Source organism: Candidatus Woesearchaeota archaeon, assembly GCA_030651375.1.
Taxonomy (GTDB): domain Archaea; phylum Nanobdellota; class Nanobdellia; order Woesearchaeales; family UBA12501; genus JAUSFM01.
On sequence record JAUSFM010000004.1, the window covers coordinates 1 to 52110 of the forward strand.

Consider the following 52110-nt stretch of genomic DNA (forward strand, 5'->3'; position numbering starts at 1 on the left):
CTTGCGCGCCTTGGCCAGCAGTTTTTTGAGCATGGTGGTGCGCGCTGCTGCAGATTCTGCTGCAAGCGTTTTTTCCGCTTCTGAAAACGCGTGTTCAACCAAAGCTTTTTTCTTGTCAAGCATTCGCTTTTTGACGTCGAAATCTGCCTGCGCGAGTTCGCGCCGCTCAAGCTGCTGCACAATCCGCTGGCTGTCTTCAGCCCGTTTCACGCGGTACGCTTCAACGGTTTTCTCCGCCTCTTTTTTCAGCTGTGTAGCTTCAGCGTTTCCTTCGTCTATGGTGCGCTGTGCTTCGCGGCCTGCTGCGTCGAGGATTTCCTGCTTTACTTCTTCAAGTCCCATAGTTCACCTTATCCAGCCATGCCGATAATAAGGATAGCGACGACAAGCCCGAAAATGACAATTGTTTCGGGAATAACCGTCAGGATAAGTCCTTTACCAAACAGCTGTTCCTTTTCTGCCATCGCGCCAATGGCTGCTGCGCCGATAGTCTTTTCTGCCCATGCAGTTGCAATTGCACTTAATCCAATTGCGAGCCCTGCGCCGAGGGCGATCATTCCGGTTTCACTTCCTGCTACCATAGTTCATTCCTCCATTCATGTTTTTTAATTGTTTTTAAGTTTTATGTTGTTATGTGCGTAAGCGTCATTCGTCGTGTGCAAACTTTTTGCGCCGCAGCGCAAAAAGGTTGTTTAGTTTATGCTTCCTCTTCCCGCGCTCCAAACGGCAGGTATGAAACGCCGCCGCCTTGGTAGAACTTCGAGAAAAATTCCACATAATGCAGCCGAAGTGCGTGCAGGAATGGCCCCAGCACGCCCAGTGCGATGTTAATCACATGGCCAATAATAAGGATGAGTATCGCAAGTACCGTGAAAATTCCACCTTTCTCAAAAAAAGGGATTGCGAGATTTTCGTTCACAACGACTGCCAAGCCGACGGATGCAAGCCCCACAGCCCCGAGCCGCATGTACGAAAGGATGTTGCTGAAAATGGCAGGAATTTCAACCAGCCCTTTGGCGCCTTCGCCGAGGTAAATCATCACTATCCCCATGCCCAGCAGGGCGAATCCTGCAAAGGGGCTTAGTGCAATGGTGCCGCCGTAGCTCAATGCCAGCACCGCGACGCCTGCTTCCATCACCATCCAGCTGATTTTTTCAAGGAACGCGTGCATGAATCCATGCTCAAACAGGATATTGAAAAAGCCGATGAGGAGCGCGAGGTTGAGATGAATCAATCCAACAATGGCGCCGATAACCAGTACGGATAGCACTTTGAACTTGCCAATCTGCACATGCCCCTGCACTCTGCTGATAAGCCGCGGAAAATCAGCGACATTTTCAACGCCATGCGCCATTTTCACCGCATGGGTTGGCAGGCAGAGCCCTATGCTGCATAGTTTTTCTCCCGTTTCCACGCTGACGTGCTCAAATCCAAAATATTCACCAAACATAAACCCAAATCCAATCGTTATAATCGCGGAAAAAATCATGATGTTGAGCAGCGCGCGCGCACTTGGCATTTTTGCGCGCAGTGCGAGGAACAAGAGAAGCGTGACAATTCCATAGCCGACATCACCGAGCATAAACCCAAAAAATAACGGGAAGGTTATGAACATCATAATCGACGGGTCAATCTCGCGGTAATTTGGCAGTTCATAGAGCCGGAGAAAAAACTCATACGGCTTGACGAGAATATTATGCCGGAACTTGATAGGGATGTTGTCATGCTCTTCGAGCGGCTCATCGATGATGTGGATGCTGTTGTTTGTTGTTTTCTTCAGCTCATCAACGACCTGCACCAACTGTTCCGTGGGAATCCAGCCGCGAATGGTGAATGATTTTTTTGTTTCGCCGAAGTTGAGCGGGACTTCTGCTTTTTTTGTCTCTTCCGTTAGCATGCGCTCATTTTCGACGAGGAATCCCACCTGCTCGCGCTTTATTTTGTTGAGGTTGAGCTGCGCCGCATTGCGCTGGGTTGTTGCTTTGCTCAAGTGCGCGTGCAGTTCACTAAGCTGTTCCGTTATCTTTTTTCTGCTCTCAAACGCCGGCGCAAGGTCAATATCAATAAATCCAAACGGCGCCAGGGCATCGCGCAGCGCAGCAATTTTTTCTTTTTCTGCATACAGCGCAAGAAGGTGCTTGTGTTCTGTTTTTGACGTTATCAGTTCGTGTTTTGCCGTGACCGCGTGAATTGCGGCTTTGACCGGTGCGATGTCGGTTGTGCCATCGAGTTCGCCGATGAGCCGGCCGAGGTGCTTGGAGTCCTGCAGCAGCTCCTTGGAAATCTGCAGTTTTCTAAGCAGGTCGAGGATGCGGATTTTTTCCGTGAGCAGGGTTATCTGGGTGCCGGCTGTTTTGATGGAATCAGTCAGTGCAAGGGTATCGTCATAAATCTGGCGGCATTTTCTGCCGAGCTCGTACTGGTCTTTTTCTCCCTTTCCGGTGTACTGCATGCGTATGCTTTTTTCAATGTCCAGCAATGACAGCAATGCGCGGATTTTGACGAGAATTTCAGCCAGCTTTTCCGAACGCTCCAGCGGCTTGCCGATGTCAAGGTCGTCGGTTTTCTGGTGCGGCTCAATGTGATACATCCCCAGCTGGTATAATTTCTGGATGACGCGCTCCATGTACGTTTTGGGGCAGACAATAGATATCTTCGACATTGGTTCTGGCGTTATCATGGTCGTGGTTCTACGGATTCCTTGAATTTTTTCAGAATGAGCGCTTCGGCTTTTTTCAGTTGTCCTTCGGCACGGCGCTCGAGTGCGGCGATTGTTTGGGCTGCCGCGTCAAGAATCCGCTGTTTTTTTTCATCAATTTCTTTTTCACGCTGGTGGAGAAATGCGTCCTGCTCATCGTCTATTTTTTTTTGAGCGTCAGAAATAAGCTGCAGCGCATCATGGCGCGCTTTTTCAAGAATTTTCCCTTTATCTTTCTGCGCCTCTGCGATGATGTCATCAGCTTTCTTTTCTGCTTCAATTACTTTCTTGACTGCGGTAATCAATCTGATTCACCCTTGGTCGCATTTTTCTCTTATATGCTCTCGTTTTTTCCCATTGTTTATAAAGTTTTATGTTTTAAATTTAATTTTAAATTTAAACAGCTTTATAAACGATCACCGCCGCGAGCGGCACAACCTTAAACACCACAAACCGCATAAGCCACGCGGTTATTTCTTGGCGGTGTTTTTCATATCCTTCTTTTCCGAGCGTCGCCGCTTTATAAATGCTCATCAACCCGATGCTGAAACCGATAACCAGAAGAAGTGTTTCGAGTCGGGAGAATCGCATCAGTTCAGCGACGAGAAGGAAACTAAAAAATAGCAGCCACCCGACGATTTCAAGTGGGGTTATGCGTTGTCGGGAGAGCGGGGAGGGGAGCAGTGAGGAACGCATGGAGTCTGCACCAATCGGTATCTTTAAATACTTTTATGCACCTCGCCAACACCATGGACCTGACCAACCTGACCTACATCAAATACGTTCTCATATTTGTCATCGGCGTGATTGCCGGGCGGTTTTCCATGGCAATCCAGTACGCGTTCATGGAGAAAAAAGCGGATAAACAAAAAGAATCCACTCTCAAGAAAAACAAAAAAACTAATGCCGCTTAATCAAATTGCAGTTCTCATCCACTTCAACAAAATGATTTGCTTTGCCACGTATGAAATCAGCGCACTGGTTTTCGGGTTTGTCATCAATCGGCTGCCGCGGATAATGCGCACTGTCGCACACCCAGTCCTCGACAAACGGCGTGCCATCGCTCAAGCACGGCCCTGCACTTAGTTTTTCCCCTTGTTTTTTGGCAGCGTTGCACAACTCCATGCACTGCGCAATGACATGATTACTCACGTCCGGCGGCAGGGATGCTTGTGCCGTTATGTCGTTGGTGTTTGTTTTTTCTTCAACCGTGGGTGTTGTTGTACAACCCATGACCAGAACGACGAAGATACAAAAGAGGATCAGGAGTTTTTTCATATTCTCTTTGTATCCTATTTTCTATAAAAATTTTTTGAAAAAACTCAAAGAATAACTCTCTCAGTATATACTCCTGTTCCTGCATCGGCATGCATTGTTCGTACTTCAGTTCCCGGAGGCAGATACGGCGTTAAGACCGATCGTCCTTCTTCTTTTATCCCAGTTCTATCTCCGCGCCGTACGCACCATTGGCTCGTGTCTAAACTCATTTGAACATAAAATTGGTTCACAGCACTTTGGAGGATTGCAGCAGTCCCTTCCTGATCCTGTGCTTCAATGAGCACAGCGAATCCCGGAATGAACACACAGTCACGCATACTTCCTGATCCGGGCGGCAACAGCCGCGCTCCCTGATGAAATTGTACACCAACGTGATGGGACGAGCCAGTATATGTACAAATGCCGCCATACTCTTCAGGAAAGAGTTTTACATCTATTCCTGTTCCGTGATACTGTTTCGGCAGCCCTTCCAGATATGCGCGTGCCTGCTGTTCCCCAAATTCCATATATCTTTGTTTGTTGCGAAAGGATGCCCACTCACCCCGATTCGCAACAACGTCTGGAAGCAAAAAAAGAACTATAGTCTCAACACTCTCTGGGATTTTTGCGGTGCGCGCTGCTGCCGGTGCCATATGGTTCTGCATGAGGAGGTTATTAATATATTTTTATATTCTCCAACCAAAAAGAAAAACTTAATAAATCTCTTCATCTCCCCCCATCCCATGAAAAAGAAGGGCGAGATGCAGCAAGTTTTCATGTACATTCTCGGCGTCGTAATCATGGGCCTTCTTTTATTGTTTGCCTACCGTGGCATCAAATCAATCATGGTCACGTCGGAAAACGCAGACATTGAAAAATTCAAGACCGACTTCACCAACCTGATTGACGAAATGTCAGCATTCGGCAGAGGAAGAGTAGATACTATCACCGCACCGGCGAATTATGCCAAGCTGTGCCTCATTGACCAGACCAGTTTTCTTGACCCCACCAGTATCCTTCCGACTGGTGTTGATGTTGTTGACGTATCGGTTGCTGCCAAGTCTGACAACACGGTCTACCTTGTTTCAGCCGACGGCTCAACCGTGGAAGCGTTCAAAACAAAGCCGATGACGGTTGTCAACAGCGCAAACCAATTCAAAAACACCTGCTTCGACATCAGCCTCGGAAAAATAAAGCTCAACTTCCAAGGCCAGTCCAAATTCACGATTGTCAAAGAAGTGAAGGAAGCGTAATTCTATGATTATTCTATATCGTTAATGGTTTACCTTAGTCGGCAACCCATTTCCACGGAAGGTATATAAATCACCTGCCTTGTGCCTTGTTTTTATGCCTAAACCAATGGTTGTTTTGCCGACCGACCGCGAGATACAGCGGTTGGTTGAAATCAGTGTACTGGTCAATCATACTGGTTCTGAAGAACGCCCTCTCCATACACGAATCAAAGACGCACTTGCTGATGCAGCGAAATACCGGGAAATAAAAGAACTGCGCGAACAGGGTGTACTGCCAGCTGAATTATCTCGGCGTTTTGGCATTTCTCCATTCGTATTAACACACTGGACTCATCATGGCTCTATTCCCATCACTCTTGAGCCAATCTTTTTCGGGGCCAATAATCACTCAATGCACGATTTTACTCCTTCCCATGAAAAAGACATCCCTCTTGCCTATCTTCTCGGGCAGTCACTGGGCAGAACAAAATCAACAACCCGCGTGCTGCGCTCACTTGAAGTGTGCACGGCAGACGCCGCGGTTGCTGAACGCTTTACTGATTCCACTGAAGCAGTGTTTGGTGTTCGGCCGCCCATCGGCCCACATGCAAATTATCCGTACGCTGTTGAATTCGATTCCGCGGCCTTTGTTCGCCATTTTGATGCAGTCACCAACCAGCTTTCAGCGATTCCGTGGCACCATCTTGGCACCCGGGCAGAATATATCTCTTTTTTGAGCGGGTATTTGAGCAGCCATGCGATTCATCAAGATGCAAAAGATCGAGCACGCGATTGCATCACCCTTAGCCAGTCATCAGACAAGGGAATGCTCCTCGAAGACCTTGCGCTTCTGATGTATCGTCTGGGCATGCGCCCCAGTTTTGGCATTCAATCAAAAACAATTGCCCAGATCAGGATATTTGAGCCAGACGATCTCACACTTCTGCTTGACGAGGGATGTTTGAATACAAAAACAAAAGCCCTTGCTGAAACTATTCGTGAAAAAAGATTGGCAAAAATTGCCGCAGGAGACGTGTACCACGCCCGTGATATTGAAGCAGCGTATGACCAGTTTCGTTATTTGACTGGAAAAAAACGCATGCCGAAACTCACTGCTGCGAAACAACTGCGGGAACAGGGCTCTCCGCTCCCTCTCGCAACTATGCAGCCATGGAAAACGATTACTCCTCCGGCAGTGCAGAAGCGGGCGGTGCTCGAAGAAATCGCTCGTACCCATCTTGATCCCACTGTCATACATTATGTGTACCGCGAGCTCGGCGGTACCGTGGATGAGGCGCGCGCAGTTGCAACACGGTATCGCCTGAAAGATATTGCTCCACTCGAACGATTTTTCTTTTTGTACATAGGAAGCATGCCTGCAGATTGCGCAACATGGCTTGCGCTGAATAGTGTTCCGCTTCGGTACGAAAATGGTGTTGCCCGTTTTGATGTGCCATCTGCACATTATTCTGAACCAGTGCACACTGAACCTTTTTTACCCTCTTCACCAACGCCAACGATAACAAACGCGAACGCTCCCGCTCCACAAGCTCACCGTCGAAAATCATCCGTTTCAGGAACAGCATCACGTTCTCCAAAAAAAGAAGAAGGAGTCGAACTATCTATTCGGGTGTACACAGATCGCGTCGATGAAAAACGTGATTTGCGCCGGTTTTCTGAAGTTCGCGAAAAAGATGATCCTGCGCTTGTTGGGGTTCCGTTTACAACCAAAGAAGAAAGAGAGGGGATCAAACTGCCTGTTCGGGTGTACACCGCGCGAACAGGAGAACAACGTGATTTGCGCCGTTTTTCTGAACTTCGTGAACAAGATGATCCTGGCCTTGTTGCGGTTCCGTTTTCAGTCTATGCACACGAAGACATAGCTGATATTCTCACTGATGAAACACCTCCTGAAAAATCGGTCCGTGTTCCTGTTTTTGCCTATCGCCAGACTCGGTTTGGCACTGAAGTGGTTGGCCCGGTGCGTCCAGACTTTGCAGCTATTCCTGACGACGTGAGAATTCCAGTCACTCGTGATGAATTGCATTCTTCTATTTCTTCTGCTTCTACCTCTTCTTCTGCCGACCTTACTTCATACTACAATACAATGGGTAAAACCTACCTACACCACTGCCTTCGCGATGCAGGTGTTCCTGAACAAAAACGCAGAAGCTATGCAACCATGAAACTTGAAGATGCACTTGAACGGCTTGACCAAGAACATCCAATCACCGTGAAAGTAAATGGTTTCAATCTTCACGTAACCCGCGATGCAGGGCTTCGCTATGCTGCTTCGTATAATCTGGCTGATGCGCGTGCTCTTGCCGATAGCGCCGGTGCCCAATCATTAAAATCCGTTATCCGCGAAGATTTTGTTGCAGCAGGCAAGTGCGATTTGAAACAGGTCAACGGCTCTGGCCTCTTTACCGACGGCCATGATTACCTTCTGGTTGAGCGGGTAAATCAAAAAGAGTTCAAAGTCACCCATCTTGGTGCGAATCCGGCGTCGTTACGCTAATGTGTACCAATCCCGAAAAGAAATCTTTATAAACCTCCACTTATCTACTCGGCATCAATAATATACGGGGGTTGGAACTATGTTAGAATACGTCTTTATTATCAGTTTCCTTGCATTGGGCGTTGCTGCACTGCTGGCACGGTATGTGCTCAAACAGGACCAAGGCACACCGGCCATGCAGAAAATTTCTGACGCAATCCGCGAGGGCGCTGAAGCATTCCTCAAGCGCCAGTACAAAACCATTGCCATTCTTACCCTCATCCTTGCCGTCGTTATCGTCGGCATTTACGGCTTTCTCGGCCGCTGGGATTACGCAATAAAAACCGGCGCGGCCTTTGTGCTCGGTGCATTCTGTTCAGCTATCGCCGGCATTATTGGCATGTACATTTCAGTGCGCGCAAACATTCGCACCGCGTCCGCAGCGCGGACATCCATGAGCAAGGCACTGCGCATCTCATTCTGGGGCGGCGCAGTCTCCGGCATTCTCGTTGTCGCGCTCTCACTTATCGGCGTTGCAGGCCTCTATATGCTTTTCGGCGCTGACCCAAAAACTACACCCTTCATGATTGTTGGCTATGGTTTCGGCGCGAGTTTCGTCGCACTGTTCGCCCAGCTCGGCGGCGGTATCTTTACCAAAGCAGCTGATGTGGGCGCTGACCTCGTCGGCAAAGTTGAGGCAGGCATTCCTGAAGATGACCCTCGAAACCCCGCGGTTATTGCTGACCTTGTCGGCGACAACGTTGGGGACTGTGCTGGCAGAGGCGCGGACTTGTTCGAAAGCACGGCCGCTGAAAACATCGGCGCCATGATTCTTGGTGTTGCGCTCTATCCATCATTTGGTGTGAACGGTGTTTTGTTTCCGCTTGTTGCACGCGCCTTCGGCCTTATTGCATCCATCATCGGTATTTTGAGTGTCAAGGCATCAGAAACAGAAGACCCAATGAAAGCGCTCAACCGCGGCTACTTCATTGCAAGCATACTTTCCGCGATACTATTGTACGTTGCCACGCGCATCCTGCTGAACAACATCTGGTTCTTTTATGCAGGACTCGTCGGCATTGTGATGAGCATCCTCTTTGTGTACATCACGCAATATTATACTGAATACAAATACCGTCCAGTAAGAGAAATTGCCGAGGCCTGTAAAACTGGCCCCGCAACAACAATCATCTCCGGCCTTGCCGTTGCGTTTGAATGCACCGGCGCGCCGACTATTGTTATTGCACTCGCGCTGTTCTTTTCGTACGTCTTCGGCCTCTGGTCCGGCGTGCCACATGGCGGCCTCTATGGAACAGCCATTGCAACCATGGGCATGCTCTCAACCGCTGCATACATTCTTGCCATGGACACCTTCGGCCCCATCACCGACAACGCCGGCGGCATTATCGAAATGTCCAAATCGCCGGCGAGCGTACGCCGCAGAACTGATCGGCTTGATTCAGTGGGCAACACCACCAAGGCGCTCACTAAAGGATATGCCATCGGCTCAGCAGCCCTTGCCGCATTCCTCCTGTTTTCCGCCTACCTCGACGAGGTTGCACTTCTGACTGGCAAGGCATTTGCAGTTGTTGACCTCGCCAAAGTGGAAGTCTTCATCGGCGCCCTGCTCGGTGCCATGCTCGTCTTCCTCTTCAGCGCATTCGCTATCCGCGCCGTTGGAAAAACCGCAGGATGCATCATTGAAGAAGTCCGCAGACAATTCAAGAACAAGGGCATCATGAAAGGAACGGTGAAACCTGATTACGCAGCATGCGTCGACATAACGACGCGCGGTGCGCTCAAAAACATGATACTTCCCGGCGTTCTTGCCATTGGCTTCCCTATTGTGGTTGGGGTCCTGCTTAAAGCCGAAGCGCTTGCCGGCATGCTCATGGTCAGCACCATTACTGGTGTGCTCCTCGCGACCGTGTTGAACAACGGCGGCGGCGCATGGGACAACGCAAAGAAATACATTGAAACCGGCGTGATGGGCGGCAAAGGAAGCCCTGCGCACAAGGCAGCAGTTGTCGGCGACACGGTCGGTGACCCATGCAAGGACACGGCAGGCCCCAGTCTCCATGTGCTCATCAAGCTCTTGGCGACACTTGCGCTCGTTCTTGCGCCGTTGTTCCTGTAAGTCCATTTAATCTATTTTATTTTTATCTTTTTTATTTCTGTTTTTTCTTTTTTCGCTTTTTTTCTCTTTCTTTTTCCGTTTTTCGTTCTTTTTCTGATTCTCTTCGTAAACTATATAAACCCATTTTTTATTCTCGTGCCTATGGCTGACGAAAACCAACAAACACAACAACCAGCGCAATCGCAACCGCTTCCCCATCCACAGCAATCAGCATCGCACGTTCCGCCCGTGGCGTATTCGCAGCCGCAGCCCGGGAAGGTTCCTGAGCGCACGGAAAAGCCCGGCGCGCCAGTCTGCGAGGGCTGCATAAAATGGCAATGGTTTGGCAGAAGCTGCTGGGTGTACTGGGAAGGCAAGCGCGCCTGCAGCCAGTTTGAAGACGAATTCGGCGAAAACAAAGGCGGCTACCGCTTGATGAAAGAGGATGAATTGTTTCATTTGTGAATTGATTGTTTTTGTTTCTTCATCTGCGTTATTGAACTGTTCTTCAAATGCGGGGCGCCGCCGTGGTTTGCTAAAGCAAACTCTTTTTTCTCCCCACGACTGCCCCGGGTCAGCGTGGGGAAAAAAAGACCCCAACTGTGTTGGGGCACGGCGGCGCCCCGCAATTAATTATGTTTTTAATTTGTCTCTCCGTCACTATCTTTTTATAACCCTCACGCTTCTCCACATTCATGCACGTTCACTGCTCGCTCTGCAAAAAACAGCATTTCTACCGCGATCCTTGCCCATTGTTATTTTCACTCGCAAAAAAACAGGAGCTCGCACAAAATGCAAAGCAGGATTACTTCGGTGCAGCTCCGAACATTTTTGTCGGGCGGTTCGGCTATCCACACATCAACGTCGGCATCCTCAACACCGAACAGTACGAAAATAACGACGATTATTTGTTGTGGAGCAAAGATAATTATTCCATTCCGCAGATTATCAACCTGCGCCTCGCTCTGATTAACTCGCGATTTCAGACTGACATAAAATCATTCAACCACACCTTCACGCCGGTCAGCCAGGAAATTTCAATGGCGAGCCAGCCGGTTGATGTTGAAATCAACCTCTCAAAAAAGCCGGACTTCTCACGCTTTCTTCGTGCGGAACAGGAAGTGAGTCCGTTCGGCCCCAGCGTCACGCTGAAAAAAGCAAGAATCACGGAAAATCCGAAAATTCCAACTGCCGTCGACAAAGCAGTGTCAGATACTGACTTCAAAGCAGGCGACGCGCTTGCCTCGCTCTACAAAAAGCATTTTGACGAACAATATCTGACCAAACTTCTTAGTGCCGGAACGCTCGGCGTTAAACTCCAGCGGAAACTGGTGCCAACCCGCTGGTCCATCACCGCGGTTGATGACACGCTCGGCAAAAACATCGCGGACGATATCAAAGATTTTTCCGAAGCAGACTATTGCGCGTTTATCGGCAGTTATTTCGGAAACTACTTCATTATCCTCTTTTTTCCTGACGTGTGGCGGTACGAATTATTCGAAACCTACGCGGGTGGCACTACCATACCCCGAGCAACAATCCAATTCACCACCGACTTTGAGGATTACACCGGCAGGAAAACCTACGCAGAGCACTGCGCCGGCGGCTATTACGCAGCGCGGCTCGCCATTCTTGAAAAACTCAAGAGCATGAAGCGACGTGCCTCTGTCCTTGCGCTTCGGTTCATTACTGACGAATACACAGCGCACCTCGGCGTGTGGGTAGTGCGCGAAGCCGTGCGCAAAACGCTTGCGACGAGGCCGATTGTATTCTCTGACAAAGGACTGATGCTGTCATTTGCTGAAAAATATGCAGCAAAACATTTCACCTATCCACTTGGTGAATTGACGTGCGCAAGCAAATTGCTCACCATTTGTTCATCACAGCGAAAATTATCTTCTTTTCTGTAAGCCAAAATGATAAACAATATAAATGAAAAGATACTTTCTTTTTCCAGAAAAAAGCAAAAAAAAGAAAAAGCAGGTGATACATATGGAAGAAGGACGCATCATGTCGGTTTCAACGCGATGCGCAGGCCGCCAGCGTACCTACATCGGCAAATTGGTTCCTCTCCACAATCTCGATTCTATCCTCAGCTATGAGCTTTCCGCTGAAGCCGTGCGCACCATTGGCATTCCGCCACGAGAGCGGCGGCTAGTCAAGTATAAAAAAGTTGCAGAAGACAAAGCGCACGTGATTGATATTCTTCGCTGACGCTTTCTTTGTTTTTTTCTTTCTAAATCTTTTTCTTCCTAATCCTTTTTGTTGTATGTTTCAATACATTCCGGGCCGCAGAAATATTCTTCTCCCTCGTTAGGGATGCCAAAGTACAAGAACTCCTTGTCGCAATGGCTGCAATGAATAATTCTCTGTCCGAGAAGATTTATCGTGTCCATAGTAGTGTTTTTTCCTCTTTTGAAAAATTATCTTTATAATTTTTTTATGTTTGTTTTTATTTTCTCTGGTAACACATCAGAGCAAAACCATGATAAGATATCAGATGAAAAAAGAGAAGTATCGCAGGTATATAAATCTTTTGCCCCGTGTACCTTATTTTCCCAACCATTGAACAAATCTGTTGTTTGGGTCAACCAGAATTACTTTGGCAGCGATTGGCTGGTCATTCAATTCAAATCCCATAATTATAATCTCTTCCCCTGTCTTGATGAGATGTGCCGCTGCGCCGTTCATCTCAATGGCGCCCGAGCCGCGTTTACCTGCAATGACATACGTTTCCAAACGTGCGCCCGTTGTATTGCTCACGACCAGCACTTTTTCTCCAACAAAAAAACCGGCAAGGCCAATCAGCTCTTCGTCAATCGTGATGCTTCCAAGATAGTCAAGATGTGCCTCAGTAACCGTTGCCTTGTGGATTTTTGAGCGAAGCACGAAACGCATATGCACACCTTTTTTTTTGTGATTTTTATTTTCGATTTTTCAGCTCTGTTCAATACTCATCAATCGATCACATATAGTGGCGGGCGAGAGTCAAAAGGAAGGCGTATTGTTATCGTTGTGCCCGATTGATCAGGATTATGTTCTCCTATTGTGCACAGGCGGCCATCATGTTCGTACGTTGTTCCGCTTATAAAAATTCTTCCTCCTAATCGCTCTACGATATTTTCAGAAATGCCCAACCCACATCCTGATGTTCCTTTTGTTGAAACTTCATACGAAAAAGCACGGAGATTGAGCTGCGCCACCAGATATTCATCTTGCGTCCTACCGGTACTGTCGTGCCAAGGAACGCTTGCTTGAATTCCAAACACATCGGGATTCATGCCGCAGCCAGTATCAGAAACACGAAGAACGGCGCGGTCGCCATCAACAGCGGTGGTGTACTGAATACCGCCCGGAGCCGCTGGCGTATATTTTGCAAACAACTCATCGAGGTCTTCCCAGACAATCTTACTCATTGCCCACATTGCGTTTTCAGTGAGATGGTCAAGCACCTCTGAAAGAGCGCGATATGCAGGATACGGAAGAAACGGCTGTGGGCACTGCAACGAGGTTCTCACCTCAAAACGAACAGGATCGATATTCAACGGACCGCATTTCTGATGCCACCCTCGAACATAGTGCTCAACCACCGTATCAATACTGTGCGCCTGTGGTTCCGAAAGTCCCATTCATCGTCCGGATTCGATAAAAAGTATGTACTTTTCTCATGTATAATGTATATCAATACATTTCTATATATTTCAGGAAAGTATATATACCTCCTCGGGTTTGCGAACCGCATGAAACGAAAACTCGTTCGCCATGGAAACACAAGTCTGACGGTTTCTCTTCCAAAAAAATGGACTGATACCTTTCATCTTCAGAAAGGAGATGAAATTGAGCTTACTCCTCATGAAGACCAGATTATTCTTCAAGCAAGAGCAGGGAAAAAACCTGCAAAAAAAGGAACCTTGGATATTTCTCAACTCGGCTCATTAACTCGGCGGGCGTTTGATGCCATGTACAAATCAGGATACGATGAAGTTGAGGTGCTCTATACCAACCACCGCCAGCTTGGCGATGTTGAGCAGGCCATTGCGCTTGAAGCAATGACCTTTGAAATTGTCAAGCAAGAAAAAAATCGTTGTGTTGTCAAGGATATTTCAGAAGCAGAGACCAAAGAATTTGACGCACTGCTGCGAAGAACGGTTCTTCTCCTCAAAGTAATGGGTGAAGACCTCCTTGTTGCGCTCAAAGAGCGGGATTTTGAAACCATCCTCCTCATTCGAGACCTTGAAAAAACAAACAACAAATTCACTCATTTTTGCCGGCGGGCGCTGGCAATCAACGGCTATCCTGATCGCGGAAAAACAGTGTTTTTATACACGATTGTTGAACAGCTTGAAACCTGCGCTGACGAATTCAAATTTCTGTGCGACTATCTTGTTCAGCATCAGAAACTAAAAATCTCAAAAGAAGTCCTTGATCTTTTCCAGCAGGTCAATGCCACGATCGCTCTTTTTACCGAGCTCTTTTTGAAACATGACATTGAGAACGCGAAAAAACTGAACGATCTTAGAAAAAAAACAATCACCTCTGCCTTCTCGCTTTTTGAGGCAACGAAAGACCAGCAAAAAATTATCATTCATTATTTAATCAATATTGAAAGCATGGTGTTTGGCATGCTCGGGCCTTATCTTGCAACGGTGCTCTGATTACTCTGATTCGACTCATTACTGCCTGCGGAAACTGTCTCTCTGCGTTGAGCATATGCCTCATGCAACCTTTTTTGAACCGAAGAAAGCTCATCCCGATCAACACCAACCAATCGCTGGGCGTGTAAGGCTGCCCAACTTTCTTGCGAACACTGCCAATAATGGTCTGCTTCTTCAAGGCTTCCTTTTCCCCGTGCTCCCATCTCATGAAGTATATTTCCTGCCTGCAACAGATTGCGGTGCAGGCGTGCAACAAGATACGCGAAATCAAACAGGGCAGGAGTATCCGGATTGATCACTTTTCGCGTCAGGCCTACACACTGTTCTTTCACCTCGGGCGCTACGTTCAACCCGTATGAATCAAGAAGCATTGCGTCATCAAATAACAGAACATCATATCTCAGATTGTTAAAATCAAATGAAACAACCTGCTCGCCGTCAATGGCAAGGTTACCGGCAAAATTATCACGCAGCCAACCATAATATTCACCGGGCAGAGTGGTAAGCATCCGGCCAACCGTGTTGGTATACGCTTTTAGAAACCCAGCATCTTCAAACCCAAGCGCCCGCATCACTCGCCACGCATACATCTGCTCACCAATTTCACTGCGGGACGCACGCTCTTCAAAATGCTCATACATGCTCTCAACCTGGCGTTCCTGCAAAAACACTTTTTCATCAGGGCGTAAGATGGTTTCCAGTGCACGGCTGATGGCAAGTCGCTGGTGTGTTGCCTGTACCAGATACTGTGCATACTGTGTTTCATCACGGCCCGGAGTTTGCGCATACGCCATCAGAGGAACGCCGGAATATTCCACCGTAAGCTCAGCTCCTGACATTGAAATCGGTGTTGCAACAGAAAATTGTGAATGTTTTAACGCTTCAAGGACATTATATTCTATTTGGGTAATTCTTGCATCATCATTCACTTTGGTGACGATGCTTCGCCGCCCTGCACTTCTTGTTTTCTCTGACTCGACACTGAGTGTGTGCCACCGAACCTCTTCTGATCCGCGTCCGCGCATGACATCACTGTGGAGTATGACCTTGACGAGCTGTCCTTCATCTCCTACAAATTGAAGTGTGGTCTCACCCTGGTTTTCGACATCACTTCCATCGGCAGTTTGCTCGTTAACCACCGCACCATGGCGTGCATAGAGTTCAACTAAAAAAGCCAGTGTCCCTTGTGCCGGATCCAGTTTTTTAAACAAGTGGTGGGCTTGAGCATATTCTCGTGCGTCAATATGTGCACCTGCTTCTTGGTACACTGCTGTTTTTAATTTTTCAGGAAGTTCACGCTGAAATTCCAATGGCCAATACATTTTAAACCAACGCCCGATCTCATGCCCGTGTGCACGCAATGCTTCTGCTCCTCCACACAAGACGCGATACGAACGCAGGCGCGCCGCAGTTGTCATGTACGCATCAAACAGCTCAAAATCAATTCCACTCTTCTCTTTTGTTTCTTTCTTCAATTCTCTCCCTATTTTTTGCTCCAGAAGTTTTTTTGCTTCCCGTAATTCTTCAGGCTCTTCTTCAATAAACTGGGTGCAGCTTCGCACCAGGTTAATTTTTTGTGGTGCAGTCAACGTGTCATATCTGCCCAACAGCTCTGTTGCTTGTATCGACCACAACAAAGGAGAGTCATAGCCCATAATAATCCACTGCTCTCGTGCTTTCAGCAAGTCCCCTGTTTTGATATGCTCTGCCGATTGAAAGAACGCACTGGTTCGAGAGTGAATCATATGATACAGAAAACTATTGTTCCAGATTCGTTTTTCACGTGAGTAATCATTGTCAATCAATAATTGGGCAAACCGTTCCTGCCAACGCTGTAGTTCGTCAGGTTTCAAAAAAGTGTGTGGGTAACTGGTTTGTTCAAGGCGGCTATCAAGATGTTTCGAAGCCAGCGAGAATTGAGGGAAATAGCGCCCCATCACGGTTGCTAACAGAAGGTGGCTTCCGTCATGTTCGTCATGCGCACGCGTAACAATCGCTTCAGCAACCGCATAATCAACTGCCGGATCTCCCATGTATTTGGCAAGATGTACTGCTGGATTAAAATGAAGCAGAATATCAAGGGGCATACCTCCTAATTCAGGAGGCGTTTGCTTCAGAATGCGTTCAGTGATGACTTCATCAACTACATACTGCTTTATTGTAGCTATGCGAGCATCAATTGTTTCGGAGTGTTGTGTTCCGTTGGCGGATGGTGATTCTTTCTCATCTTCTGGTGTATCTTCTGTTCCTCCTTTCTTTTCTTGCATGCGCATGCGTGCATGCCACGTTAGAAAAAGAGATTCGACCAGCGGACTAAGGTGTGGATCAATGGGTTCATCAAACAGTTCTCGCCTGAATCCGCAATGATCCTTCAGCCCATGTTCTTCAATATGGCGCTCAACATTCATAACCTGCAGTTCAAGCACGTTTTCAAGCCCTTTTCTATCTACTGTTTCATAACACAATTGAGCATACTTTCTTTGGTATTCGGCAAACGCGAATCCAACCGCACCAAACGCAAGGTCAGCACAGATATGTTTATACTTTTCTAACAACCGTGTTTTTTCCTTCACTCTCTCTTGCGGAGGATTTTGTTCTTCAATCGTCATCATCAGCATGCGAAGGCCCAATGCGAACTCTGCATAGGGATCAGACGAAGAATCAAATGGATCAATCAGTTTTCCATATGCACCAGCCCACATCTGTGTTTTTTCAAGGCGTTGGTGTTTCGGTTCCTGTGCCTCATAGGCAACATCCGCTCCCACGAGCAAAAGCGAATCAATGACAGAAGCCCCTAACGCAAACGCAGGAAACAGCATCGAGGTTTCATCCCGCATGCTGAACGCGTGGGCATTTCGCGTGAGGTCCCAGCTAAATTCGTAACAAAACGCGCGATCAATTTCCTTTCGTGCCGCTTCTCCAAAATCAGGAAAATCTTCGCCAAGAGCATGGTGATGTGCCCGTTGGTAAAATGTATCTGCAACCTCTGCAGGAAGATGCGTGATGCGTATAAACTCGTCAAGCACTGCGCGCGTTTCTTCCTTGGTGCTTGCAAGGCTCAATTGGGCCTGAAGACCCTGCAAAAATTCAGCAACCTCTGCTTCTTTTGGCGTTAAAAAACCAGCGAGCATGCTTTTTTGCTCATCCGGAGGAAGGACGCTGAGCGCTACGACCTGTCCGGGTTGTTTATCATCTTCTGAGCCTGCTTCAGAATCTTTACCATTAAAAGAATAAAACACTTTTGGGTGTTCATCTGGAAAAAGAAAATGAAGCATTTTTTGAACAGGATACATCACGCGTTGACCATCCCATCTTCCTTCACTTGCAAGAACAATATATGCACCATCCGTCATTGTTTGTGCGGAATATTTTCTTCTCAACACCGGGTCTTCGAGGCGAAGGCCGTGCGGAAGCATGTACTGCAGGTGTCTGATAACGCGGGCATCAAGGGACATAAAAAATGAGGATAAGCAATGCCTTATAAACCTTTCCCTGATTCGCCGGATGTCTCGATGTGCTTCTCTTGCCTAACCTACGCTTCCCGTAATTCCTTCAGAAACCGTTCAGTCGTCTTGACGAGGTGCTCGGGCTGGGTCTTATAGATGTCGCAGAGTTTCATCAGTATGTCCTTTTCGCTGCCAGAATATTCGTCGGTGCTGCACAGCTCTTTGTCACCTGTTTTTTTCTTTTTCACTACATCTTTCCACTTGGTGAACAGTTCTTCGGCGCGGCTGGGCACCTGCGCAATGGCACAGGCGAGCAGGCGCGCGACCTGCTCAAGAATTGTGTGTTCATGGCGCTCTTCCTGCTGTGCAGCGCCGCCGGCAGTGTAGGTCAGCCGAACCACCCCATCTTGCACTTTTGCGGAGCTGAGCATTTTTATTTTTCCAACGTCAGCGGTGTTCGTGAGGTGTGTTCCGCCGCAGCACTCAACATCAATTTCCGGAATTTCAACAATGCGTAAATCTTTGCCGGGAACTGCGCCGCCCTGATAGATGGTCATGCCGAATTTTTTTTCTGCCTCATCGCGCGCAAAAAATCCGAGGCGTACCGGCATTCGTTCATGGACAATACGATTTGCTTCATCTTCAATTTTCTTCAGTTCCTCTTCAGTCACTGATTCATAATGCGTGATGTCAATATGCGCTTTTTCGGTTGTCTTTTTCGAGCCGGCTTGGTTGATATGGCTGCCGAGTATCCTCCGCGCCGCAGCGCCAACAATGTGGGTTGCCGTGTGGTGCTGGGCAAGTTGTTTCCGCCGCTCAAAATCAACCGCACATTCAACGGTTTCTCCAGCGACAAACCGTGTTGGCTCATGCTCAAGTACGTGCACAATCTTGCTTCCCTGCTTGAATACATCAACCACGCCGTAGCCGCCGAGTGTTCCGATGTCATGCAGCTGGCCGCCGGATGTTGGGTAAAAAACAGTTTTGTCCAGCACGACCTTGTTTCCGATAATTTTAATTACTTTTCCTTGGCTCGTTGTTTTGCGCCAGTCATCAAAGTACAATGCTTTGGTGTCCGGTACGTCATCAAGGTCAAGCTGTTCCTTTTTTTTCGTTGCGTGCTCCTGTTCCATTTGCGTGTGGCGCTCTGCCACCAGCGCATAAAAGTTTTCTGGCACATTCGCCGTGATGCCTGCCTGTGCAGCTTCCTCGCGCACGAGTTCTGGGGCAATACCATTTGAATCGTAGAGTTCAAGCAATTTTTCCGTGGTCAAGTTTTCTTTTTTTGCGATGAGGTGGGCAACAATGGATTTTGTTTTTTGTTTTGTGTTTTCATACCGGTTTTTTTCAACTTCAAGAATTTTCTGCACACCGTCAAGGTGTTCGCTGACCTCGGGGAACAATGGTTTCAAATACTCTGCGTGCCAGTCGCAGATCGTGGGAAGGTCAAGTTCCCATCCATACTGGTCAATAAACGCGAGCGCCCTGCGGAGAATCACGCGCAGGTTGTATCCGCCGGCAGTATTTGACGGCAATGCTCCGTCGCTCAGCGAAACGAGCAATGAGCGCGCATGTTCCCCGACTGAAAACAGCGCGGCAAGCGGAAGAATTTTTGCCTTGAGCTCTTTGGCATCAACGCCGACTTTGTCAGCGACAAATTGCCATGTTTTGTTGATGTCTTCAACCTCGTCGATGTTTAGATACGATGAATACGGCAGGAACCGCTGGATGAGCTCCTTGTTTTTTTTCGTCGTGTCAATGCCGGTTGCGTGGAACAGTTTTTTGCACACCGTCGGAAACGTTGTTTCATAACTTGTTGCCGTGCCCTGCGTGAACCACGCGTTGCGCTCGTGGCCCATGCCCATGTCCAGCACACGGAGATTCAAGGGCTTCGGCCCGCTGGGCGCGTTTTCAAACATCATGTACACCTGATTGCCCAGCTCAAGGCCCCGTGAAAAAAATTCCATGCACGGCCCGAAATTTCCGCCGCCTGCCCACGCGTCCTCGTGGAACGTGATTTCATTGTTCGGCAATCCAAGTCCCTGCGTCAGCCACGTATGAATGTCTCTGAAATATTGCGCTTGATCCCATTCTTTTTCCGTGACAAACGCGTGCTGGCCAATCATCACAAAGCCAGTATAGTGTGCGCCGGTAATGCCGACGTTGTCAATGTCGTTGAATCTCAAACAGAACTGCGGCACGACCAGCTTTTTTGCAGGTGGCTTCACTTCGCCGCTGACGACGTAGGGTTGAAAATCGTAAATTGATGCCTGCACGAAATCAGTGTCATCTCTCCATCTCGCTACAACCGGATAGCGGTCGATGGGAGTGTAACCGAGTTTCTTGAACAACTTTGAAAATTCCTGCCATGTTTCGATATAATCCATCTTCTTTTTTGCCGGGCTCGTTCCGAAGAAGCCGAATCCGCCGGCGCATGCCGGGTCGCCGCAATGCATTTGGCCGACATTGACGCTCCAGAACCAGGTGCCACAGGCGCATTGCCTTCGGCAGAATCCCTGCTCTTTCAGCACGCCAACTGCGTAATATTTTTCTGGATTCTGCGACGCGGTTTTTTTGAATTCTTTTTTGGTTTCCTTGTCGGTGGGCATGGAACAAGAAATCTATTTGTCGTTTAAAAAGTTAGTGGAAGAAGTGATTGTGTTTTGAAAGCAGATACTTTTATAAGCAACTTCTTTTTCCCTCTGTTTATGAATCTTAGATCTGTTGTACTGACGGGAGTGACTGAAGCAGAATTTTTGCGATTGCATCAGGCCCATTACGAAAGACCATGGGAAGATCGTGGCTCAAACTACCTGTTTGCGAAAGTCGTACAAGCACGAGCATATCTTGACTATAAAGCGCTCCTCACTGAATTTCGCAGTCAACCTCATGCTTTTCGTGTTGCTTTCTTTAATCCAGAAAAAAATGAGAACCGTGGAGCTTGGGAGCATGTTTCTCTTGACATGCTTACCGACGAATCAATAGCGCGAATAAGTGAAGTTGCTCAACCAAACCCATTTCAAAAAAGTTCTCTTGAGTTAGTATATTGGAATCCCCAATATAAATCGTACCATTCCACCCGAACACTAACCATTGGAATTGAAAAAAGAGATGGGTATATTGTTCCTTGCAGAGTTTTTGTTCCCAAAGGATACGGTTCTGAAGTTTCATGGAATGGACGACCCCTTTTTCCCGGCAGAAACAACCGCGTTCTCGCACTGACCGATCCGGCGCATCTTGACGTACGGCTCTAAAACACTCCCTTTTTCGCCTGAACCCTCTTTTCAAGAAAAACTTTATATTCTCGAGCTGCTTCACCTGCCGTATGAAGAAAGGCATGGCCTGCATGATATGCGAAGCCGGCATTGGCCGGTTTACCTGTGACCTCTGCGGTTTGCTTGCCTGCGCAGACTGTTTTGACCGCGCGAAGAATATGTGCGTGCAATGCAGTGGCGGGAGACGGGTATAACAATTCTAAAAAAAGAAGAAAAAATAAATTAATTATCGAAGAGTTCTTTCAAGGCCGCCTTCTCTTGTTTCAACCCGTGTTCTCTGTCCGCCTCGCCGTTCATACACTCCAGTTGGACCTTGGTATTCGACAGGGCGTCGAGCTTGTGCAGCTTGCGCATACACATCATCCTTTCTTTCACCAGAAGGAAGAGCTGGTAATCCTTGTTCTTTTCTTATTCGCAGGTAGACTTCTTCTCGGTGTATCGGGTACTCTACTCTATTGTCTACCGGTTTTCCGGTTTTTGCGTCAAGAATTTCAATGCCCACCCGTGTTTGTCTTCCCCGTACTTCACGAGTTATATACCTCACTAAATATTGTCCTCCTGGAAGAGGCATAACAATTGATTCCCCTGGTTTTCTTGTTACTGTCAACATTCTCAGCACACTCCATATTGTTTTTACTGTTATTTCTCTTGCGCGAAACAGAAATATATAAAAGTATCTTTTTATACTGCGTCATCCCAAATAAGACATCTGACTTCCGTGACTGTTCGCTCAAAATCATCTTTGGTAAACCTGCTGACGTCGCTAAATCGCGCATTTGCTTCTTGAGCAATCTCATCGAGCCGTTGCACACGCCACTGGTTTTCAAGAGTGACAACATCTTGATACACTGTTGCCGGGAAGCGTTCTTCGTATCTTTTTATTGGACGGTCTCTAAACGAGCGTGCAACTCTCTCCAAATTACCCCGCTCAAGTATCATTCCTTTGCCAATATATTCATTGAAATAATCCTGGCTCATTCCTGTTCCTGGCCATATTTGGGGTATCTGTTCCATGCAGATGGTATTCCGGCGTTGCTTATTAACCTTTCCAAACTGTTTTTTCCGTGTACGAGGTTCAGACATAAGTCATGCCCTATACACTTTTTATGGTGCTGCACACAACAAGGTATAAATCCAACCTCTTCTTTTTGGCTGTCATGGCTACCACTGCGACTGACAACTACGACTCTATCGTCTTCGGCATGCTCGGCGGCAGGAAAGCGTACGAGCAATCAATCGCTGCTCTCGTTTCATTTGTCCAGCTTCAGCCCGATGAATCGGTGCTTGAGCTGTGCTGTGGCACGGGCATTTCCACGGGAGAATTATTGCGCGTGAACCAGAATATCACTGCCGTTGAATTGAACAAAGAGCGTATCCAGCGTGCAAAAGAATCGCTGCCGCCAGAGGTGCGCCTGCTCGCCAAGGATGCGCTTGAGCTCACGCCGGAAACCGACGGACGCTATGATGTCGTCATGTGCATCAATGGTTTCTATCATTTCAACGAGGCTGATTTTTATGCGCTTGCCGAACGCATGCTGAAGCCCGGTGGCCGCCTAGTATTTAATGCCAAACTCAAAGACCACAACGGCGTTCCGCCCATTCATCAAACTCTGACTGATGCCATCAGTCGTATAATTCACGAGATGCGCCTTTTTGGGCGTAATCCTGTCCAACCTACTTTTATTGATAGGTCGTACATTAAGTCGGCTATTGAGCCAGAAACATTCACGGTACCTCCTCCGTTCATTATGTCACGCCACGAAGCACAGGCATTCTACTTTGACGACAGCGAGAAACGGCGTACGTATTACTCATATTGGCGCAGCTACTTTTTTGGCCTCATACAACAAGACGATCCGGGAGATTCTGCTATTCCCACCAGCAGGCCATGGTGGCTCGCAACAACATTTGAAGATAAGTTTGATTCAGTGTGGTACAACATTCCCCCTGAACGTATGCTCGCTAAAGCAGAACTTTTCATCGAAGCACGCATTCCACCACAACGTTAATATATCCATCTGTCTTTATGTTGTGTATGGGACTGACCGACGTCTTTCAAAGAAAGAACAGAAGACTTATTGACTATGTCGACACCGACAAAGGCAGAGTTATCTACACCTCTGCTTGGCCGAAGACCCAACGCTTGGTTCCCGGAGCGCCGGATGAAACGTATGATCCCACTCCCTCGTTGCCGCCACGGCCCGGGCCGATGGAATACATTCCAGAACCTGAACCGTCTCATCTGGAGAAAGCGGTCGCCGAGCAAGGGCAGGCAGCTGCTGAATTCAGTGTTGAACTCAGCGTGCGGGTTCCTAGCAAATATTCCTCACCGTATTCTTCATCCTCCTTCCGAAGATTTCTCGGTTGTTCCAGTTTAATATCACTCGCCTCGCTGGCTGGAAGCGTGATGATTGGTATGTACGATACTTCGCCTCAAAAACTCATGCACGCGGCAGCTACGTTTGTTGGAGGAACATTGGTTGGTGTACTTGGTGGGCTGTATGGAGTGTACGGGATAGAAGGATTTTCTTTGAGGAAAATAAGACCGGACTATCACCAGACACCATCAGTTTCACCCGAACAACACCCTCCCTCTTCCGATCAGAACATATCGCTCAATCCGTAACCATTACCAACCATCAGATTTATATATTACCTCTTCCTTTCTTAGGTCTGACAGAGAGAAAGAGCGCGAGAAAAGAGCCCAGAAAAACCCCTTTCTCACCGCATTAAAACAATACAGGTGACCTTGGCTGCATGGCTATAAAAGGCATTAAAGGGCTTTTACCATCACTCCGCGAGAAAAAGCGGTATGTGGTGTGCGAGGTTCTCTCGGAAAAGCCGATGACGGACCGAAAACCAATCACGAGTTCCATTCTTTCGACCTTTCTCTCCCTGTTCGGTGAGGCAACTCTTGCCAAGGCAGGAATTCAAACAATTAATGATTACAACGCGGAAACCCAGCGTGTCATCCTGCGCATTGCCCATACGGCCGTGCAGCAGCTGAAGTCTGCGCTGCTCCTCGTGCGCACCATTAACGGCCAGCCCGTGATTGTGCGCAGCGTGGCGGTTTCCGGCATACTAAAAAAAGCAAAATCGCATGTTGCCTAAAAATAATAAGTATAGAGGTGTTTCAATGCAACCAATGAGCCATCAAGTAATGGGATATGATCGGGCAATCACCATGTTCAGCCCAGACGGACGCCTGCTCCAAGTTGAGTACGCAAAAAAAACCGTCAAGCAGGGCTCAACCGCCATCGGCATGGTCTGTTCAGACGGCGTTGTGCTCATCACCGACAAGCGCATTGTTGACCCGCTCGTTGTGGCAGAATCCGTCGAGAAAATATTCAAAATCGATGACCACATGGCGGCAACCGCATCCGGCATCCTGTCCGATGCACGCATCCTTATTGAACGCGCACAAGTCAAAGCGCAGCAACATCACGTAAGTTTCGACAGCCCCACCGACATCCTGACCATCGTCAAGGACATCTGTGACCTGAAACAAATCTGCACGCAATCCGGCGGCCTCCGGCCGTTCGGTGTTTCCTTGCTGATTACCGGCGTGGACAACAACGGCCCGTGCCTATACGAAACTGACCCAACGGGAATATTTTTCCAATACTACGCAGCCGTTATCGGCGAAGGCGACACTGAAATTGAAAAAATCCTGCAAAAGGAACACAACGCGGCCCAGCCGGTTGAAGAGGGCATTAAGCTCGGCATTCGAGCGCTAGCCCGTTGCGTTGAAGGCATCACGCTTGAGCGCATTGACTGCGCCTACATCACGACGCAGGAAAAGAAGCTCATCAAGCTTCCCCGCGCAAAAATTGAAAAAATATTCAAAGACGTCAAAAAAACAGCGCCGAAATAAAAACAAGTAAAAAATAAATAAATAAAAACGTGAATAAGTGAAACCATGAGCACCAAAGGACGACAAACCATGGACCATGAGCGTGTCCACTTTAACTTGGCGCGCTTAAACAAAGGCGGCAAACGATTTGAAGTTGCCATCGAGCCAGATCTCGCCATCCAATTCAAGAAAGGAAGCGATGTCGCGGTCCACGACGTTATCAGAAGTGAGCACATTTTTGCCGACGTCAAAAAAGGGCTGCGCGCAGAAGAGACTGCGATGAAAACGCTGTTCAACACGACCGACGTGCTTGAAATCGCAAAAAAAATCCTGACTGAAGGAGAACTGCAGCTCACCGAAGACTACCGGAATTCGCTTCGCGCGGAAAAGCACCAGAAAGTTATTGAGCTCATCTGCAGAAATGCGATTGACCCAAAATCAAACCTTCCACACCCGCCGCAGCGCATTGAAAACGCACTGCACGATGCCAAAGTTCGCATTGACGAGTTTAAGACTGCCGAGGAACAGCTCGACGCAGTCGTCGAAAAACTCAAGCCACTCATTCCCATACGAATCGCGGTCAAACAAATCGAGATAACCGTGCCGAACCCGCACGCGCCAAAAGCGCACGGCATCATAGCGCCGTTCGCCAAGCCACAGCGGGAATCATGGGGCAACAATGGGAGCTATACCTGCATTGTTGAAATCCCCGCAGGGCTCGAGCTTCAGCTGTACGACAAGCTGAACAGTTTCACGCGCGGCAGCGTGCAGACAAAAGTGCTGAAGCAATAAAAAAGTTAAAAAGCAAAAAAGTCAAACCGCAAAAAAACACAAAAAAAGTAACAATCAACAACCAACGAAAAACACGAAAAACAAACAATGGTGAATCACATGCTTGAAAGCAAAGAACTACTCAAAGAAAAAAAAATAATGGAAAAAACAATAGAAGGAACTGACGCGCTCGTGATGAGCGACCGCTCGGTCGTCGTACCCGGTGATGTGCTCGCCACCGGCATGAGTTACCTGCCGTCGCAAGGAACGTACCGGCTCGGTGATAAGCTCCTCGGCGCACGCCTCGGCATCCTCAAAGTTGAGGGAAAAGTGCTGCGCGTGATTCCGGTTTCCGGCGTCTATTACCCGAAAATCGGCGACATGATTGTCGGCCAAGTCATTGACATTCTCATGAGCGGCTGGCGTATCGACACGACATCACCCTATTCAGCGGTGCTGCCTCTCAAGGACGCAACTACTTCATTTATTGAAAAAGGCGAAGACTTGAGCAAATACTTTGCACTCGGTGATTATGTCGTGTGCAAAATAACAAATGTCACCAGCCAAAAACTGGTTGATGTCACGATGAAACAGCCTGGGCTGCACAAGCTCAGCGGCGGCCGCCTCATCACAGTGAACCCCGCCAAGGTGCCGCGCATTATCGGCAAGCAGGGCTCGATGGTTTCGCTTATCAAAGAAGCAACCGGCTGCAAGATCGTCGTCGGACAGAACGGCATTATCTGGTTCGAGGGCGATCCGCAAAAAGAAATTCTTGTCGTTGAAGTGATTGAAAAAATCGAAAAAGAAGCGCACCTCTCCGGCATGACCGAAAAAATAAAAGAGCTGCTCGAGAAAAAACTCGGCATCACCATTGACATGAACACAATCATGGCAAAGGCGCAGGCAGAGCGGGAAGCAAGTTTCCGCAGCGACCGCGGTGAATTCAGGTCTGAACGGTTTGACCGGCGCGACGGCCCGGGCGGTCGTGGTCCCGGAGGCCCAGGAGGCCCCGGCGGCTTTGGTGGCGGCGGCGATCGACGAGGCTTCGGGCGCAGCAGCTTCCGACGAAGATAAACAAAACAATACACGGTGATTATTATGGCTTACACAAAACGAATTGACGGACGAAAATCATTCACGGAATTGCGTGAAATGGAAGCAAAAGCAGGCATCATTCCGCGCGCAAACGGCTCGGCGCTGTTCCGCATGGGCAAAACAATCGCCTATGCCGCAGTCTACGGCCCGCGCGAACTGCACCCTAAATTTTTGCAGGACCCGAAATGCGGCATACTCCGATGCCACTACAACATGATGCCGTTTTCCGGCTCCGGCGAGCGCATCCGGCCAGGGCCCAGCAGGCGGTCACGCGAAATTTCGCTGGTGACTGAAAAGGCGCTTCGCCCGGTGTTGAACCTTGACAATTTTCCCAACGCAGTTGTCGACATTTTTATTGAGTTTCCGCAAACCGATGCGGGCTCGCGCTGCGCAGGCATTTGCGCCGCATCCATTGCGCTTGCAGATGCAGGCATTGAAATGAAAGACCTTGTTGCGGCGGTCAGCGTTGGCCGTGTCGACGATAAAATGGTCGTTGACCTCAACTATGACGAAGAGGCCTACGAAGGCGGCCCGGTTGCAGACATTCCGCTTGCGTTCATTCCAAGCACGGGCGAAGTAACCCTGCTTCAGATGGACGGCGAGATTGAAAAAGCCCAGCTTATCAAAGGGCTTGAAATGGGCAAGGAAGCAATCAAGAAAATCGTCGAGCTTCAGCGAAAAGCACTGCGCGAAAAATACGCGTCAGAGACTGTTGGCGATGATGAGGAAGTAACCACCTCCCCAGCACATGCGCCTGTATCAGACGCACCCGATGCATCATCGGGCAATCAAGACTACTAATCAGGTGAAATTATGGAAAACGAAAGCATGAAACAACATCTCATTGAATGCCTCCAGCGCGGCGTCCGCTACGATGGGCGCAAGCTGAATGAATTCCGGCCGGTCGTGGTCGAACGGGGCATCTCGTGCAATGCAGAAGGATCTGCACGCGTCAAGCTCGGCAAGACTGAAGTCGTTGCCGGCGTCAAATTGATTATTGATAAACCCTATCCGGACACGCCCGATCAGGGCAGCCTGATGGTTAATGCAGAATTTTTGCCCATGTCCTCTCCCAATTTTGAGTCAGGGCCGCCAGGCATGCCTGCCATCGAAGCAGCACGTGTTATTGACCGCGGTATTCGCGAGTCAAAAGCAATTGATGTCTCCAAATTGTGCATCAAAGTCGGCGAAAAAATCTGGATGGTCTCCATCGACATCTGCACCATCAATGATGATGGTAACATCCTCGATGCAGGAGGCCTTGCTGCGCTTGCCGCACTCAAGGACGCGTGCTTCCCGTCCTACGATGGCACCGAGCTTGATTACAAAAAGAAAACAACAAAAAAACTTCCGCTGGACAAATACCCATTGCCCATTACCGTCTACAAAATCGGCAAGGTGCTTCTGGTTGATCCGTCGCCGGAAGAAGAAGCAGTGTGCGATGCGCGGCTGACCGTGACCACGATGAAAGGTGGTGAGCTGTGCGCGCTCCAAAAAGGCGGCGACAAGCCCATGTCCATTGACGAAATCAGTACGATGATTGACTTCGCGCTTGAGAAAGCAAAAGAGCTTCGCGAACTATTCATGTAGGTGACGCACATGGAAAAAACCACTGAAAAATACACAAAATACGAGCGGGCACGCATGATTGGCAGCAGAGCCCTCCAGATTTCCATGGGCGCACCGCCAATGATGACCCTCGACAAAAAAGCGCTTGAGGCACTCCGGTACAACCCGCTTGAAATCGCAAAACAAGAGTTTGAGCTTGGTATAATCCCTCTAAAAATAAAGCGGCCCCTGCCAGGCGACAAGAAGCGAAAAGTCAAGGATAAGAAGGAATAATTTTACTGTTTTTTTTCTTTTTATACTTTTTTTTTATGGCTCTCTTTTTGGTATTTTTTTACGGTATCCTTGTTATATGCTTGATTTGATAATCTTCATAGTCTTCGGGAGGTGCTTCTTTTTCTTCTGTTTTTTTCATTTCTTCTTTTGTTTCTTTCGCCTCTTCTGCTTCACCAACTTCTTTGAGCGCGTCAATCGCCTGTTCCCTCGGCGTGCCGGTTATTTTGGCGCATTCCTCTTTGAGCTGCAATTCAACCGTTGCCATCTGCTCTTCAGTGAGCTGGCGTGGAAGCCAGACAAAACTCAATTCGTCGTTTGACATTCTCGGAATGACATGCACCATGCAATGCGCGCTTTCCTGCCCTGCCGGTACACCGTTGCAGATGAGCACATTGGTTCCCTGCGCATGAAGGGCGTCAAAGAGCGCCATTGAAATTTTGTTTGCAACCACATACAAGTGCGCTGCCATTTCGTCCGGCACGTTTTCAAGAATCGGAAAATGCGCTTTGGGCATGACCACAACATGCCCGGGTGTTGCCGTGGGAGATGCCAGCACGGCAAATACTTTGTCGTCTTCATAGATGAACGGCTTTGACGGCAGGTCAAGGATTTTGCATTGGTCGCAGTTCATGGTTTTTGTCTCACGCAAACAGTTTTGCTATGCTGTCAAGGCTTTTTTCATTGCTGGCTTCTTCGCCTTTTTCTTCGTTTCTTTCTTCTTTCTCTTCATCTCCACCGAGCATTTTTGCCATGCTCCTTTTCAGCACGGTTTTGAGGCCTTCTGCCTCTTTTTCATCAAGCTCTTTTTTGGGCAGGTAAAACGCCGTAACTCCATCCCCTTCTCTCCGCGGGATGATATGCACCATACAATGCTGGGCTTTTTGTCCGGCGGCGACGCCGTTGGCAAGAAATATATTTGTGCCTTCTGACTTGAACGCTCGAAGCATGGCATGCGATATTTTTTTTGCCGCAACACTTATTTTTTTAACGACGTCATCAGGCATGTGGGGCATGACTGCGTAATGTTCTTTTGGAAGCAGCAGCACATGGCCGGGATTTGCCGGGTTGATATCAAGAATTCCCATGCATGCCTCATCTTCATACACTTTTTTTGACGCGACCTTTCCGGCGATGATATGGCAGAAAATGCACTGCTGTTTTTGGAGTTCAGCGATCTGCTCGGGCGGAAGCTGGGCGTGTTGTTCTTCAGTGAGCTGCTGCATACCCTAATTTAATGTGCAAGAAGTTTAAAAAGGTTGTTAGCACAAACTTTATAATCCTGCCATCGCTTAAAACAAGCATGGTCAAACTCGTGCTTAACATCACTAAAACGCTGGAACAAAACGCAGCGGACTATTTTGAAAAAGCAAAAAAGGCAAAGAGAAAAATTGAAGGCGCCGAGGGCATGCTCGAACGGGCAAAAGCGAAACTGAAAGTGCTGGTTGAGAACGAGCTCAAGGAAGAATATCCTCCTGACGAAATCGAAGAAGCCCAAAACCGCCGGGAAAAAAAAGCGCAGGAGCAATGGTATGAAAAATTCAGGTGGTTTGTCTCATCAGAAGATTTTCTTGTCGTTGGCGGCAGGGACGCCACGACCAACGAAATCGTCATCAAAAAGCACACAGACAATAACGATGTCGTGTTCCACACCGACATGGCAGGCAGCCCGTTTTTTGTGGTAAAATCAGAGGGCAAAACACCCGGTGAACTAACACTTCAAGAAGTTACCAATGCTGTTTTCACGTTTTCCCGCGCTGCGAAATTGGGTCTTGCCACAGCGGGTGTTTTTTGGGTGACTCCTGCACAGGTTTCAAAACAGCCGAACCAGGGCGAGTTTCTTCCCAAGGGCGCGTTCATGATTCGCGGCAAGACAAATTATCTTTCTCCCAGTTTTGACCTTGCTATCGGCCTCAATGAGGACGGCAAAATTATGGCTGGGCCGCGCGCAGCAGTAAAAAAACACTGCGAAAAACAGCTCGTTCTTGAGCGGGATGAAGGGGCAAAACCGTCTGACACCGCGAAGCGCATTCGCCACATTCTCGGCGGCGACCTTGATACGATTATCCGCTGCCTGCCGTCTTGCGGCGCGAGCATACAGAAAGAGAAATTTCGCCCATCAAAAAATAATTAAAACTTCGGCATCGGCGGCATTTTGTAGGATGCCACTGGTTTTCTTTCTCCGATTATATCTTCGGTGTACGCATGCGGTTTTGGCGTGACGCGGTCAATCAGCTCTATCACAAAATAAAACAGCGGGAAAAACAATACGATCGCGAGGAAATACTGATAGCTCGGCGTGATAAGCCCGTACACAAACGGCGTGAACATCGCCAGCACATACGTCACTTCGCGGATTCTTCCAAAGTAGCGGATAAACGGCCTGCCCTTGATCCCATACACAATAATGATAAGCCCGTATGCCAGCGCGAGTGCAGCTATCGCATACTTGCTTGCCACGAGCGACGTAAATGTTCCGTTCGGTGCACGCAGCTGAGTGGTGAGCTGACGTATCCAATCAATGCCGACCCAGAACGGTATGACACCATTGCTGATGGCATTGCCGAATGAGGTACCTTCTTTTTCCTGAAAGAATTCCGCGAAAAACCAGCTTAGCCATATCGGCACAATAATCCACACCGTATTAAGATTAGTGAAGGAAATAAAAAATGCCTCAAACCACATCTTCAGCAAGCCCCATAAAAAAGTGAGAGCGCTGAGGGCGATAGTTTCGATGGCCATATATCATATCCTGTATGTTTTATTTTATAATGTTTGTGATGAATTTCAGCATACAAAATAAAAGTGCGAGGGAGGGGATTCGAACCCCCGAACCCACTAAGGGACAGGATCTTAAGTCCTGCGCGTTTGACCGGTCTTCGCTACCCTCGCCTGAGAATACAGTGATTTTATCGTGTTTAAAAAGGTTTCTTAGACTTCTGAAAAATCCGATTTAATGCTTCTCCTCTTTCAGTTCTTCCGCAATCTTTTCCTGCGCCTCCTCTTCTGCCTTAACCGCTTCAATGCGGTACTGATAGATTATCATCGCCGCGCGTAGCTGTTTTGCCAAATCTTTTGCATCGGACACGACCGTGCCGCCGAGGCTGGGCCGCTCGAGCTTGTAGATAAACTTGTCAATAATTTTTCGAATCAGCGCAAATTTTGGCCGGGATTCCCAGCGCGCCTTCAAATGCGTCATCAGGAAGCCGTTGAAGACAATCTCCACGTCGCCTTCATTGAGCGTGACGTGGCGTCCGTCAATACTATATTCCCGTTCAATCATATGGTTTCCTGCTATCACCACATCAAGGACTGATATATGCAGGGGGGTGAATTTGCGGTGGAGCTGGAAGCTGACCACGGATGTTTTTCCATCCTTTGCAACTTTGTGTTTCTGACTGATGATCTCTTTTTCATATTTGTTTACGCGGCACCATGCTTCAACCAATTCAAGAAGCTCTTTGTACCTGAACGGTCCATTGTACCTGATAATCATCCGGTCAACATAAATCTCGCGTTCCATGTCCGAGAGCAATTCGAGATTGAACCGCTCTTCCCGTGACGGCGAATAGTCCGGGTCAGTTGGTTTCATGCCATGCATGGTGATATCCATCGTTTCACTCCTCATTACTCAACTTTGTATTGGCTTGCGTTCAGATAGCTACTCAGCGAAAAATACAAATCATTCGCGTGATCCGTCAGCATATTAATATATTTTTTCGTGATGTACCAGTTGAAGTATCGGTCGAAAATGTCGCGGATGAACGTGAGCAGGGGATGGCGGTCCCAGTACCCCTCATAATCGACGATAAGGTACCCAGTAATCTGGATGTCAATGCTGCCGTGGTTCATTTTTCTCTTCTCACCACGCACCATGATCTCGACTTCTTTCATATGCTGGACTGTTATAACAATTTTGAAGACTCCTTTAAAATAATCCGTGTACTTTTTCCAGGGCAGGAATTCAAGGTCAATATTTTTTCCCTTGTCCGTTACCATCTCCTCACTGCGATGCTCTCTCTTGTCATAAAACTTGTCGCGCTGCCAGAAGTCAAGAATGCGAAAGAGCTCACGGTAATTAAAATAGCCCTCATACGATATCTTTTTGACAATGTATTTTTGTTTTTCGCCCATCCGTGCACCTTACCACATGTCATCAAAGATGTCGCTGTGGGATTCCATATCAAGGAATTGCTTGATGCGCTGCTGGAGCTTTTGCGCATTGTACCACAGCTTGTCTTGATACACGGTACTGATGTCTTGGCGCATTAAAAAATAGTTGTAAAACGTGCGCCAGAGCCGCTTGGCCTTTGAGTCTTCCCACTGGCTCAGGTAATCTAATTCCACTTCAGCACGGATGTCAATAAGCATACGTGCCCGCGTTAATTTTCTCTTTTTGCCGTTGCGGAGCGTCTCCACATAATTGACATCCCACAGGTGGATAAATGCATAGACGTTATTGCGGACGTAGTCATTGAGCGGGCGTTCGCCTTTCCAGGTAATTTCAATCTCATTTCCCAGCGGCTTTGTTTTTTCCTTATAACGCGTCTCAAAGAAGGTGTATTTTCGCTCCTCATACCACGAGCGCATGACGCGGTACAGCCCATCAAAATCAAATGCCCCTTTGTACCGAATGCGGTTCATCGGCTCAAGGGAAGTAATTATCGACACAGCGTCACCTCACGCTGGCTATCAACAAAACGGTGTTTATAAATATTCCTATGCGATTTATGCAGTCACTAGAATTTCTACGTCTCTGCCAAACACTCGCTTGAGGTCTTCAAAAATGGGCTCTTTGATAAATGCCTTTTGAAGGAGAGTAACCGTTGCAAGGTGTTTTTCAAATTCTTCCGGCGTTGTTTTTTCCAGTGTGCCGAGGCTGCCGTCTGGCCGCAGGGGCGCTTTGCTGTACTGTTTTTCTTCTTGGTCAATGTCGTGGATAATAAATGCAACATCCCCTAACAGCATGACCTCGCCATATTTCTCGCCATACTTGACACGGATGCGTGTTTTTTCCAGCTCCCGGCCGCGCATGCGCTGGAGGTATTCAACCATAAACTGGGTGAAATGCGCTGCTTCCTTTTTTGTTTTTTCAATGTCTGCCTTGTTGAGCGTGCCGGCATCGTATTGTTTTTTCGCCTGCATAATCTCATGCAGTATGCGGAGGTATTTTTGGGGAATTTTTCCGGCGTGAATCATCTCCGCCTCAAATAAGGTAATCATCTCATCGTCTTTGACGCGCTCAACGCCTTCAAGCTTGAGCAGGTCGCGGATTGCCGTGACCACATGCTCATAACTGTGGAGCATGGTTTCTTCCTCTTTCATTTTCTCAAGCTGGGTAAAGAGCCGTTTGATGCGTTTCAGGTAGTCGTCTGCATCACTCAACAGCTGGTCAACTTCTTTGCCCGTCAAGGTTTGTTTTGTGCCGTGCTCAATGTCTTTGCGGATTTTGATGTTGTTCTCGAGGATTTTGATGTATTTTTCTTCAAGGATTTTTTCTTTTTTGACAAAAATTTCGTGCATGAGCTCCGGCGTTTCTTTGGGCGTTGGCGGTGGCACGCCGTACATCATCAATGCGGCCTGTGACGGTGTGAGAATGGCGTAGAACGTATCTTCCATACCTATGTCTTTCAGCTTGAATTCGACGCGCTTCAGCATCTGCTCGCCACTGGACATGTACATGTCAATGGCTTCCATTGAGGGCTTGATTTTGCCCATGCGCAGCAGCTGTTTCCATGGCATGAAAATGCCACGGTCATAGAACGGCACGCCATCGCGGAGGAAGGTGAAAATAATGGGGTTAGCTTCCTTGATGGATTCCCAAAAGTCCGTCAAAATGTAGACTTGAATGTTGATTTTGTTGCGGATGCCGGTCATTTCGCCGGCTTCAACGCCCATGCCAATGATGATGGCGCGGAGCTTGTCTTTGAGCTCTCCCCTCGTCATTTTCTTGACATCAGTATCGTCGATAACAACGAAGACGTCAATGTCCGAGCTCTTGGTCGCGCGGCCCTGCGTGAGCGAGCCGGCAAGCACATAGCTCACGATATACTTTTCGAACTTTTTCAGCACCATCTTCTTGTGCACTTCTGCAATCTTGATGGCTGCGAGCATCCCAGTATCGTGCACCGGCGCGGCAAGCGCGAACAGTTCGAGCAAGTCGTATTTCGCGTCGTAGCACGACTGCCAGACTTCTGAAAGAATGATGGTTTGCGTGACAAAATTCTTGTTGATGTCTTCGCCGATTTTTTTGATGATGAGCGCGAGTTTGTCTTTGAGTTCAAACTTCGGCATGCGCTTGCTGTCAGAGTCATCGACAAGAATAAGCACATTGACTTTTTCGCGCTCCGCAGGATCCTTTGCCGGAGGCAGCAGGGCAATGCCCATGATATACTGGTCGAATTTTTCCAGCACTTCTTTCTTAAATTTTTCCAGCTCGTCTTTTATTTTTTTGAGCTTTTCCTGCACTTCCGGCGGCAGGTTTTTTGCCATGTCTTGCAGTTCCTGCTCGGTTGGTGCAGGCGATTCGGTTGCAGGCGCTGCGGGGGCTGTTGCCAGCGGGCTTTCCGGCTGTTCATCTTTTTTTTTCTTTGCCATAATTATCAGTACTCTCAGTATACATGAAAAGCGTATTTAAACACTTATATACTGGAGAATATAGATGTGCGACAAAAAAATCAGGACCTATGCCAAAAACATATACCCTCAGAAAACTCGTTTCTTCGACTTCTTAGGCCGGTTATGGCGCTTTTCAAGTCGACGCTGTTCTGAAATACTCTTCCAGTCAGTTTTCCACAGGGGGCGCCAGTGCTCAAGCTTTTCGTCGTTTTCCCGGACAAACACCTTGTCGAGTTCCGGCGGCTTCAGTTGGCTCACTTGCTTGATGCGGTCTTCAACGCCAGAAGCATACTTCTTGACTTTTTTGACCTTTTTTTCCTTGTCTTTTCTGCTCATACCACCCCCAGTTTTTTCCTCATATATAAAGTTTACCTGAATATTTATATATGTTAATCCCCTTGGAACTCCTATGGCAAAACCCAAATCCAAGCCTGCGCCATCAAAAAAATACTCGCCTGACGAAGTGCTCGAGCGTTTTCGCGCCAAGGATGATCCGGAACTGGGCCGCTACGCAGGCTACGCCGCGTCGCACCGGACAAAACTTGCAAAAGTTTCTGAAAAAGAAAAAGCGCGGCAGGAAAAAGAGGCGCAAAAAGAGGCAGAAAAGAAAAAACAATTCCAACAAGCAGTAACGCCTGAAGAGCTATACAAGGATGAGAGCGAATCAGCAATCGATGATACTGAATACGAAGACGACGACATGCCCTCAAGCGACATCAAAGGAAAAATATTTAGCAATTATCAGCCATTGTCATCAGCTCCGCAGCCGGGTACGCAGGGAAAACAAGCATCAACTACTCCTCCACCAATAGTATCTCCTCCCAAACCGTCAATGCGTGATTTGACTCGGATGTTCAACCAGAAATTTTCAGATGAGAAGAAGGAAGAAGAAAAAAAAGCTGCAGAAAACAAAAAAGAAAAAGCAGAGAAAACACCCACAAAAAAAGTAACGAAAAAACTCATCAAAAAAACAAAAACCGTGCACATTCCTGACGCCCCTGTTTCACCGGGGAAAAAATCATCGGCGCCGCCCATGCCGCCGGCGAAAAAAGTTGACGCGAAATACGTGAAACAGCAGCAGGAAGCGCTTCAGAAAAAACAGGAACAGGAAGAGAAATCAGCGGAAAAAAAAGCGTCAGCAGACGAAGCAGCGAAAAAAGAAGCTGAAAAACCTGCTGCTACCACTCCTCAACCGCAATCTTCAGGCCCTCACAAACGTAACCCTTTTCGGACCGGTTTCTGGATTGCCTGTGGCATTTTTGCGTTTCTGATAATCCTCCTCATTTTGTTCATCATCGCCATTGCCGCAATTGCTTCTATCACCCACGTTCCGCTGCTTGAAAACGGAACTCTTGTCTTGCCATGAAAAGCTTAATAAACACTGTTTATTCTTAGAATTGCATGGAGCCGGCATCGTCACCTCTTGAAAAAAAACGATTCTTCAATTTCGACATAGGCCATATTATGTTTCTGGTTGTGATTCTTATTGTCGTCATTGCTGCCGCAGGCGCGATTGTGTATTCCAGCAAGCGCTATGTCGCGCTCGGGCAGGATTATCAGGAAAACACCCGCGCGCTGGAAGCGAAAACAACTGAAGCAGCAGATCTCCAGCAGCGGTTGGATGACCGTGAGGCGCAGCTGAAACAGCTCAAAAACGAAGACCGCGCCGGCTCTGCAGCTGACCTTCTGGTGCGCCAGAAAAACAAAGACATTGAAAACTTAAAAAAACAGCTTCAAGAAACACAACTCGAGTTGAGCTCGCTGCAAAATTATTCCCGCTGCGATGAACTGCTCCAAGAATTCAAAGGAGAATACAACGACGCCGTTGACGAGTTATTTCAGAAGACCAAAGATGTCTGCGCCGAGCTGTATTTCGGCGGCACAACGTATGACAACCGCAAGCAGTTCAAATCCCTGATTGACGCCGAAGTTGATGTTGAAACGTACAAGGCGGGATATACCAATTTGACGACTTAAACAACTTAAGAATATCGTGCACTCATATCTTTCAATGCTTCTCGCGCTTGTTGTTCTGATTGTTCCCGCACGCCAAGAAACCGTATGCGAATAGGCTGGATACCAAACGACTCGTCAACCTGATATCCTTCAAGTTTGGTGTACCCCACTGCGTCGCCCTTTGTTCCTTCGCCCAAGCGAACATCACCGACTTCTTTCGGTGCTTGCGCGGGCGCCACGGGCGGTTGATATGATGGGCTTAATCCGGTTAATGATAAACCTCTTGACATGCTGCGTGTGAGATCACTGCCACCAAAGCTCAATGATCTGCTGCCCGTCTCACCATCTCCTCCCAAACCTAAGGTACCCAACGTAAATAGTTTTGCCACATCTAGTTTCATTGTAGCAGGATGTTGAGCCATGCGATAGACAAAAATTTCAAGTTCGCCTGCATTTGCAGCGGTTGTTGCGAGTTCTTCTGGCTGTAATGAAACAAGCATTTCTGCTTTAAACAACGTTGCATGATACGGGTCAGCAAGTATTTCTAAGTGCGCGTGATCGGATCCATTGACCATTTGTTTAATTGGTCTTCCATTATAGAGCGCAATAGCACCAAAATAATTATCTGCGTCGCCCAGCGGCGCGCGAATGGCAAGCGAGACATAAAATTCAGGAGAGAATTGCTCTTCCGGCGGCGCGCCTTGTTTTGCAAACGGAAGAAATGAAACAAGGTCAATTCTATTTCGCAATGAGGGTTTACCCGGTCGGCCTAACTCATTTCCCACACGCGTATCAAGTGTTTCCGGAGCCGGGCTCATGCGGCTCAACAGGGGCATTGTCCAATAAAAGTCCATGCCTTCATTCGGTACTAACACCTTTGCTGGCGCAACCACGCTTATATCCATCGGCGTCGGATACAAAAAAGTAACACCTTCTGGAAACTCATAAGCAAAATCAACCGTCCGGCGGATACCAGCCTGCGGGTCATTTTCTGGTGCGATCCATCTCAAACCTTCAATCTGGCTTCGGTCGCCTTCTAATGTTTTTGCAACCTGCCATGCGCGTTCAACTGCCTTGGCCTTGCGACTCTGCGCAATTCTTTCTTGAAGGGAAACAACAGCTGCGGTCATAAAAAGGGGAAATAAGAGGTAGTTTATAAACCTTGCTCTGTTCAGGGCTCTGTAGAAAAGAAGAGCAACAGCATTGTTTTGCATATCCTCTGCATCCGCCACCTCAATGATTAAGAATATAAAATTATTTAAACCTCCCTCTTTAAGCGGGGACTGATGACAACTGCCTTGGAGCCCGGTTTTGAAATCAATCTTGCAACGCTTCTCGTTGGTGTTGACACGCTCTGCGGCGGCAATGTTGGCGGTTCTTCAGCTGAACGATTCATTCTTGATACCTGGTCGTCAGGAAAACAACTTCCGCCAATCTATCATGACACCAATGCGGCACTGCTTAGAAGAAGCAACGGCGCGTCTCCAACTACTCGAGATACCGTGTGTGATTTTGTTGTGGACTATGAACTGCGGGATCTTCCGGCGCAGGTACGATGCGATGCTGCAGATTTTGCTCCTGCGCGCCGCGCCTATGTTAACCACCTTTGTACAGCGCTTGATGTAATTCTCCAAACTATGTTTGGGCATGCCACAGGCGAAAAAATGCCGTCATTCGACGAGCGGCGTGCAGCCGTACTTCTCTCTTCATCAGGGAGTGTGGTGATTGATCCTGCGCCTGCGCGTGAAGTTCTTCGAGAGGCACTTGAGAAAGCAGGATATGGGTACAGAACCGGCGGCAATCTTCGTGAAAATGTGGTGGTATGGCGTGACCAGCGTGTTGTTCCTGTACAGTCTGTTGGACAGAAAATGGCTGAAATAAAAACTGAATTAACGGGCTTATTAAGAGAACGAATACTCTCTCGTCTTACGGTCTCACCTCCTAATTACTGGCCACGATTGGAAGATACGCCGTTTACCAATCACACGTTACGTTTTACTACAGACCAGCATTATACTGGATTTAGTCAGTACGATGGCGGCACTGATACCGCTGGTGTGCCTGCATTGCACGGTCTTTTTGAATTCAACACTGATCATCCCGTGACTCGAGAAAATCTCTATCACCTTGTTGCGCACGAAGTCTTGGCACATTACCCATCGCAGGTCATGTGCGATCTGGGATACCGCAGCGGCAGATTACCCTTTGAGGCAACCGTCGGAACCATGTGCACTCCCAGTACTATGCTTGAGGAAGGCACGGCAGAAAATATGCTGTATACTATTTTTGGTTCACGTCAAAATGCAATCGATGCTTTAGGGGCAGATCTTGCCGTGGTGCTTGCACTGAACGACCTTGAAAACATTGCAAAAAACAATGTGGGCATTCTTCGCCTGCGCGAAGGATGGCAACCTAATGCCGTGAAACAATATGTGGCAGAACAGTGTGTGCAACAGGATTCTATTGTGGATAAAATGTCACGAGATTGGGCATCTAATATTATTATCGCACCGATGTATGGGCCGGCATATTATCATGGAACAGAAGTTGTTTCAAATGCACTTGCGCGGTATGGCCCGATGTCTGTTGCGCGCGTTGGTTTTCATTTTGATGGATTGGTTGACCATCGCACGTTTGAACAGCATTTGTCGTCTTAAAACCGTCAACGCTTAAACATCTTCTCGACGATATCCATCGTGTACAGTATCGTCGCGTGCGCCTGTGCTTTTGTTGGGATAAAGGGCTCGTTCTTTTTGTGGACGGATGAAATGCGCACATTGTTGATGAGATGGATTTGCTGGGTGACCGCCGGGTCAAACGGAATGTTTTTCTCCTTCAATTTTGCGACCAGCGTGCCCAACCCAATGCCCGGCTGGGTTTCGAGAATGTCCTTGCCGATGACTTCAAAATATTTTCTATGAAGGGCAGTTTCAAGAATTCTGCCGCACAGCACGATGGTGCTTCGGTAGCACGCAGCGTCAAAACATCTGCCCAGTTCAGTGATGTCAGCATGGATTTCATCTTTGATTTCTTCCGGTAGGCGCGGAAGAGTGATGGTGATAAGTCCGAGGTCGGGGGCTTGTGGTCTATGGTTTAAATGCGATCGCATTTGTTCAACAATCTTCTGCATTTCTCCGTAGCGCTGGGGCAGCGAAGCGAGAGATGCCTTTTCAAATTCCTGCCGGAGCGGAATATCCTGTGCCAGAATTTCCTTGCTTATTTTTTCAACGGCTTCCTGATAATACGATGCTCGCTTTGTTTTGTAGTCATAGAGGTTCTTGACTGATTTTGCGTCGCTTGTTTCGGTGCTGTATTTCAGCGCGCCTTTGAGCGCATCGGAAAGTTTGGAAAGGGTAGTGGGGAGAGGCATGAGGAAAGAAAACAGTAGGCAGGATTAAAAAGATTGTGGTGACTTTAGTTTATCATCAAAACACTTTTTTGTCTGCTTTTCTCTCAAAACATCTTGTCAACCACTGGACATGCCAATTCTGCGTTAAAACCACCGACCATAAGCTATAAGCCCCAAACGCACTACCACTGGACACTGGACAGATGCGCGTGAGGTATATAAACCCTGACACCTCTGTTTTGGTTATGGCAACTCATACCATTTCCCGTGACATTCCGCTGGCAGAAATAACCCTGCGCAAATACGAAAAGCCACTGGCCATGGAACGGCGCGAACTCGTACGAAAACTTTGTCTCTCCACAGGCCTGCTCCAGCCCGGTGACTCGCGGGACATCATTGTTGATATTCTCTACACGCTTTTGAACGTGCGAAAAGATAAGCGTATGCTTTCCAGCGATGAAATCAGAGACCTCATCATCATCGGCAGAGAGCAGGGAAAACTCAAGCTTGTCGGCATTGCTTCATCAAACATCCGGCGCCAATTAAAGCGCCTGCGCGAACTCTTTTTGGTTGAAAAAGTCAAAAACAGGTACCGCATCAATGAGCACGACTACCTCCACACCATCTTCAGTGAAAAAATCGAGCAGTACCTGCTCGGCTCGGTTGTTGGCCGCGTGCGGGAATACATTACCAAGGTGGATGAGGTGTTTTGATAAATCACGGTAAACTATTTAAAACATTCATCCTCTCTTTCATATCATGCCCCTCAAACTCGTCGTCTTCGACATGGACCAGACACTGGTCAACTCAACCGCATGCATCTGCAATGCAACAAACGCCGGTTTGAAAGCAATCGGCAAGCCAACCATGGCGCCGGAAAAAATTCGCCCAAAAATTGGCATGCAGACCTGGCGGTTTCTGCAGCTTTTCTCCGGCGAGAAAGATATCCAGAAATCAGAGCAGCTCATCACTGCCTACAAAGCCTATTTCAAAGAGCACTGCCTCAAAGAATGCACGCTCTACGATGGCGTGAAAGAAACGCTTGCAGCATTGCAGCAGAAAAAAATCCGGCTGGCAATTGCTACAACAGCAAAACTTGAGCTTGCTGTCCGCCTGCTCAAAGGCCTTGGCATTGTTGACTATTTTGACTTGATGGTTGGCGAAGAAGTCATCCATCACGAAAAGCCTGATCCGGAAAGCCTCTTCATGATCGCTGACCATTTCAAGATTGATCCGGATGACGCGTTCATGGTCGGCGATACAGTTATGGACGTCGAAGCAGGAAAAAGCGCAGGGATGCACACCGTTGCAGTCACCTATGGCATTGACTCTCGAACAGAACTTGAAGGGGCCGAGCCCGACCATCTCATCAATTCGATGCACGAGCTTCTTCCCCTCCTCGAGACCCATGAGCGACGATGATGCTAATGATGAACACCGATGAATTCTACGAGCCGCGAGAAGACTCTTTCCTTCTTGCGACGCAGGTAAAAAAATACACCCGTGGAACAGTTCTTGATATGTGCACCGGCACCGGCATTCAGGCGATCACCGCAGCAAAAAAGAAAACCGTTCGTTTAGTTCTTGCCGTCGATATCAACAAAAAAGCTCTTGGATACGCCAAAAAACATAATTCCCACAAAAAAATAAAATACTTATATTCGGACTTGTTTGACAACATTACTGGAACGTTCGACACTATCATCTGCAATCCCCCCTACCTTCCGAATGAGCCCAGGCTGAAAGACATCGCGCTGGACGGCGGGAAAAAAGGATATGAGTTTATTGCACGTTTTCTTGCCACGACAGGAGAGTTTTTGAAAAAAGGAGGCAACATCCTGCTGGTTTTTTCCTCACTCACCAACCAATCAATTGTTGACCAGCTCATCAGCCGCCAAGGACTTCTCTTCACGCAACTCTCATCGCAACGATTTGATTTTGAAGAATTGTTCGTCTACAAACTCCAGTATCCTCCTTTCATCCAGCAAGTGTATTTCCGAGGAATTACGCACATCAATCGCTTTGCCACTGGCCACCGCGGGTTTATTTTCACTGGGCTTTTCAAAACCAAAAAAGTTGCCATCAAAATCCAGCGGCCCGATACCGCAGCGCATGGTACGGTTGCGCGGGAAGCGACCGTGCTGAAACAGCTCAACAAACATCACATCGGCCCCCGTCTTCTGTTTGCGAAGAATAATTATTTTGTGTATGAATTTGTATTTGGCTCTTTTATCCGCGACTTTGTTAAAACAGCTTCGTCCGCCGCAATCAAAAAAATGCTTGCGAACGTATTTTTACAAATGAAAAAGCTTGACGAGCTCGGTTTCACGAAAGAAGAAATGCATCACCCGTTCAAACACATCATCATTTCAAAACACAAACCCGTGCTCATTGATTTCGAACGGTGCACAAAAACAGCAAAGTCGCATAATGTGACACAATTCTGCGAATGTGTTGCGCGGATGGCGCCGGAGCTTCGACGCGCCGGTGTGCTGGTTGATGCCGATAAACTCCGTTGGTACGCTGCTCGGTACCGACATGATATCTCTGTTTTCAAAGAACTCATCACCTATATCCATGCTGCGTAATTGATTATCACTTGGTTATTTCAACTGCTTCCTGCCCATTTTTCTCATGAGCCACAGCCACATCCGCTTGGAAATGGATGTCTCTTCTGCTCCTGCAAGATACTGCTCAATAAGCTGCCGGAGAAGCGGCGGATGGCCGCTTGAAATTACGTCAACCCCATTTTTGATGTGCCACTTTAATCGGTTTATATTATCCGTACCCAGTGAAACAACACACATATTCCGCTGGTGCGCTTTTCTGATAAAACTTTTTGTCAGCAGCAATGCGCCGACGTATCGGGCGCCGATTTTCTTGGCGCGCAGGAGCACCTTGCGCTGCGGGAGCAGGCCGAAACAGCAATATTCCAATTCAGGATACTCCTGGGCAATCCTGCGCAGCAGATGATAATTGATGCACAAAATAACAACGCGGCTTTCAAGCTTCTGTTTCTTTATTTTTTTAATGCATTTCCGGTAATCAAATATTCCACTGTTCAAATCCTTAATGTCTAAAATCAGTTTTGTTAACGGGTATTTTTTTACGAGCACCAGTACATCATCCAGCGTTGGAATCGTGCTGCCATCCTTCAGCCGCACTTTTTGCAGCGTCTTGAGCGTTTTCGTATTGACAAGTCCGCTCCAGTTCGTGAGCCGGTCAAGAATCGCGTCATGGAAAAGCACAAACTCTTTGTCACGCGTCATGCGCACATCGACTTCAATCATGTCGGGGTGCTGAGCCAGGGTTTTTTTAATGGCCTCCATGCTGTTCTCAAATGCATTGCCCTTTCCTCCGCGGTGGGCAACAACGATGTATTTGTGCACCATAGTCTTTTTTAGCGGGAAGAAGTATTTAAATCTTCTATCCCCTACCAAAATTCCAGACAGGGCACTATTCAGCATAAACAATTTAAATACCAACTGTGTATGCCCTAACAGAGGTGATGGCATGCGAAGATTCCTTTCAGGTAGCCTGTTTACCATGGTCGGCCTTTTTCTCGTTGATGCCAGTTACCCGCTCAGTTTTTCGATTCACCACCTTGTTCGTTCCTTGCTCGTTGTCTCCGTTGTAACCGTAATTTCCCTTGTTGCACTCATGCTCGTTCGCCGCCAGCAAATTACACTCACTGCGCCTCTTCCACGGCTGCGAGTGTCATTCAAGGAAAAAATAGCCCAACTCCGGCTGAAAAAGAACACTGAACACGAGGTGCATGCAGCCAAAGAGCGTGTTGCCTACCAGCACCAGCGCATCATAAAAAAGCTCGGCAAGGCGCATGATATTTCTTTTCATACAACACAGCATGTGAAGGTGCAGCAGAATCTTGGCTTTTTGAAGAAAAATTGAGAAACTTAATTAACTCTCTCCCTTTCTTTTTTTGTATGGCCTCGTTTAACGAGCGTGTTTGGGCACTCTGTGCCAAAATACCGAAAGGAAACGTCACGACCTATCAGGAGATTGCACATGCGCTGGGTACGCGTGCCTACCGAGCGGTCGGCAATGCACTCAATAAAAATCCGCATGCGCCGGTTGTGCCGTGCCATCGCGTGGTGAAAACTGACGGAACGCTTGGCGGCTTTGCAGACGGGTGTGCTGCGAAAGAAGCGCTGTTGAGGAACGAGGGCGTTGCATTCCACAAAGGTACGATTGTTGACTTTGACAAAAACTGCTTTAAATTCAAATAATTATATAAACCAGTGCACTGTTTTTTCTCTCATGAACATCAAAATCTACGAGGAAAAAGAAATCCATCCACATGCTTTCGCGCTCCTTGAGCAGCACGGTCACCATATCACCACCGACTCTGAACGGGCAGAGGCAATTCTCATTCGCACGGCAACCCACGCCGATAAAAAATTTATTGACCGGCATTCAAAACTGAAATACCTTTTGCGCGCCGGCGCAGGGCTTGACAACATCAACATTGATGAATGCCGGCAACGCGGCATTATTCTTCTGAATTCCGCCGGCGCAAATGCGAACGCGGTTGCTGAATACACGATTGGGCTCATGTTTGCCGCGCTGCGAAAAATTTCTGTGGCAGACCGGCATGTGCGTGGTGGCGGCTGGGATCGTTATTCATTTCTCGGCGCTGAACTGCAGGGAAAAACAATAGGCCTTGTCGGCTTCGGCGCGATTCCCAAGCTCGTTGCGAAAAAACTGCAGGGATTTGACGTCAAGATTCTTGCCTATGATCCCTTTTTGAAAAAAGAACAGATTGAGATATTTCCCAACACTCATCAGATGGCTGAACTGCATCACCTTCTGCAAAAAAGCCAGATTGTTTCAATTCACGTGCCGCTGGTTAAAGAAACTGAATATATGATTGGCGCTGCTGAGCTCAAACTTCTCAATCCCGGAACCGTGCTGATTAATACATCGCGCGGCAAAATTGTTGATGAAGAAGCACTTATTCCTCTTCTCGTATCACAGAAACTTATTGCAGCGCTTGATGTTTTTTCCGAAGAGCCGCTCGGTGAAAAAAAAATTGCTGCGCTAAAAAAACTTGACAACGTGATTCTGACCCCTCATATTGCGGCTATGACTCCAGAAGCCCACGAGGCGATGGCAGTGGAAGTTGTGAAGAAGTTCTGTGAGATGGTTAAGAAATAATGGCTAATCGAATTAATTCTTGTGTACTCTTCTTTACCGTTGCTCAATATCAATAACCGTATTAATAAGCCGTGCGAGATAGCGTGTCTTTGCTACTGCAGAGCCAATGGTGCCCGTGGTGTCACGCGCCGAGACAATGCCTATAAGTTCGCCAGTGTGTGCATCCACAACTGGCCCGCCGCTGATACCTTCCACGGCGCGTGCGCTGGTCGTGAAGAAATTATTAAACGGGCGGCCGATTTCTTCTGCATTTCCGTGGACTGCCGGTTCAAGCACCTTTCCTGTTTGCTCATACTGTTTTCCGTTCAGTATGCCATACATCCTGACCTGTTGGCCACGAGTTGGTTCTGCAGGAACATATCGAGGAATCATATCCGACGATGCACCTGCCGGGAGTTGTTCTTGCTCAAGCGCATAGCCCAGCGGCGTTGGTATCGGTTTTCCTTGCAGGCCTGCTTTGACGAGTGCAAGGTCATTGCGCATATCAACATTCGGAACACCCAGCGGGTAGTCTTTGCCGTTGATACGCACGCCGAAATTCATATATCCCGACGTGATGGGCAGGCAATGTGCTGCAGTTACCAGCCAGCCATCCTCTGTGAGAAGTAGGCCTGAACACAATGTTCTTTCGATATACAAAATCTCAACGAGATTATCTTTCACATTTCTGTGTGCATTTTGCGGCGATCGCCCGACGGGATTGCGCATATATGTTTGCAGTGCGACAAGGCCGTCGATGTTTTCCTTCTGTGGTTTTTGTGGCGCAGCGGATGCTTCATCTGCTCCATCAGATCCATTCATTTCAGGAGCATGGTCTGTTTTGCGGAGATTGATACCTGCTTCGTGTGCTGCTATTTCGAGCGGCGCATACAGTGCTTCGCTGGTTGAGAAATTTCCCTGGGTGCGGAGAAAAGTGGAAAGGCTTAGATATCCAAATGCAGCGAGTGCCGCAGCTCCAATACCTGCTCTCTTTGCCGCTCGTCCAATCGTTGTGGTGATAGTCATGTCTCTTAGCTTGTATTTTCAGTCTGCTTTCTACCACCCAGAATTATTTTTTCTTCTTTGTCTTTTTGATTTCTTTTTCAAGGTCGAGCTTGTCGAGCAGTTCCTTGTACCGGTTTCGGATGGTGACTTCAGTCACGCCGGCAACATCTGCCACTTCGCGCTGGGTGCGTTTTTCACCGTGAATCAGCGCCGAAACATACAGCGCAGCGGCGGCAATACCCGTTGGTCCACGTCCTGAAGTGAGCTCTGCTTTTTGCGCTTTTTCAAGAACTTCAATTGCCTTGGACTGGGTTTCAGCGCTCAGTTTCAAAGATGAGGCGAAGCGTGCGATGTAATCCGCCGGGTTTGACGGCAAAATCGTGATGTTCAGCTCTCGGGTAACAAAGCGGTAGGTTCGGCCGACTTCTTTCTTGTCGATACCGGATGCTTCGCTGAGTTCGTCGAGCGTACGGGGCACATCATGGCCTCTGCAGGCAGCGTAGAGCGAACCTGCCACCACACTTTCCATGCTTCTTCCACGGACCAGGCCGCGCTGGACTGCCATAGTATAAATTCTGGCAGCTTCTTCTTCAACTGATTTTGGCAGCTTTAAGTAGGATGAAACTCTCTTGAGTTCAGCCAGTGCAAGCTTCAGGTTGCGTTCGATGGCGGTGCTGATGCGGTACTGCCACTTTCTAAGCCGGAAGAATTTGTTTTTGTCCTTGCCCTCGAGCCGGTACAGGTCAGCTTTTTGGCCGACTTCAGTGCCAAGGCCTTGGTCGTACTGCGTGTACGTCATCGGGGCGCCAGTACGCCGCTTGTTTTCCCCATCGTCAGAATCAAATTCGCGCCATTCCTGCTCGAAGTCCACCATACGGTCTTCGACCACGAGGCCACAGTCTTTGCAGATAACTTCGCCTTTGTCGCGGTTGTGAAAAAGATTAATACTGTCGCATTCAGGGCATTTTTTGACAAAACTCATCATGGCAGACCACCATAGTTACTGTTTCTTCCCCTGCGGTCCCCACCACCAATTTCATTAATTTTATAAAGAAAATCATGTTCTGCTATATAAACCTTTCGCTTTTTCTTTATAAAACCACAAACTTAATAAAAACTGAACACTCCGGGTATAAAAAGCTACAGGGTGATACTATGGTTCGCGGCGTTATTGTCAAAATCAACGAACAGCGCGGTGCTACGGGCGGGCAGCTGTCCGGCACGGTCAAGCGCGAAGATACTGGTGCAGTAATCCCATTCAAGACATCTCTTTCAGGCATGTCCAACATTGGCGAGGGTGATTGGGTTTCCGGCACCGTTGGTGTTGGGAAACGCATGATGACTAATGTCAAATTCGCCCAGCGTGGTATGCGCTCGGGAGTGGCGGGAAGGACGAGGAAACAGTAAGATACTTTTTTCTTTTTGTAAAATTTTATAAACCCCCCATCGCTTTTAATCTTCTATCTGCCGCAGTCGCATAACCCGAGACAACATTTTTTGCTTCGCAAAAAAAGCTTGGGCAACGGCGTTGCGTGTTGAAACAAGATTAATAAACCACCTCATCCAGCTCTTTTTTCATTTGCCGCAGTCGCATAACCCGAGACAACCTTTTTGCGCTGATGCGCAAAAAGCTTGCACACGACGAACATTTTCGCCTTCGGCGAAAACAGCGCTTTGCGCATAACGACAAAACTTAAAAACAAAACTCCAAATCACATTCACATTGCCGCAGTCGCATAACCCGGTATTGCGCAGCCCTGGAAAGGCTGTTTCCGCAAGGATGTCCCGGTTCAAATCCGGGCTGCGGCGTATTATTTTTATTGCCGAGCGAAGCGAGGCCGGGACTCCGAACGAAGTGAGGATGTCCCTCTTTTGGTCAAGCTTTTTTGCTTGCAAAAAAGATTGTGCAGGTTCCCAAATCCGGGCTGCGGCGTTTATTTTTTTTTCACAACCTTTTTAACCACCACTTCTTCTGAATCATCCATGAGCCAGAAAACCCCGCTTACCTATTTCCTGCTGTCAGTCGTTATCACTGTCGTACTCGTCGTCTCCACCAATGTCTTTACTTACTACAAGCTGACCACTGGTGTCAACCAGCAGCTCCAGACATTCCAAACGCAGGTCAGCGATGCACTGCACGGCACGCAGGAATCACTGCTCGACGCTATCAAACAAGAACATACCTACGGTGTCACCCAGCGCGCTGCCTTGGAAAACAAGACGATTGAAAATTTTAAAAAATTGCAGGATGTTATCAATCGGCAGGCAACACAAATTAAACTCGATCTTGAATCACAAGCATCAAACATTGAAAACGTGCGCCAGCAGGCTGAAGCGGGATTGGGAGATATTTCACAACAGGTCGGCGGGCTGAAAAAGAAAAGCTCCGAGCTGGAGAGCAAAATTTCAGAAATCAATGTGCAGAGTTCTGATTTTTCCGCGATTGTGCAGGACGTGGTGAAAGCAGTGGTTAGTGTTCGCACACCGAGCCAGCAGGGCAGTGGCGTATTCTATGACGGCCGTGGGTACATCGTCACCAACAAACACGTTATTCAGGATGCTTCATCAGTTCAGGTCATCGACTATGCCGGGCGTGTGTATGCCGCGCAGGTTATCGGAACCGCGACGAATGCAGACATCGCCATACTAAAAATCAGCGGGCCTGATGCGTTTCCATCGCTTTCGTTTGCTTCCGAAGATTCTATTCGTGTCGGCCAGCGCGTTATTGCCGTGGGCAATCCGCTTGGCCTCTCGTTCAGCGTCACCGAAGGAATCATCAGCGCCGTGAACAGAGTCATTGACGCGAGTGGTGTTCCATACATTCAAACCGATGTTTCTATCAACCCGGGGAATTCCGGCGGTCCGCTGGTTGACGCGGGCATGCATATTGTGGGCATTACCACGCTGAAATTCCAGCAGGGCGAAGGTCTCGGCTTTGCGCTGCCGTCAACGATTGTTCAGCAGGTTGCTGAGCAGGCGATTTCTTCGTAAGTTTCTCAAAACAGAAATATTTATAATACTGTGCCGGTCTTTTCATCACGAGGCATATGGACAACGCAAAAATTCTGGCAACTGCACTCGTATTTTTCTTACTTAGTGCGCTGCTCACTACAGTTGTCGCTGCTGAAGAAAATGTTTCAGCACCTGAACCGCCGGCAGAAGAGCCGATACCTGAGCCGGTTGCTCCTCCTGCGCCCATTGCAGAACCGGCTACACCACCCGCTGCAGAACCAACACCTCCTCCAACACCTGAGGAACCCGAGGAGATTATTGATTTTGAGCTGGTAAATGTCACCCCTGACGATGCGCAGACGGGGGACGTGCTGCTCAAGATTATGATAAAAAACAGTGGGAACACCAAGCTTGAAAATCTAGTGCCCGTTGTTGTCGCACGCGGCTTTTCAACCTATGATACCATTCCCTTGAAATCACTGACTCCTTTCCGCGTCGGTGAACTGTTTGTGTCCGGCCATATTGCTGACGCAGGCGACATTCTGCTCACCATCAAAATCAACGACAAAATATTCTACGACACCATCAAAGTCATTGAAAAAGAATCAGTCTCTGCCCAAGAACGGTTGGCAACCGAGGTGGCTCGGGAAAAAGAGATCGGCAACTTCACCGCGCAGGTTGCCGCATTAAAAACAAACTATGATGCACTGGAACAAGAAGTCCGCGAAAAGAAAAAAGGTTATGACTTGTCTGACATCAAGCTTGATGATTTGAAAAAATACTTGCTTGCTGCCGATGCCGCTGCCGTGAATCGCGACCTTGAAAAGCTCAAGACCAATGTGATTCAGGCGCGCGGTGAATATGTTGACCAGAAAGAACGGCTGGCCGCTGCGCAGAAAAAGTCATTCATGAGCGTCATCCGTGACAATATCATTTTTATATCGGCAATTGCCGGTGGCATCGTGACTATTTTCGCCGGCTATGAGTTGCTGAAGAAAAAACAGCAGGGCATTGTTGAAAAAATAAAAGAGATTAAGACAAAAACTGCTGCGCGCCGGGAAAACAAGAAGGCAGGGAAGGAGAAAAAACAGAAAAAAGCAAAACCAAAAAAGAAAGCGCAGAAAAAAGAGAAAAAGGAAGCAAAGAACGAGAAATCAGACACAGAAGCCATTGACGCTCCCAGTTCATCAGATTCTTCATAATTCTTGATCTTTTTTTACTTTTTTAGCTGGTGTTTGCTATCAGAAACAGCACAGCTAATCCGACAATGCTTGTCGTGAGTGCAATTTTGAGCAGGAGTGCGTCATCCATAACTGTTGTTGATGAAGCAGGCTTTAACTATTCTTGTTGTAGTGATCAAAAAGAAGAGTTTATAAATCCCTGTTTGTTTCCGTAGTGTATGCAAGACGCGCTGAACCTCCTCGTCAAATACGGCCATGTGAATGATCCTTCTCGTGCCCCTGATTTTCGGGCCGCAGACATTCCACCACAAAAAACCATGCGCAGTGTTCGTCCGCCCTTTTTCGGCGATGCAACGCACATCCAGCCGGGAGTTCCCGGCGACGAGGTTTACCGTCAGGATTTTGCCAGAATACGTCTGCCATCGATGCTTGAACAGGATTTTGAAGGGCTTCCTTGGCGGGATATTCCAGATACCTCTGGCCAAGTTCTCGTTGATATTGGCTCGCATCTTGGTAGACGCGTCACACTGCCGTTTGCGCGTGCGCGTCCTCATGTCTCAATTTTGATGGTTGACCATCTTACTCCTGATGAAGTTGCTGACTCACTCAATTTTACTGATTTAGGAGATAATGCGCATGCCGGCGAGCCGTTTCGCGTGCGTGTACCTGCTCAGCCAACGGTTGAAGCAACGGTGAATGCTCTGCTTGCTGCCAATGGCTATCCCAACGTACGCTACGTGAACAAGCGGCTCGCACCGGGCGACACACGGATTCAGATACCTTTTCTTGGAAATTCGCGGCTGGTAGTCACTGGCTTTAGCAATCCTCGCGGGTTGGGCGGCCTCACGCTGGAATATGCAGTGCGCGCCGGTGCTGAAATCGTGTATCTCAATAATGCGGGCATTGAGCAGATTTCTCCTGATTCTGCGCATTTCAGCCAGCTTCGCGCGTATCTTCTTAAACACGGATTCACGGGACGAGCTATCGATAAAACCCTCTCTCTGATTCACGATCCTGACTATGGTCATCGTCACGAGCCCGCGCCTTTTGAAAAATATGACTCTGCTTCAGAAGGCAAACGCTTGTTTGCTGACGTGCTCAAACTTTTGTTTGTATTGCCGCAGAAGGAATTTCTTGAACAACATGGATACTCCGTGCAGC

60 protein-coding genes and 2 tRNA genes are annotated in these 52110 nt (G+C 48.0%); 34 read left to right on the forward strand and 28 right to left on the reverse strand.

Going from position 1 to position 52110, the window contains the following annotated elements:
- The 5 genes from Q7R76_01405 to Q7R76_01425 form a co-directional block, all read right to left on the reverse strand.
- A partial coding sequence (locus Q7R76_01405; protein MDO8642230.1) for a hypothetical protein occupies nucleotides 1-342 on the reverse strand: 342 nt, incomplete at its 3' end.
- A gap of 8 nt (nucleotides 343-350) precedes the next feature.
- Nucleotides 351-581 carry a V-type ATP synthase subunit K gene (locus tag Q7R76_01410; protein MDO8642231.1) on the reverse strand — a complete coding sequence of 77 codons (231 nt, stop codon included), beginning with the start codon at nucleotides 579-581 and terminating at the stop codon, nucleotides 351-353.
- 116 nt (nucleotides 582-697) lie between these two features.
- Nucleotides 698-2680: a V-type ATP synthase subunit I gene (locus tag Q7R76_01415; protein MDO8642232.1), complete on the reverse strand. Its 1983-nt coding sequence runs from the start codon at nucleotides 2678-2680 to the stop codon at nucleotides 698-700.
- Nucleotides 2677-3003, reverse strand: coding sequence for a hypothetical protein (locus Q7R76_01420; protein MDO8642233.1), 327 nt, complete (start codon nucleotides 3001-3003; stop codon nucleotides 2677-2679). Before Q7R76_01420 ends, Q7R76_01415 begins: the two co-directional genes overlap by 4 nt.
- A 91-nt stretch (nucleotides 3004-3094) precedes the next feature.
- Nucleotides 3095-3394: a hypothetical protein gene (locus tag Q7R76_01425; protein ID MDO8642234.1), complete on the reverse strand. Its 300-nt coding sequence runs from the start codon at nucleotides 3392-3394 to the stop codon at nucleotides 3095-3097.
- A 53-nt stretch (nucleotides 3395-3447) separates the two neighbouring features.
- On the opposite strand from Q7R76_01425, the gene Q7R76_01430 reads away from it, so the two are divergent.
- A complete protein-coding gene (locus Q7R76_01430) occupies nucleotides 3448-3612 on the forward strand; it encodes a hypothetical protein (protein MDO8642235.1) in 165 nt (54 codons plus the stop codon).
- Here Q7R76_01430 and Q7R76_01435 read toward each other — a convergent pair.
- Entirely contained in the window at nucleotides 3599-3976 is a 378-nt protein-coding gene (locus Q7R76_01435) for a hypothetical protein (GenBank protein MDO8642236.1), read from the reverse strand. The genes Q7R76_01430 and Q7R76_01435 overlap by 14 nt on opposite strands.
- Before the next feature lie 44 nt (nucleotides 3977-4020).
- Nucleotides 4021-4608, reverse strand: coding sequence for a hypothetical protein (locus Q7R76_01440; protein ID MDO8642237.1), 588 nt, complete (start codon nucleotides 4606-4608; stop codon nucleotides 4021-4023).
- Between the two features lie 90 nt (nucleotides 4609-4698).
- Between Q7R76_01440 and Q7R76_01445 the strand changes: the two genes are divergently transcribed.
- From Q7R76_01445 to Q7R76_01470, 6 genes are all read left to right on the forward strand, one after another.
- A complete protein-coding gene (locus tag Q7R76_01445) occupies nucleotides 4699-5208 on the forward strand; it encodes a hypothetical protein (protein ID MDO8642238.1) in 510 nt (169 codons plus the stop codon).
- Nucleotides 5209-5302: 94 nt separating this feature from the next.
- A complete protein-coding gene (locus Q7R76_01450; protein ID MDO8642239.1) occupies nucleotides 5303-7705 on the forward strand; it encodes a hypothetical protein in 2403 nt (800 codons plus the stop codon).
- 79 nt (nucleotides 7706-7784) lie between these two features.
- A complete protein-coding gene (locus Q7R76_01455) occupies nucleotides 7785-9821 on the forward strand; it encodes a sodium-translocating pyrophosphatase (GenBank protein ID MDO8642240.1) in 2037 nt (678 codons plus the stop codon).
- A 141-nt stretch (nucleotides 9822-9962) separates the two neighbouring features.
- On the forward strand, nucleotides 9963-10265 hold the full coding sequence (locus tag Q7R76_01460) for a hypothetical protein (GenBank protein MDO8642241.1): 303 nt from the start codon (nucleotides 9963-9965) through the stop codon (nucleotides 10263-10265).
- A 230-nt stretch (nucleotides 10266-10495) separates the two neighbouring features.
- A complete protein-coding gene (locus Q7R76_01465; GenBank protein ID MDO8642242.1) occupies nucleotides 10496-11710 on the forward strand; it encodes a hypothetical protein in 1215 nt (404 codons plus the stop codon).
- A gap of 82 nt (nucleotides 11711-11792) precedes the next feature.
- On the forward strand, nucleotides 11793-12014 hold the full coding sequence (locus Q7R76_01470; protein MDO8642243.1) for a hypothetical protein: 222 nt from the start codon (nucleotides 11793-11795) through the stop codon (nucleotides 12012-12014).
- 38 nt (nucleotides 12015-12052) lie between these two features.
- Here the strand turns inward: Q7R76_01470 and Q7R76_01475 are convergent, their stop codons facing one another.
- From Q7R76_01475 to Q7R76_01485, 3 genes are all read right to left on the reverse strand, one after another.
- On the reverse strand, nucleotides 12053-12196 hold the full coding sequence (locus tag Q7R76_01475) for a hypothetical protein (protein ID MDO8642244.1): 144 nt from the start codon (nucleotides 12194-12196) through the stop codon (nucleotides 12053-12055).
- A 154-nt stretch (nucleotides 12197-12350) separates the two neighbouring features.
- Entirely contained in the window at nucleotides 12351-12698 is a 348-nt protein-coding gene (locus tag Q7R76_01480) for an aspartate 1-decarboxylase (GenBank protein MDO8642245.1), read from the reverse strand.
- A gap of 59 nt (nucleotides 12699-12757) precedes the next feature.
- The gene (locus tag Q7R76_01485) at nucleotides 12758-13429 is read right to left on the reverse strand and encodes an ATP-binding protein (GenBank protein ID MDO8642246.1); all 672 of its coding nucleotides are present in this window, start codon (nucleotides 13427-13429) and stop codon (nucleotides 12758-12760) included.
- Between the two features lie 111 nt (nucleotides 13430-13540).
- Between Q7R76_01485 and Q7R76_01490 the strand changes: the two genes are divergently transcribed.
- Entirely contained in the window at nucleotides 13541-14455 is a 915-nt protein-coding gene (locus Q7R76_01490) for an AbrB/MazE/SpoVT family DNA-binding domain-containing protein (protein MDO8642247.1), read from the forward strand.
- Here Q7R76_01490 and Q7R76_01495 read toward each other — a convergent pair.
- The gene (locus Q7R76_01495; protein MDO8642248.1) at nucleotides 14434-17910 is read right to left on the reverse strand and encodes a hypothetical protein; all 3477 of its coding nucleotides are present in this window, start codon (nucleotides 17908-17910) and stop codon (nucleotides 14434-14436) included. The genes Q7R76_01490 and Q7R76_01495 overlap by 22 nt on opposite strands.
- 77 nt (nucleotides 17911-17987) lie before the next feature.
- Nucleotides 17988-20510 carry an alanine--tRNA ligase gene (alaS, locus tag Q7R76_01500; GenBank protein ID MDO8642249.1) on the reverse strand — a complete coding sequence of 841 codons (2523 nt, stop codon included), beginning with the start codon at nucleotides 20508-20510 and terminating at the stop codon, nucleotides 17988-17990.
- A 99-nt stretch (nucleotides 20511-20609) separates the two neighbouring features.
- Here alaS and Q7R76_01505 point away from each other — a divergent pair, with 99 nt between their 5' ends.
- Both Q7R76_01505 and Q7R76_01510 read left to right on the forward strand, forming a co-directional pair.
- Nucleotides 20610-21155: a hypothetical protein gene (locus Q7R76_01505; protein ID MDO8642250.1), complete on the forward strand. Its 546-nt coding sequence runs from the start codon at nucleotides 20610-20612 to the stop codon at nucleotides 21153-21155.
- Nucleotides 21156-21226: 71 nt separating this feature from the next.
- Entirely contained in the window at nucleotides 21227-21370 is a 144-nt protein-coding gene (locus Q7R76_01510; protein ID MDO8642251.1) for an orotate phosphoribosyltransferase, read from the forward strand.
- Between the two features lie 32 nt (nucleotides 21371-21402).
- Here the strand turns inward: Q7R76_01510 and Q7R76_01515 are convergent, their stop codons facing one another.
- On the reverse strand, nucleotides 21403-21747 hold the full coding sequence (locus Q7R76_01515; protein ID MDO8642252.1) for a hypothetical protein: 345 nt from the start codon (nucleotides 21745-21747) through the stop codon (nucleotides 21403-21405).
- Nucleotides 21748-21857: 110 nt separating this feature from the next.
- The gene (locus Q7R76_01520; GenBank protein MDO8642253.1) at nucleotides 21858-22190 is read right to left on the reverse strand and encodes a hypothetical protein; all 333 of its coding nucleotides are present in this window, start codon (nucleotides 22188-22190) and stop codon (nucleotides 21858-21860) included.
- Between the two features lie 143 nt (nucleotides 22191-22333).
- Here Q7R76_01520 and Q7R76_01525 point away from each other — a divergent pair, with 143 nt between their 5' ends.
- The 9 genes from Q7R76_01525 to Q7R76_01565 all read left to right on the forward strand — a co-directional run bounded on the left by Q7R76_01525 (nucleotide 22334) and on the right by Q7R76_01565 (nucleotide 28737).
- The gene (locus Q7R76_01525) at nucleotides 22334-23185 is read left to right on the forward strand and encodes a class I SAM-dependent methyltransferase (GenBank protein ID MDO8642254.1); all 852 of its coding nucleotides are present in this window, start codon (nucleotides 22334-22336) and stop codon (nucleotides 23183-23185) included.
- Nucleotides 23186-23211: 26 nt separating this feature from the next.
- On the forward strand, nucleotides 23212-23802 hold the full coding sequence (locus tag Q7R76_01530) for a hypothetical protein (protein ID MDO8642255.1): 591 nt from the start codon (nucleotides 23212-23214) through the stop codon (nucleotides 23800-23802).
- A gap of 131 nt (nucleotides 23803-23933) precedes the next feature.
- Nucleotides 23934-24287, forward strand: a complete 354-nt coding sequence (locus tag Q7R76_01535; GenBank protein ID MDO8642256.1) for an Rpp14/Pop5 family protein — start codon at nucleotides 23934-23936, stop codon at nucleotides 24285-24287.
- A gap of 25 nt (nucleotides 24288-24312) precedes the next feature.
- On the forward strand, nucleotides 24313-25050 hold the full coding sequence (locus Q7R76_01540) for an archaeal proteasome endopeptidase complex subunit alpha (GenBank protein MDO8642257.1): 738 nt from the start codon (nucleotides 24313-24315) through the stop codon (nucleotides 25048-25050).
- Nucleotides 25051-25095: 45 nt separating this feature from the next.
- Nucleotides 25096-25821, forward strand: a complete 726-nt coding sequence (locus Q7R76_01545) for a ribosome assembly factor SBDS (GenBank protein ID MDO8642258.1) — start codon at nucleotides 25096-25098, stop codon at nucleotides 25819-25821.
- A 99-nt stretch (nucleotides 25822-25920) separates the two neighbouring features.
- The gene (gene rrp4 / locus Q7R76_01550; GenBank protein MDO8642259.1) at nucleotides 25921-26874 is read left to right on the forward strand and encodes an exosome complex RNA-binding protein Rrp4; all 954 of its coding nucleotides are present in this window, start codon (nucleotides 25921-25923) and stop codon (nucleotides 26872-26874) included.
- 24 nt (nucleotides 26875-26898) lie between these two features.
- Nucleotides 26899-27696 carry an exosome complex exonuclease Rrp41 gene (locus tag Q7R76_01555; GenBank protein MDO8642260.1) on the forward strand — a complete coding sequence of 266 codons (798 nt, stop codon included), beginning with the start codon at nucleotides 26899-26901 and terminating at the stop codon, nucleotides 27694-27696.
- 12 nt (nucleotides 27697-27708) lie between these two features.
- Nucleotides 27709-28485, forward strand: a complete 777-nt coding sequence (rrp42, locus tag Q7R76_01560) for an exosome complex protein Rrp42 (protein ID MDO8642261.1) — start codon at nucleotides 27709-27711, stop codon at nucleotides 28483-28485.
- Between the two features lie 9 nt (nucleotides 28486-28494).
- A complete protein-coding gene (locus Q7R76_01565) occupies nucleotides 28495-28737 on the forward strand; it encodes a DNA-directed RNA polymerase subunit K (protein MDO8642262.1) in 243 nt (80 codons plus the stop codon).
- A gap of 58 nt (nucleotides 28738-28795) precedes the next feature.
- Here the strand turns inward: Q7R76_01565 and Q7R76_01570 are convergent, their stop codons facing one another.
- Both Q7R76_01570 and Q7R76_01575 read right to left on the reverse strand, forming a co-directional pair.
- Nucleotides 28796-29368, reverse strand: a complete 573-nt coding sequence (locus Q7R76_01570; GenBank protein ID MDO8642263.1) for an HIT family protein — start codon at nucleotides 29366-29368, stop codon at nucleotides 28796-28798.
- 10 nt (nucleotides 29369-29378) lie between these two features.
- Nucleotides 29379-29960 (reverse strand): HIT domain-containing protein, encoded by a 582-nt coding sequence (locus tag Q7R76_01575; protein MDO8642264.1) that lies wholly within the window; start codon nucleotides 29958-29960, stop codon nucleotides 29379-29381.
- Nucleotides 29961-30037: 77 nt separating this feature from the next.
- Here Q7R76_01575 and Q7R76_01580 point away from each other — a divergent pair, with 77 nt between their 5' ends.
- Nucleotides 30038-30868: an NFACT RNA binding domain-containing protein gene (locus Q7R76_01580; protein MDO8642265.1), complete on the forward strand. Its 831-nt coding sequence runs from the start codon at nucleotides 30038-30040 to the stop codon at nucleotides 30866-30868.
- Here the strand turns inward: Q7R76_01580 and Q7R76_01585 are convergent.
- The 7 genes from Q7R76_01585 to Q7R76_01615 form a co-directional block, all read right to left on the reverse strand.
- Nucleotides 30865-31476, reverse strand: a complete 612-nt coding sequence (locus Q7R76_01585; GenBank protein MDO8642266.1) for a hypothetical protein — start codon at nucleotides 31474-31476, stop codon at nucleotides 30865-30867. The genes Q7R76_01580 and Q7R76_01585 overlap by 4 nt on opposite strands.
- Nucleotides 31477-31540: 64 nt before the next feature.
- Nucleotides 31541-31626: transfer RNA gene (locus tag Q7R76_01590), tRNA-Leu, on the reverse strand.
- Between the two features lie 61 nt (nucleotides 31627-31687).
- Nucleotides 31688-32347, reverse strand: coding sequence for a hypothetical protein (locus Q7R76_01595; protein MDO8642267.1), 660 nt, complete (start codon nucleotides 32345-32347; stop codon nucleotides 31688-31690).
- 14 nt (nucleotides 32348-32361) lie between these two features.
- A complete protein-coding gene (locus Q7R76_01600) occupies nucleotides 32362-32868 on the reverse strand; it encodes a hypothetical protein (protein MDO8642268.1) in 507 nt (168 codons plus the stop codon).
- A 9-nt stretch (nucleotides 32869-32877) separates the two neighbouring features.
- The gene (locus Q7R76_01605) at nucleotides 32878-33405 is read right to left on the reverse strand and encodes a hypothetical protein (protein MDO8642269.1); all 528 of its coding nucleotides are present in this window, start codon (nucleotides 33403-33405) and stop codon (nucleotides 32878-32880) included.
- Between the two features lie 57 nt (nucleotides 33406-33462).
- Nucleotides 33463-35331: a nucleotidyltransferase domain-containing protein gene (locus Q7R76_01610; GenBank protein MDO8642270.1), complete on the reverse strand. Its 1869-nt coding sequence runs from the start codon at nucleotides 35329-35331 to the stop codon at nucleotides 33463-33465.
- Between the two features lie 108 nt (nucleotides 35332-35439).
- The gene (locus Q7R76_01615) at nucleotides 35440-35688 is read right to left on the reverse strand and encodes a hypothetical protein (protein ID MDO8642271.1); all 249 of its coding nucleotides are present in this window, start codon (nucleotides 35686-35688) and stop codon (nucleotides 35440-35442) included.
- A gap of 73 nt (nucleotides 35689-35761) precedes the next feature.
- Here Q7R76_01615 and Q7R76_01620 point away from each other — a divergent pair, with 73 nt between their 5' ends.
- Complete coding sequence (locus Q7R76_01620) at nucleotides 35762-36718, forward strand: hypothetical protein (protein MDO8642272.1); 957 nt, start codon at nucleotides 35762-35764, stop codon at nucleotides 36716-36718.
- 35 nt (nucleotides 36719-36753) lie between these two features.
- Nucleotides 36754-37329, forward strand: a complete 576-nt coding sequence (locus Q7R76_01625; protein MDO8642273.1) for a hypothetical protein — start codon at nucleotides 36754-36756, stop codon at nucleotides 37327-37329.
- Between the two features lie 5 nt (nucleotides 37330-37334).
- Here Q7R76_01625 and Q7R76_01630 read toward each other — a convergent pair whose 3' ends face one another.
- Nucleotides 37335-38438 (reverse strand): hypothetical protein, encoded by a 1104-nt coding sequence (locus tag Q7R76_01630; protein ID MDO8642274.1) that lies wholly within the window; start codon nucleotides 38436-38438, stop codon nucleotides 37335-37337.
- Nucleotides 38439-38594: 156 nt separating this feature from the next.
- On the opposite strand from Q7R76_01630, the gene Q7R76_01635 reads away from it, so the two are divergent.
- The gene (locus Q7R76_01635) at nucleotides 38595-39965 is read left to right on the forward strand and encodes a hypothetical protein (protein MDO8642275.1); all 1371 of its coding nucleotides are present in this window, start codon (nucleotides 38595-38597) and stop codon (nucleotides 39963-39965) included.
- 5 nt (nucleotides 39966-39970) lie between these two features.
- On the opposite strand, the gene Q7R76_01640 is transcribed toward Q7R76_01635, so the two are convergent.
- Nucleotides 39971-40678, reverse strand: coding sequence for a hypothetical protein (locus Q7R76_01640; protein MDO8642276.1), 708 nt, complete (start codon nucleotides 40676-40678; stop codon nucleotides 39971-39973).
- 224 nt (nucleotides 40679-40902) lie between these two features.
- On the opposite strand from Q7R76_01640, the gene Q7R76_01645 reads away from it, so the two are divergent.
- Genes Q7R76_01645 through Q7R76_01655 form a run of 3 tightly spaced genes read left to right on the forward strand, consistent with a single transcriptional unit; the run spans nucleotide 40903 to nucleotide 43245 of the window.
- Nucleotides 40903-41370 (forward strand): hypothetical protein, encoded by a 468-nt coding sequence (locus Q7R76_01645; protein ID MDO8642277.1) that lies wholly within the window; start codon nucleotides 40903-40905, stop codon nucleotides 41368-41370.
- Nucleotides 41371-41416: 46 nt separating this feature from the next.
- Nucleotides 41417-42079: an HAD family hydrolase gene (locus Q7R76_01650; GenBank protein ID MDO8642278.1), complete on the forward strand. Its 663-nt coding sequence runs from the start codon at nucleotides 41417-41419 to the stop codon at nucleotides 42077-42079.
- Nucleotides 42080-42087: 8 nt separating this feature from the next.
- Nucleotides 42088-43245, forward strand: coding sequence for a methyltransferase (locus tag Q7R76_01655; protein ID MDO8642279.1), 1158 nt, complete (start codon nucleotides 42088-42090; stop codon nucleotides 43243-43245).
- A 15-nt stretch (nucleotides 43246-43260) separates the two neighbouring features.
- Here the strand turns inward: Q7R76_01655 and Q7R76_01660 are convergent, their stop codons facing one another.
- Nucleotides 43261-44049 carry a glycerophosphodiester phosphodiesterase family protein gene (locus Q7R76_01660; GenBank protein MDO8642280.1) on the reverse strand — a complete coding sequence of 263 codons (789 nt, stop codon included), beginning with the start codon at nucleotides 44047-44049 and terminating at the stop codon, nucleotides 43261-43263.
- A 121-nt stretch (nucleotides 44050-44170) separates the two neighbouring features.
- Between Q7R76_01660 and Q7R76_01665 the strand changes: the two genes are divergently transcribed.
- From Q7R76_01665 to Q7R76_01675, 3 genes are read left to right on the forward strand one after another with little or no spacing between them, the layout of a single operon-like run.
- Complete coding sequence (locus tag Q7R76_01665; GenBank protein ID MDO8642281.1) at nucleotides 44171-44566, forward strand: hypothetical protein; 396 nt, start codon at nucleotides 44171-44173, stop codon at nucleotides 44564-44566.
- Nucleotides 44567-44601: 35 nt separating this feature from the next.
- On the forward strand, nucleotides 44602-44904 hold the full coding sequence (locus Q7R76_01670) for an MGMT family protein (GenBank protein MDO8642282.1): 303 nt from the start codon (nucleotides 44602-44604) through the stop codon (nucleotides 44902-44904).
- Between the two features lie 31 nt (nucleotides 44905-44935).
- Nucleotides 44936-45832, forward strand: a complete 897-nt coding sequence (locus Q7R76_01675) for a hydroxyacid dehydrogenase (GenBank protein MDO8642283.1) — start codon at nucleotides 44936-44938, stop codon at nucleotides 45830-45832.
- 33 nt (nucleotides 45833-45865) lie between these two features.
- Here the strand turns inward: Q7R76_01675 and Q7R76_01680 are convergent, their stop codons facing one another.
- Nucleotides 45866-46837 carry a serine protease gene (locus Q7R76_01680; GenBank protein ID MDO8642284.1) on the reverse strand — a complete coding sequence of 324 codons (972 nt, stop codon included), beginning with the start codon at nucleotides 46835-46837 and terminating at the stop codon, nucleotides 45866-45868.
- A gap of 43 nt (nucleotides 46838-46880) precedes the next feature.
- The gene (locus tag Q7R76_01685; GenBank protein ID MDO8642285.1) at nucleotides 46881-47801 is read right to left on the reverse strand and encodes a transcription initiation factor IIB; all 921 of its coding nucleotides are present in this window, start codon (nucleotides 47799-47801) and stop codon (nucleotides 46881-46883) included.
- 170 nt (nucleotides 47802-47971) lie between these two features.
- On the opposite strand from Q7R76_01685, the gene Q7R76_01690 reads away from it, so the two are divergent.
- From Q7R76_01690 to Q7R76_01710, 5 genes are all read left to right on the forward strand, one after another.
- The gene (locus Q7R76_01690) at nucleotides 47972-48223 is read left to right on the forward strand and encodes a hypothetical protein (protein ID MDO8642286.1); all 252 of its coding nucleotides are present in this window, start codon (nucleotides 47972-47974) and stop codon (nucleotides 48221-48223) included.
- Nucleotides 48224-48541: 318 nt separating this feature from the next.
- Nucleotides 48542-48625, forward strand: a tRNA-Ser gene (locus tag Q7R76_01695).
- A 174-nt stretch (nucleotides 48626-48799) separates the two neighbouring features.
- Nucleotides 48800-49807: a trypsin-like peptidase domain-containing protein gene (locus Q7R76_01700; GenBank protein ID MDO8642287.1), complete on the forward strand. Its 1008-nt coding sequence runs from the start codon at nucleotides 48800-48802 to the stop codon at nucleotides 49805-49807.
- Between the two features lie 56 nt (nucleotides 49808-49863).
- A complete protein-coding gene (locus Q7R76_01705) occupies nucleotides 49864-50970 on the forward strand; it encodes a hypothetical protein (GenBank protein ID MDO8642288.1) in 1107 nt (368 codons plus the stop codon).
- A gap of 197 nt (nucleotides 50971-51167) precedes the next feature.
- Nucleotides 51168-52110: hypothetical protein (locus Q7R76_01710; GenBank protein ID MDO8642289.1), on the forward strand; the 943-nt coding region annotated here is incomplete at its 3' end.

What these genes read in the sequence shown, in the direction of transcription:
- Q7R76_01490 (MDO8642247.1), top strand. Translation starts at nt 13,541, where the DNA reads ATGAAACGAAAACTCGTTCGCCATGGAAACACAAGTCTGACGGTTTCT.
- rrp42 (MDO8642261.1), top strand. Translation starts at nt 27,709, where the DNA reads ATGGAAAACGAAAGCATGAAACAACATCTCATTGAATGCCTCCAGCGC.
- Q7R76_01680 (MDO8642284.1), bottom strand. Translation starts at nt 46,837, where the DNA reads ATGACTATCACCACAACGATTGGACGAGCGGCAAAGAGAGCAGGTATT.
- Q7R76_01515 (MDO8642252.1), bottom strand. Translation starts at nt 21,747, where the DNA reads ATGCCTCTTCCAGGAGGACAATATTTAGTGAGGTATATAACTCGTGAA.
- alaS (MDO8642249.1), bottom strand. Translation starts at nt 20,510, where the DNA reads ATGCCCACCGACAAGGAAACCAAAAAAGAATTCAAAAAAACCGCGTCG.
- Q7R76_01585 (MDO8642266.1), bottom strand. Translation starts at nt 31,476, where the DNA reads ATGGCCATCGAAACTATCGCCCTCAGCGCTCTCACTTTTTTATGGGGC.
- Q7R76_01430 (MDO8642235.1), top strand. Translation starts at nt 3,448, where the DNA reads ATGGACCTGACCAACCTGACCTACATCAAATACGTTCTCATATTTGTC.
- Q7R76_01685 (MDO8642285.1), bottom strand. Translation starts at nt 47,801, where the DNA reads ATGATGAGTTTTGTCAAAAAATGCCCTGAATGCGACAGTATTAATCTT.
- Q7R76_01410 (MDO8642231.1), bottom strand. Translation starts at nt 581, where the DNA reads ATGGTAGCAGGAAGTGAAACCGGAATGATCGCCCTCGGCGCAGGGCTC.
- Q7R76_01705 (MDO8642288.1), top strand. Translation starts at nt 49,864, where the DNA reads ATGGACAACGCAAAAATTCTGGCAACTGCACTCGTATTTTTCTTACTT.
- Q7R76_01580 (MDO8642265.1), top strand. Translation starts at nt 30,038, where the DNA reads ATGGTCAAACTCGTGCTTAACATCACTAAAACGCTGGAACAAAACGCA.
- Q7R76_01545 (MDO8642258.1), top strand. Translation starts at nt 25,096, where the DNA reads ATGAGCACCAAAGGACGACAAACCATGGACCATGAGCGTGTCCACTTT.
- Q7R76_01655 (MDO8642279.1), top strand. Translation starts at nt 42,088, where the DNA reads ATGAACACCGATGAATTCTACGAGCCGCGAGAAGACTCTTTCCTTCTT.
- Q7R76_01675 (MDO8642283.1), top strand. Translation starts at nt 44,936, where the DNA reads ATGAACATCAAAATCTACGAGGAAAAAGAAATCCATCCACATGCTTTC.
- Q7R76_01540 (MDO8642257.1), top strand. Translation starts at nt 24,313, where the DNA reads ATGCAACCAATGAGCCATCAAGTAATGGGATATGATCGGGCAATCACC.
- Q7R76_01600 (MDO8642268.1), bottom strand. Translation starts at nt 32,868, where the DNA reads ATGGGCGAAAAACAAAAATACATTGTCAAAAAGATATCGTATGAGGGC.
- Q7R76_01450 (MDO8642239.1), top strand. Translation starts at nt 5,303, where the DNA reads ATGCCTAAACCAATGGTTGTTTTGCCGACCGACCGCGAGATACAGCGG.
- Q7R76_01660 (MDO8642280.1), bottom strand. Translation starts at nt 44,049, where the DNA reads ATGGTGCACAAATACATCGTTGTTGCCCACCGCGGAGGAAAGGGCAAT.
- Q7R76_01440 (MDO8642237.1), bottom strand. Translation starts at nt 4,608, where the DNA reads ATGGCACCGGCAGCAGCGCGCACCGCAAAAATCCCAGAGAGTGTTGAG.
- Q7R76_01445 (MDO8642238.1), top strand. Translation starts at nt 4,699, where the DNA reads ATGAAAAAGAAGGGCGAGATGCAGCAAGTTTTCATGTACATTCTCGGC.
- Q7R76_01475 (MDO8642244.1), bottom strand. Translation starts at nt 12,196, where the DNA reads ATGGACACGATAAATCTTCTCGGACAGAGAATTATTCATTGCAGCCAT.
- Q7R76_01425 (MDO8642234.1), bottom strand. Translation starts at nt 3,394, where the DNA reads ATGCGTTCCTCACTGCTCCCCTCCCCGCTCTCCCGACAACGCATAACC.
- Q7R76_01635 (MDO8642275.1), top strand. Translation starts at nt 38,595, where the DNA reads ATGACAACTGCCTTGGAGCCCGGTTTTGAAATCAATCTTGCAACGCTT.
- Q7R76_01700 (MDO8642287.1), top strand. Translation starts at nt 48,800, where the DNA reads ATGAGCCAGAAAACCCCGCTTACCTATTTCCTGCTGTCAGTCGTTATC.
- Q7R76_01530 (MDO8642255.1), top strand. Translation starts at nt 23,212, where the DNA reads ATGGGACTGACCGACGTCTTTCAAAGAAAGAACAGAAGACTTATTGAC.
- Q7R76_01650 (MDO8642278.1), top strand. Translation starts at nt 41,417, where the DNA reads ATGCCCCTCAAACTCGTCGTCTTCGACATGGACCAGACACTGGTCAAC.
- Q7R76_01525 (MDO8642254.1), top strand. Translation starts at nt 22,334, where the DNA reads ATGGCTACCACTGCGACTGACAACTACGACTCTATCGTCTTCGGCATG.
- Q7R76_01495 (MDO8642248.1), bottom strand. Translation starts at nt 17,910, where the DNA reads ATGTCCCTTGATGCCCGCGTTATCAGACACCTGCAGTACATGCTTCCG.
- Q7R76_01630 (MDO8642274.1), bottom strand. Translation starts at nt 38,438, where the DNA reads ATGACCGCAGCTGTTGTTTCCCTTCAAGAAAGAATTGCGCAGAGTCGC.
- Q7R76_01485 (MDO8642246.1), bottom strand. Translation starts at nt 13,429, where the DNA reads ATGGGACTTTCGGAACCACAGGCGCACAGTATTGATACGGTGGTTGAG.
- Q7R76_01455 (MDO8642240.1), top strand. Translation starts at nt 7,785, where the DNA reads ATGTTAGAATACGTCTTTATTATCAGTTTCCTTGCATTGGGCGTTGCT.
- Q7R76_01465 (MDO8642242.1), top strand. Translation starts at nt 10,496, where the DNA reads ATGCACGTTCACTGCTCGCTCTGCAAAAAACAGCATTTCTACCGCGAT.
- Q7R76_01555 (MDO8642260.1), top strand. Translation starts at nt 26,899, where the DNA reads ATGGCTTACACAAAACGAATTGACGGACGAAAATCATTCACGGAATTG.
- Q7R76_01435 (MDO8642236.1), bottom strand. Translation starts at nt 3,976, where the DNA reads ATGAAAAAACTCCTGATCCTCTTTTGTATCTTCGTCGTTCTGGTCATG.
- Q7R76_01460 (MDO8642241.1), top strand. Translation starts at nt 9,963, where the DNA reads ATGGCTGACGAAAACCAACAAACACAACAACCAGCGCAATCGCAACCG.
- Q7R76_01535 (MDO8642256.1), top strand. Translation starts at nt 23,934, where the DNA reads ATGGCTATAAAAGGCATTAAAGGGCTTTTACCATCACTCCGCGAGAAA.
- Q7R76_01640 (MDO8642276.1), bottom strand. Translation starts at nt 40,678, where the DNA reads ATGCCTCTCCCCACTACCCTTTCCAAACTTTCCGATGCGCTCAAAGGC.
- Q7R76_01610 (MDO8642270.1), bottom strand. Translation starts at nt 35,331, where the DNA reads ATGGCAAAGAAAAAAAAAGATGAACAGCCGGAAAGCCCGCTGGCAACA.
- Q7R76_01595 (MDO8642267.1), bottom strand. Translation starts at nt 32,347, where the DNA reads ATGGATATCACCATGCATGGCATGAAACCAACTGACCCGGACTATTCG.
- Q7R76_01565 (MDO8642262.1), top strand. Translation starts at nt 28,495, where the DNA reads ATGGAAAAAACCACTGAAAAATACACAAAATACGAGCGGGCACGCATG.
- Q7R76_01690 (MDO8642286.1), top strand. Translation starts at nt 47,972, where the DNA reads ATGGTTCGCGGCGTTATTGTCAAAATCAACGAACAGCGCGGTGCTACG.
- Q7R76_01470 (MDO8642243.1), top strand. Translation starts at nt 11,793, where the DNA reads ATGGAAGAAGGACGCATCATGTCGGTTTCAACGCGATGCGCAGGCCGC.
- Q7R76_01480 (MDO8642245.1), bottom strand. Translation starts at nt 12,698, where the DNA reads ATGCGTTTCGTGCTTCGCTCAAAAATCCACAAGGCAACGGTTACTGAG.
- Q7R76_01510 (MDO8642251.1), top strand. Translation starts at nt 21,227, where the DNA reads ATGAAGAAAGGCATGGCCTGCATGATATGCGAAGCCGGCATTGGCCGG.
- Q7R76_01625 (MDO8642273.1), top strand. Translation starts at nt 36,754, where the DNA reads ATGGAGCCGGCATCGTCACCTCTTGAAAAAAAACGATTCTTCAATTTC.
- Q7R76_01575 (MDO8642264.1), bottom strand. Translation starts at nt 29,960, where the DNA reads ATGCAGCAGCTCACTGAAGAACAACACGCCCAGCTTCCGCCCGAGCAG.
- Q7R76_01620 (MDO8642272.1), top strand. Translation starts at nt 35,762, where the DNA reads ATGGCAAAACCCAAATCCAAGCCTGCGCCATCAAAAAAATACTCGCCT.
- Q7R76_01670 (MDO8642282.1), top strand. Translation starts at nt 44,602, where the DNA reads ATGGCCTCGTTTAACGAGCGTGTTTGGGCACTCTGTGCCAAAATACCG.
- Q7R76_01415 (MDO8642232.1), bottom strand. Translation starts at nt 2,680, where the DNA reads ATGATAACGCCAGAACCAATGTCGAAGATATCTATTGTCTGCCCCAAA.
- rrp4 (MDO8642259.1), top strand. Translation starts at nt 25,921, where the DNA reads ATGCTTGAAAGCAAAGAACTACTCAAAGAAAAAAAAATAATGGAAAAA.
- Q7R76_01505 (MDO8642250.1), top strand. Translation starts at nt 20,610, where the DNA reads ATGAATCTTAGATCTGTTGTACTGACGGGAGTGACTGAAGCAGAATTT.
- Q7R76_01645 (MDO8642277.1), top strand. Translation starts at nt 40,903, where the DNA reads ATGGCAACTCATACCATTTCCCGTGACATTCCGCTGGCAGAAATAACC.
- Q7R76_01570 (MDO8642263.1), bottom strand. Translation starts at nt 29,368, where the DNA reads ATGAACTGCGACCAATGCAAAATCCTTGACCTGCCGTCAAAGCCGTTC.
- Q7R76_01665 (MDO8642281.1), top strand. Translation starts at nt 44,171, where the DNA reads ATGCGAAGATTCCTTTCAGGTAGCCTGTTTACCATGGTCGGCCTTTTT.
- Q7R76_01520 (MDO8642253.1), bottom strand. Translation starts at nt 22,190, where the DNA reads ATGGAACAGATACCCCAAATATGGCCAGGAACAGGAATGAGCCAGGAT.
- Q7R76_01615 (MDO8642271.1), bottom strand. Translation starts at nt 35,688, where the DNA reads ATGAGCAGAAAAGACAAGGAAAAAAAGGTCAAAAAAGTCAAGAAGTAT.